The sequence below is a fragment of the Rossellomorea pakistanensis genome, from assembly GCF_016908495.1.
Taxonomy (GTDB): Bacteria; Bacillota; Bacilli; order Bacillales; family Bacillaceae_B; genus Rossellomorea; species Rossellomorea pakistanensis.
The window spans coordinates 57672-115342 of the sequence record NZ_JAFBDZ010000006.1; the positions used below are offsets into that span (position 1 = coordinate 57672).

The 57671-nt window shown below is 37.6% G+C and carries 59 protein-coding genes and 1 riboswitch (2 of these 60 cut by a window edge); of the genes, 37 read left to right on the forward strand and 22 right to left on the reverse strand.

Features of this window, described 5'->3' with window-relative positions; genetic code table 11:
- Positions 1–1534, forward strand: partial view of a UvrD-helicase domain-containing protein gene (locus tag JOC86_RS21610; protein ID WP_205175045.1) — the 3' portion only. It extends 701 nt beyond the left edge of the window; the window shows 1534 of its 2235 coding nt (coding positions 702–2235); the start codon falls outside the window, past its left edge; the stop codon is at positions 1532–1534.
- A 278-nt stretch (positions 1535–1812) separates the two neighbouring features.
- Positions 1813–2484, forward strand: coding sequence for a Dph6-related ATP pyrophosphatase (locus JOC86_RS21615; RefSeq protein WP_205175046.1), 672 nt, complete (start codon positions 1813–1815; stop codon positions 2482–2484).
- A 92-nt stretch (positions 2485–2576) separates the two neighbouring features.
- On the opposite strand, the gene JOC86_RS21620 is transcribed toward JOC86_RS21615, so the two are convergent.
- Positions 2577–2735: a hypothetical protein gene (locus tag JOC86_RS21620; protein WP_205175047.1), complete on the reverse strand. Its 159-nt coding sequence runs from the start codon at positions 2733–2735 to the stop codon at positions 2577–2579.
- Positions 2736–3001: 266 nt separating this feature from the next.
- Here JOC86_RS21620 and JOC86_RS24810 point away from each other — a divergent pair, with 266 nt between their 5' ends.
- Complete coding sequence (locus JOC86_RS24810) at positions 3002–3091, forward strand: putative holin-like toxin (protein ID WP_239587767.1); 90 nt, start codon at positions 3002–3004, stop codon at positions 3089–3091.
- Positions 3092–3382: 291 nt separating this feature from the next.
- On the opposite strand, the gene kynB is transcribed toward JOC86_RS24810, so the two are convergent.
- Positions 3383–4006 carry an arylformamidase gene (kynB, locus tag JOC86_RS21625; RefSeq protein ID WP_205175048.1) on the reverse strand — a complete coding sequence of 208 codons (624 nt, stop codon included), beginning with the start codon at positions 4004–4006 and terminating at the stop codon, positions 3383–3385.
- A 347-nt stretch (positions 4007–4353) separates the two neighbouring features.
- Between kynB and JOC86_RS21630 the strand changes: the two genes are divergently transcribed.
- Genes JOC86_RS21630 through JOC86_RS21645 form a run of 4 tightly spaced genes read left to right on the forward strand, consistent with a single transcriptional unit; the run spans position 4354 to position 6691 of the window.
- Entirely contained in the window at positions 4354–4791 is a 438-nt protein-coding gene (locus JOC86_RS21630) for an SRPBCC family protein (RefSeq protein WP_205175049.1), read from the forward strand.
- A 5-nt stretch (positions 4792–4796) separates the two neighbouring features.
- Positions 4797–5663 carry a hypothetical protein gene (locus JOC86_RS21635; RefSeq protein WP_205175050.1) on the forward strand — a complete coding sequence of 289 codons (867 nt, stop codon included), beginning with the start codon at positions 4797–4799 and terminating at the stop codon, positions 5661–5663.
- An 18-nt stretch (positions 5664–5681) separates the two neighbouring features.
- The gene (locus tag JOC86_RS21640) at positions 5682–6152 is read left to right on the forward strand and encodes a DUF1284 domain-containing protein (RefSeq protein ID WP_205175051.1); all 471 of its coding nucleotides are present in this window, start codon (positions 5682–5684) and stop codon (positions 6150–6152) included.
- Positions 6153–6175: 23 nt separating this feature from the next.
- Entirely contained in the window at positions 6176–6691 is a 516-nt protein-coding gene (locus tag JOC86_RS21645; protein ID WP_205175052.1) for a sigma-70 family RNA polymerase sigma factor, read from the forward strand.
- 51 nt (positions 6692–6742) lie between these two features.
- On the opposite strand, the gene JOC86_RS21650 is transcribed toward JOC86_RS21645, so the two are convergent.
- Positions 6743–7609: a TetR/AcrR family transcriptional regulator gene (locus JOC86_RS21650; RefSeq protein ID WP_205175053.1), complete on the reverse strand. Its 867-nt coding sequence runs from the start codon at positions 7607–7609 to the stop codon at positions 6743–6745.
- A gap of 176 nt (positions 7610–7785) precedes the next feature.
- On the opposite strand from JOC86_RS21650, the gene JOC86_RS21655 reads away from it, so the two are divergent.
- The 4 genes from JOC86_RS21655 (at position 7786) to JOC86_RS21670 (ending at position 14763) form a co-directional block, all read left to right on the forward strand.
- Complete coding sequence (locus JOC86_RS21655; RefSeq protein WP_205175054.1) at positions 7786–10935, forward strand: efflux RND transporter permease subunit; 3150 nt, start codon at positions 7786–7788, stop codon at positions 10933–10935.
- An 86-nt stretch (positions 10936–11021) separates the two neighbouring features.
- On the forward strand, positions 11022–11204 hold the full coding sequence (locus JOC86_RS21660; protein ID WP_205175055.1) for a hypothetical protein: 183 nt from the start codon (positions 11022–11024) through the stop codon (positions 11202–11204).
- A gap of 265 nt (positions 11205–11469) precedes the next feature.
- Positions 11470–12792 (forward strand): oligosaccharide flippase family protein, encoded by a 1323-nt coding sequence (locus JOC86_RS21665; protein ID WP_205175056.1) that lies wholly within the window; start codon positions 11470–11472, stop codon positions 12790–12792.
- Positions 12793–12894: 102 nt separating this feature from the next.
- Entirely contained in the window at positions 12895–14763 is a 1869-nt protein-coding gene (locus tag JOC86_RS21670; RefSeq protein ID WP_205175057.1) for a cation:proton antiporter, read from the forward strand.
- Positions 14764–14788: 25 nt separating this feature from the next.
- Here the strand turns inward: JOC86_RS21670 and JOC86_RS25090 are convergent, their stop codons facing one another.
- Together JOC86_RS25090 and JOC86_RS21675 are read right to left on the reverse strand one after the other, a co-directional pair.
- Positions 14789–14917: a hypothetical protein gene (locus tag JOC86_RS25090; RefSeq protein WP_275583426.1), complete on the reverse strand. Its 129-nt coding sequence runs from the start codon at positions 14915–14917 to the stop codon at positions 14789–14791.
- Between the two features lie 97 nt (positions 14918–15014).
- Positions 15015–15503 (reverse strand): Lrp/AsnC ligand binding domain-containing protein, encoded by a 489-nt coding sequence (locus JOC86_RS21675; protein WP_205175058.1) that lies wholly within the window; start codon positions 15501–15503, stop codon positions 15015–15017.
- Between the two features lie 235 nt (positions 15504–15738).
- Here JOC86_RS21675 and JOC86_RS21680 point away from each other — a divergent pair, with 235 nt between their 5' ends.
- The 10 genes from JOC86_RS21680 (at position 15739) to JOC86_RS21725 (ending at position 24260) form a co-directional block, all read left to right on the forward strand.
- Entirely contained in the window at positions 15739–16656 is a 918-nt protein-coding gene (locus tag JOC86_RS21680; RefSeq protein ID WP_205175059.1) for a DMT family transporter, read from the forward strand.
- 215 nt (positions 16657–16871) lie between these two features.
- Entirely contained in the window at positions 16872–18665 is a 1794-nt protein-coding gene (locus JOC86_RS21685; RefSeq protein WP_205175060.1) for a M3 family oligoendopeptidase, read from the forward strand.
- A gap of 276 nt (positions 18666–18941) precedes the next feature.
- Positions 18942–19199 (forward strand): hypothetical protein, encoded by a 258-nt coding sequence (locus tag JOC86_RS21690; RefSeq protein WP_205175061.1) that lies wholly within the window; start codon positions 18942–18944, stop codon positions 19197–19199.
- A gap of 268 nt (positions 19200–19467) precedes the next feature.
- Positions 19468–19812, forward strand: coding sequence for a lmo0954 family membrane protein (locus JOC86_RS21695; protein WP_205175062.1), 345 nt, complete (start codon positions 19468–19470; stop codon positions 19810–19812).
- Positions 19813–19835: 23 nt separating this feature from the next.
- Positions 19836–20486, forward strand: a complete 651-nt coding sequence (locus tag JOC86_RS21700) for a PspA/IM30 family protein (RefSeq protein ID WP_205175063.1) — start codon at positions 19836–19838, stop codon at positions 20484–20486.
- Positions 20487–20677: 191 nt separating this feature from the next.
- Positions 20678–21409: a cell wall-active antibiotics response protein LiaF gene (liaF, locus tag JOC86_RS21705; RefSeq protein WP_205175064.1), complete on the forward strand. Its 732-nt coding sequence runs from the start codon at positions 20678–20680 to the stop codon at positions 21407–21409.
- Positions 21406–22452, forward strand: coding sequence for a sensor histidine kinase (locus JOC86_RS21710; protein ID WP_205175065.1), 1047 nt, complete (start codon positions 21406–21408; stop codon positions 22450–22452). The genes liaF and JOC86_RS21710 overlap by 4 nt, the downstream gene beginning before the upstream one ends.
- The gene (locus tag JOC86_RS21715) at positions 22445–23077 is read left to right on the forward strand and encodes a response regulator transcription factor (protein WP_205175066.1); all 633 of its coding nucleotides are present in this window, start codon (positions 22445–22447) and stop codon (positions 23075–23077) included. The genes JOC86_RS21710 and JOC86_RS21715 overlap by 8 nt, the downstream gene beginning before the upstream one ends.
- 349 nt (positions 23078–23426) lie before the next feature.
- Positions 23427–23993 carry a flavin reductase family protein gene (locus JOC86_RS21720; protein WP_205175067.1) on the forward strand — a complete coding sequence of 189 codons (567 nt, stop codon included), beginning with the start codon at positions 23427–23429 and terminating at the stop codon, positions 23991–23993.
- 18 nt (positions 23994–24011) lie between these two features.
- Positions 24012–24260 carry a hypothetical protein gene (locus tag JOC86_RS21725; protein WP_205175068.1) on the forward strand — a complete coding sequence of 83 codons (249 nt, stop codon included), beginning with the start codon at positions 24012–24014 and terminating at the stop codon, positions 24258–24260.
- A 59-nt stretch (positions 24261–24319) separates the two neighbouring features.
- On the opposite strand, the gene JOC86_RS21730 is transcribed toward JOC86_RS21725, so the two are convergent.
- Positions 24320–24607 carry a hypothetical protein gene (locus tag JOC86_RS21730; RefSeq protein ID WP_205175069.1) on the reverse strand — a complete coding sequence of 96 codons (288 nt, stop codon included), beginning with the start codon at positions 24605–24607 and terminating at the stop codon, positions 24320–24322.
- 430 nt (positions 24608–25037) lie between these two features.
- Between JOC86_RS21730 and bioD the strand changes: the two genes are divergently transcribed.
- Both bioD and bioA read left to right on the forward strand, forming a co-directional pair.
- Positions 25038–25769: a dethiobiotin synthase gene (bioD, locus tag JOC86_RS21735; protein WP_205175070.1), complete on the forward strand. Its 732-nt coding sequence runs from the start codon at positions 25038–25040 to the stop codon at positions 25767–25769.
- On the forward strand, positions 25747–27114 hold the full coding sequence (gene bioA, locus JOC86_RS21740) for an adenosylmethionine--8-amino-7-oxononanoate transaminase (RefSeq protein ID WP_205175071.1): 1368 nt from the start codon (positions 25747–25749) through the stop codon (positions 27112–27114). The genes bioD and bioA overlap by 23 nt, the downstream gene beginning before the upstream one ends.
- Before the next feature lie 60 nt (positions 27115–27174).
- On the opposite strand, the gene bioC is transcribed toward bioA, so the two are convergent.
- From bioC to JOC86_RS21760, 4 genes are all read right to left on the reverse strand, one after another.
- Positions 27175–27996 (reverse strand): malonyl-ACP O-methyltransferase BioC, encoded by an 822-nt coding sequence (gene bioC, locus JOC86_RS21745; protein ID WP_205175072.1) that lies wholly within the window; start codon positions 27994–27996, stop codon positions 27175–27177.
- Positions 27989–28735, reverse strand: a complete 747-nt coding sequence (locus JOC86_RS21750) for an alpha/beta fold hydrolase (RefSeq protein ID WP_205175073.1) — start codon at positions 28733–28735, stop codon at positions 27989–27991. The genes bioC and JOC86_RS21750 overlap by 8 nt, the downstream gene beginning before the upstream one ends.
- Positions 28732–29928, reverse strand: a complete 1197-nt coding sequence (bioF, locus tag JOC86_RS21755; protein ID WP_205175074.1) for an 8-amino-7-oxononanoate synthase — start codon at positions 29926–29928, stop codon at positions 28732–28734. Before bioF ends, JOC86_RS21750 begins: the two co-directional genes overlap by 4 nt.
- Before the next feature lie 468 nt (positions 29929–30396).
- Complete coding sequence (locus JOC86_RS21760; RefSeq protein ID WP_205175075.1) at positions 30397–32082, reverse strand: hypothetical protein; 1686 nt, start codon at positions 32080–32082, stop codon at positions 30397–30399.
- A 53-nt stretch (positions 32083–32135) separates the two neighbouring features.
- Between JOC86_RS21760 and JOC86_RS21765 the strand changes: the two genes are divergently transcribed.
- From JOC86_RS21765 to JOC86_RS24815, 3 genes are all read left to right on the forward strand, one after another.
- A complete protein-coding gene (locus tag JOC86_RS21765; RefSeq protein ID WP_205175076.1) occupies positions 32136–32303 on the forward strand; it encodes a hypothetical protein in 168 nt (55 codons plus the stop codon).
- A 54-nt stretch (positions 32304–32357) separates the two neighbouring features.
- Complete coding sequence (locus tag JOC86_RS21770) at positions 32358–33071, forward strand: methyltransferase domain-containing protein (protein WP_205175077.1); 714 nt, start codon at positions 32358–32360, stop codon at positions 33069–33071.
- Between the two features lie 183 nt (positions 33072–33254).
- A complete protein-coding gene (locus JOC86_RS24815) occupies positions 33255–33344 on the forward strand; it encodes a putative holin-like toxin (RefSeq protein ID WP_239587768.1) in 90 nt (29 codons plus the stop codon).
- 235 nt (positions 33345–33579) lie between these two features.
- On the opposite strand, the gene mscL is transcribed toward JOC86_RS24815, so the two are convergent.
- From mscL to pdxR, 4 genes are all read right to left on the reverse strand, one after another.
- Positions 33580–33948, reverse strand: coding sequence for a large conductance mechanosensitive channel protein MscL (mscL, locus tag JOC86_RS21775; protein ID WP_205175078.1), 369 nt, complete (start codon positions 33946–33948; stop codon positions 33580–33582).
- 227 nt (positions 33949–34175) lie between these two features.
- Positions 34176–34559 (reverse strand): hypothetical protein, encoded by a 384-nt coding sequence (locus JOC86_RS21780; protein WP_239587769.1) that lies wholly within the window; start codon positions 34557–34559, stop codon positions 34176–34178.
- Positions 34560–35104: 545 nt separating this feature from the next.
- A complete protein-coding gene (locus tag JOC86_RS21785) occupies positions 35105–35200 on the reverse strand; it encodes a YjcZ family sporulation protein (RefSeq protein ID WP_205175080.1) in 96 nt (31 codons plus the stop codon).
- A 217-nt stretch (positions 35201–35417) separates the two neighbouring features.
- Positions 35418–36809 (reverse strand): MocR-like pyridoxine biosynthesis transcription factor PdxR, encoded by a 1392-nt coding sequence (gene pdxR, locus JOC86_RS21790; RefSeq protein WP_205175082.1) that lies wholly within the window; start codon positions 36807–36809, stop codon positions 35418–35420.
- A 123-nt stretch (positions 36810–36932) separates the two neighbouring features.
- Between pdxR and JOC86_RS21795 the strand changes: the two genes are divergently transcribed.
- Positions 36933–37865 carry a DMT family transporter gene (locus JOC86_RS21795; protein WP_205175083.1) on the forward strand — a complete coding sequence of 311 codons (933 nt, stop codon included), beginning with the start codon at positions 36933–36935 and terminating at the stop codon, positions 37863–37865.
- Between the two features lie 154 nt (positions 37866–38019).
- On the opposite strand, the gene JOC86_RS21800 is transcribed toward JOC86_RS21795, so the two are convergent.
- Positions 38020–38214 (reverse strand): hypothetical protein, encoded by a 195-nt coding sequence (locus tag JOC86_RS21800; protein ID WP_205175085.1) that lies wholly within the window; start codon positions 38212–38214, stop codon positions 38020–38022.
- Between the two features lie 199 nt (positions 38215–38413).
- Between JOC86_RS21800 and JOC86_RS21805 the strand changes: the two genes are divergently transcribed.
- Complete coding sequence (locus JOC86_RS21805; protein WP_205175087.1) at positions 38414–38902, forward strand: GyrI-like domain-containing protein; 489 nt, start codon at positions 38414–38416, stop codon at positions 38900–38902.
- A gap of 86 nt (positions 38903–38988) precedes the next feature.
- Entirely contained in the window at positions 38989–40116 is a 1128-nt protein-coding gene (locus JOC86_RS21810) for an NAD(P)/FAD-dependent oxidoreductase (protein WP_239587770.1), read from the forward strand.
- Between the two features lie 41 nt (positions 40117–40157).
- Here JOC86_RS21810 and JOC86_RS21815 read toward each other — a convergent pair whose 3' ends face one another.
- Complete coding sequence (locus JOC86_RS21815) at positions 40158–41186, reverse strand: NADP-dependent oxidoreductase (RefSeq protein WP_205175097.1); 1029 nt, start codon at positions 41184–41186, stop codon at positions 40158–40160.
- A 457-nt stretch (positions 41187–41643) separates the two neighbouring features.
- Between JOC86_RS21815 and JOC86_RS21820 the strand changes: the two genes are divergently transcribed.
- From JOC86_RS21820 to JOC86_RS21835, 4 genes are all read left to right on the forward strand, one after another.
- Complete coding sequence (locus JOC86_RS21820) at positions 41644–42936, forward strand: extracellular solute-binding protein (protein WP_205175099.1); 1293 nt, start codon at positions 41644–41646, stop codon at positions 42934–42936.
- 81 nt (positions 42937–43017) lie between these two features.
- Complete coding sequence (locus JOC86_RS21825; RefSeq protein ID WP_205175101.1) at positions 43018–43899, forward strand: carbohydrate ABC transporter permease; 882 nt, start codon at positions 43018–43020, stop codon at positions 43897–43899.
- 27 nt (positions 43900–43926) lie between these two features.
- Complete coding sequence (locus JOC86_RS21830; protein WP_205175103.1) at positions 43927–44763, forward strand: carbohydrate ABC transporter permease; 837 nt, start codon at positions 43927–43929, stop codon at positions 44761–44763.
- Positions 44764–45141: 378 nt separating this feature from the next.
- Entirely contained in the window at positions 45142–48201 is a 3060-nt protein-coding gene (locus JOC86_RS21835) for a TIM-barrel domain-containing protein (RefSeq protein WP_205175111.1), read from the forward strand.
- Between the two features lie 360 nt (positions 48202–48561).
- On the opposite strand, the gene JOC86_RS21840 is transcribed toward JOC86_RS21835, so the two are convergent.
- The 5 genes from JOC86_RS21840 to JOC86_RS21860 are packed head-to-tail and all read right to left on the reverse strand — an operon-like array spanning position 48562 to position 52588.
- Positions 48562–49875 (reverse strand): 6-phospho-beta-glucosidase, encoded by a 1314-nt coding sequence (locus JOC86_RS21840; protein WP_205175113.1) that lies wholly within the window; start codon positions 49873–49875, stop codon positions 48562–48564.
- A complete protein-coding gene (locus JOC86_RS21845; protein ID WP_205175115.1) occupies positions 49865–50206 on the reverse strand; it encodes a PTS sugar transporter subunit IIA in 342 nt (113 codons plus the stop codon). The genes JOC86_RS21840 and JOC86_RS21845 overlap by 11 nt, the downstream gene beginning before the upstream one ends.
- A gap of 11 nt (positions 50207–50217) precedes the next feature.
- Positions 50218–50952, reverse strand: coding sequence for a chitin disaccharide deacetylase (gene chbG, locus JOC86_RS21850; protein ID WP_205175117.1), 735 nt, complete (start codon positions 50950–50952; stop codon positions 50218–50220).
- A 7-nt stretch (positions 50953–50959) separates the two neighbouring features.
- Positions 50960–52273 (reverse strand): PTS cellobiose transporter subunit IIC, encoded by a 1314-nt coding sequence (celB, locus tag JOC86_RS21855; RefSeq protein ID WP_205175118.1) that lies wholly within the window; start codon positions 52271–52273, stop codon positions 50960–50962.
- Between the two features lie 12 nt (positions 52274–52285).
- Positions 52286–52588, reverse strand: coding sequence for a PTS sugar transporter subunit IIB (locus JOC86_RS21860; protein ID WP_205175120.1), 303 nt, complete (start codon positions 52586–52588; stop codon positions 52286–52288).
- Between the two features lie 193 nt (positions 52589–52781).
- Between JOC86_RS21860 and JOC86_RS21865 the strand changes: the two genes are divergently transcribed.
- Positions 52782–53504, forward strand: coding sequence for a 5-formyltetrahydrofolate cyclo-ligase (locus JOC86_RS21865; RefSeq protein WP_205175122.1), 723 nt, complete (start codon positions 52782–52784; stop codon positions 53502–53504).
- A 252-nt stretch (positions 53505–53756) separates the two neighbouring features.
- Here the strand turns inward: JOC86_RS21865 and JOC86_RS21870 are convergent, their stop codons facing one another.
- Positions 53757–54317 (reverse strand): beta-class carbonic anhydrase, encoded by a 561-nt coding sequence (locus JOC86_RS21870; protein ID WP_205175130.1) that lies wholly within the window; start codon positions 54315–54317, stop codon positions 53757–53759.
- A 171-nt stretch (positions 54318–54488) separates the two neighbouring features.
- Positions 54489–54535, forward strand: a riboswitch (PreQ1 riboswitch).
- Positions 54536–54594: 59 nt separating this feature from the next.
- On the opposite strand from JOC86_RS21870, the gene queF reads away from it, so the two are divergent.
- The 3 genes from queF to JOC86_RS21885 all read left to right on the forward strand — a co-directional run.
- Positions 54595–55092, forward strand: a complete 498-nt coding sequence (gene queF, locus JOC86_RS21875) for a preQ(1) synthase (RefSeq protein WP_205175132.1) — start codon at positions 54595–54597, stop codon at positions 55090–55092.
- Positions 55093–55617: 525 nt separating this feature from the next.
- Positions 55618–56412, forward strand: coding sequence for a hypothetical protein (locus JOC86_RS21880; RefSeq protein WP_205175134.1), 795 nt, complete (start codon positions 55618–55620; stop codon positions 56410–56412).
- Between the two features lie 308 nt (positions 56413–56720).
- Positions 56721–57671: the start of a DEAD/DEAH box helicase family protein gene (locus JOC86_RS21885; RefSeq protein WP_205175136.1), read on the forward strand. The gene runs 984 nt beyond the window's last position; only the first 951 of its 1935 coding nucleotides appear in the window; the start codon lies at positions 56721–56723; its stop codon lies beyond the right edge, outside the window.

Here is a 57671-nt window from a genome sequence, read left to right on the forward strand (position 1 = left end):
GTATGATCTCCTTATCCATAATCCTTCGCTCACATCAAGCTTACAAAAACGATTTCAGTATGTGATGGTCGATGAATTTCAAGATACAAACCTCCTGCAATATAGCTTAATTAAGCTGTTAGTTAAGGGGCATCGAAACTTATTTATTGTTGGAGATGATGATCAGACAATATATTCCTTTAACGGTGCACGGAATGATTTTATTTTGAACTTTGACAATGAATTTCCTGAAGCCGAAATGACTACGCTCGACCTTAACTACCGTTCAATGCCGGATATCATTGGATTAGGAAATGAAGTGATACGTCACAATAAAAAGCGTCGGGTAAAAATGCTGAAGCCTACAAAAGCTGGAAGAATAAATCCTCTTTACTCAAGACCATCTACAACCGATGAAGAAGCAGAATGGACACTCAAAAAAGTTCAAACGCTTATTGCCAGTGGGAAATATTCTTATAAGGATATTTCGATTTTACATAGAACGGCAAGCAGCAGCAGGGCGATGTTTGAAAGATTACTTTTAGAAGAGGTTCCATTTATTACGTATAACGTACATGATCAACTTTTTTACGAGCAGTGGATCGTTAAACCAATTATAGATTACTTAAGGCTAGCTCTTGTTCCGAGAAATTTTGAGGCAATCGAAGGGATCTTGCCGACATTATTTGTTGGAAGAGAAAAAGGCATCCAGTATATCTTAAATCAAGAAAGAAGCAATCGAAAGAAGTATCCCATTATCCATTTAACAACAATGAACCATATTAAGTCTTTTCAGGTAAAAAAAATAAAAGACAGGCTAAAGCTTATCAAAACATTGCAAAACGAAAAACCAGTTGATGCAATCAAAATGATTCGAAAAGAGTTTTATGATACCTATTTAGAATGTGCGGAGCAAAAGAAAGTGACAGAACACAAGGAAGTACTAAAAGAAACCTTAAATGAGTTAGAAGCATCGGCGAAACGTTTTGATACTGTATCAACCTTTTTAACCTTTATTGAAAATATGAAAAAGAAGCATGAGGAATTGCAAAATATAAGCAAGGCCGAAAAGAAGGATGCACTATCATTGATGACCATCCACCGCTCAAAAGGACTTGAATTTCCTGTTGTTTTCCTCATTGGCGCATGTGAAGGGAATCTTCCCCACTCATCTGCTCTTGATATTGAAAAACTAAAGGATCGAAATACTTTTTCAAGCGGAAAAGATATGTTAGGAGACGCCATTGAAGAAGAAAGACGACTAGCATATGTGGCAATCACAAGAGCAGAAGAAGAATTGTACATCAGCTCACCTGCTTTTTATCAAGGAGAAAAACGAGATATATCACGATTTATAGTCAGTGCTTTTCAAAAAGATACTGTAAAAAAGCCGATATCAAAAAAGCAAATTCCTAAAACAAAGAAAAAGGTAAAAGCGTGGATTTGTACATCTCAAGAATGTATTGCGTGGCAACGGATAGAAGAAGGGGAGATAGGCGGAAAGCTATGCCCTCTATGCCATTCTCGAATGGATATTGGGATAAAAGAAGTATAGATACGTCTGCAAAGGGTTGGAGAAGTAGCGGTTTTTGTCGAACGGTCAATATATTGTGGTTATCGGACAAATTATTATAGCTTATGGACAAATAAATAAGGGTTTCAGACAAATAATCAAGAGTTCTGGAAAAATTAATGTGCGAATAAGTCTCTGATGGTTTTGGTCAATTCAATCCTAATCAATTTTCACAAAGAGCATTTCCTCATTCAAACAAAAAATTTTTTTGATAGAATAATATAAAAGGGGAATTAAAACAGAAGGGATGGAATTCAATCATGAGATTCTTATTATCATGGAGTGGTGGTAAGGATGCTTGTATGTGTTTAGACACGTTGATCAAGCAAGGCCATGAGGTAGTTTGTCTGATCACAACGGCATCTAAAGAAATCGGAACAACCTTTGGACATGGTGAAAAGCGAGAAATGATTCGCGCACAAGCTGAATCCTTGGATATACCTGTTCATTTTATTGAAGTAGAGATGAATACATATACTGAGACCTTTATTCAAGATGTCAACATGTTAAAGGAACGCTGTCAAGTGGATGCAATTGCTTTTGGGGATTTATATTTACCTGGGCATCGCGAATGGGGAGAAGCTGTGGCTGAAAAAACAGGATTAAAAGCCGTTTATCCACTTTGGATGAAACAAGCTGAAGCAGAGAGCAGCTTATATCATTTTGTGAATTCAGGCTATCAAGCTTTAATTATTCGTACGAAAAATGAGTTAGGGTTAGAAAAATGGCTTGGTCAAACAATCGATAAAAAGTTTGCTGACGAGCTGTCAAATACAGAAATATGTCCAATGGGCGAAGCAGGGGAGTATCATACCTTTGTGTATGACGGCCCGCTTTTTAAGAAGAAAATTACGATAAACCCTGGTGAGGTTGTTGCTCAAGAAACCACAAAAAGATTAGAAATAGATTCATTTTCATTAACGGGAAAATAACAGCTGTTCTCAAAAAACTTATTTATTACAAGTCAGAAATCCCTTTTGGGAGTTTAAAAGCGAAGAGGCATTGCCCTCTTCGCTTTTTTAATTCACAAATGCAAATCCTTTTTATTAAAATCCTGTTCCTCATAGGGGTCAATTTTTCTTGAATCCTCAGTGTTTAATGTCTGTCTTAAGAAATAAATTAAGACTCCACCAATCATACCTAAAACGACAACAAGTCCGAGAAATGCAGCGATTCCCATCACTCGAGTCCTCCTTCGCCTATAGAATTAGATAGTATAATCTTATGCTGCTCATGGAAGTTTTAAACAGGAAGGTCATCATATTAATGTATATGTATGATTTTCCCTTTTTAGGACAAATCAAACGGAATTCAGTAGTATCGGACTAATTTTTAGTTTTTTATTACTATATAGGAACATATGTTCTGTTTTTGTGTTAAAATAAGGTTACAGTGTACGTAGCTGGGTGGGCAGTGGCTACTCCCTTTTAGGTGGGAGGTGGCTCTTTAATGGTTGAAGTAGCAGACGTTTTACAAATTATGATTGCTTTTGGGACATTGACTGTAGCAATTATTGCGGCAACACAAAAAAAGAAGTAACCCCACCCGCTATGGCTCGACACCGAGGGTAAGGTTACTTCACGTTCTCTTATAAGAGCTACTGCTCTTGGCAGAGTATACTGGTCAATGAAGGGGATTCCCAAAAGGGGTCTGGAAACACGATAATCAATCATATATAGGAGATACCTAAAGGATCTCTCCATATATTGAAGTTGTGGTTCCTGATTCCTTGGTTAGGGGACAACCCCTTCGTGATTTGCTTACATAAATTATACCGAACACTATGTATTGAAGTAAAGAAACTTCCGATATAATCCTAGTTTTTTCCTATTAAGTGCGATCGATTAAAATGGCTCGGACTGGACACCCATCAGCTTCGGTTAATGGAAGGGGAAGAGCAATTAAATCATAGATTCCTTCTTCCACTTCATCTAGTACAATTCCTTCTAAAATTTGGATATGTGAATTTTCAATGGAATGATGTGCTGGTAAATTTTTACTGTCAATGGGATCCACAGAAGGAACATCGACTCCAATTAAATCCACTCCTTGTTGCATTAAATATGGCGCTAGATCTTCTTGTAAGAAAGTGATCTCAGAAGGAAATTCAGATTTATTTTCCCATGAGCTTGTTTTCAATAACAGCTTAGAAATCTCCGTAAGGTCAAGGTGCTGGACATCCTCTGCTCCAATGGAGGTTTTTCCAGAAACGTTAACGACAAGGGCTGGTCCGATAAATCTTTCAAGTGGGAGGTCAGCTACTTTTTTACCGTTATGGTCAAAATGATAAGGAGCATCAATATGGGTTCCGGTATGAGTACTCATCGTTAGTTGGCCGACATTAACAGAGCCCGTTTGTTCTTTGGTCCAATTTAATTGAAAAGAATATGGCGTATCCCCTGGCCACACAGGGGTACCATGATGCAGCTTTTGTGAGATATCAATGATTTTCATAGGATCCTCCTAATCTAGCGTTTCTTTTTTATAGGAATTATCGTTAAACAGCTATACTTTAAGAATAATAAAAAGAGAGTGAATAGTAAATTAAATTTCTGTATCTATCCAAAAGGACAATTGGTTTCAAGAAACGAATGTATAATATAGTAAGAAATGTCAATTGAGTTGGATTTATTTTTAAAAAATAGGCTGTTTTCTAACTGATGGTTGTTTTTTAAGAACTTAAATTTTGTGAAAGGGTTGGTTGGAGCGAAAAGCAAAATTCTTCCGCTCTACAACCAACCCCTTATCAAATAACAACAATATTTACGAACAAAAAATAAAAATTGGTGGAGGCAGGAAAAATGCCAGAATTACATGATAGTGTTGTCATCCAAAAACCTATTAACGAGGTATTTCAATTTGCTAGTGAATTAAAAAACTCACCTAAAATCATGGACAATGTAGTGGCAATTGAAAAGCTGACAATTGGAGAAACAGCGGTGGGAACCCAGTATAAAGAAACACGTGAGATCAGAGGTAAAAAAGCGGATGCTGTGATTAAATTTATAGAATTTACCCCTAACCAATCTTATGCGGTTGAGAGTGAGCATAATGGGTTAAGAGTAGTGTATACCTATCAATTTAGAGAGAATGGCGAGAGTACCGTTGTTGACTTTAAAGGAGATGTTGAAGTGAATGGTCTCTGGATGAAGCTGGTGAAACCAATGATCGTCAACATATTAAAAAAAGAGGATGGAGGTCATCTTCGGAATTTAAAAAATGTAATCGAGAGGGAGTAATGATGATGGGAATAGTATATCGAAATTTTGAAGATCAAGGGGATCTTACACGTCAATACGAGTTTTGGGAGAGTATGACATCTTCGTTACCCTATGCATGGAAGCCAACTCATTCTCCAAAACATTTTTCCTTGCAAAAAGAATTTCACCCAAAAACGAGATGCTTCGCTTATGATGGTGACGCATTGGTTGGCTATATGAGCTTTACAGGAAAGGGTTCGTTTGTCTCATTAGGATATCCATGGGTGCTGCCAGAATATCGTGATATTCAAGATGAGTTATTTGATAGAGTTTACGGTTTTGCCTCAAGTAACGAGTATGGAGGAAAGCAGTTCGCTCAAAGATTTCGAAGTCAATGGCAGGAACCAATTGACTACTTTTTATCAAAGGGTTTTATGATTTCAAATTCATCGCCTATTATCGGTAAAGAACTGAACGATGAGGGTTCAACATTTAAAGCGACAATAGATTATAAGCTTGAAGGGCAATTTGATTTTGAAAAATGGAAGCGCCTTAAAAGAAAGGATTCCACTAATGAAGAGCTGCAAATGATGAGTGAATATTATTCCTCAGTCGAGTTTGATTTTGCTATTTCCTTCTATAACCGAGATCAATTGAAAGGCTACTGCGGGATTGCGATACGTAAAAAGACTGGATTTGCAGAAATCAATGCCATCGCACTTGATAATAGCTGTAGTCTAGCGGAGGTAACAAATATGCTAGAGGTTATTGAGTTTGAAACTTTTATTCGCGAAGGGAAAGTAGTAAGTCTCTATCAATCCTCCCTGCCCACTGGAGCCTATGAGGGACTTAAGGATTACCATTTAATTACAGAGGATGTCATGATGGTCAAAGGTTTAAATCAGCAATGAAAACAAAGGAGAAGTTATATGAAGAGAGCAATTAGAGGGCATCACCTCCTTTGTATCCATGGATTTAAGGGAATGGGGTACAGTCCGGCATTTGTAGATGAAATGGGTGCAATTGTGAAAGATTTCAATAGTAATAGAGAGGACATTGAAATTGAAGTCAGAGCCTCTTTTGATGATGCTTGCTTTGCATGTCCACATAAAGGGGAAACGAAATGTGAAAAAAGTGAGGATTCTAATCAACATGTTCTTTCGTTAGATCATCGTGTCATCAACCATCTTGGGATCAGTCCTGGAGAGAGCTACAATAAAAATGAATTACTATCCCATACAGCAGAAAAGGTTTCTCCTGAAGACTTAGATCATTTATGTGAGGGGTGTTCCTGGCTTTCCTTTGGAGTATGCAAGGAAGGAATTCAGGACTTAAAGGAAAAATTCAATAATACTGTAGGGGATATCCATTTTTCATCGTTTATTTATATGAAAATATGATTTATTAAAAAGGAGAATTAACGGTGGAAGATGATCGTTCAATTATAGAGGATTTTTTACAGAAACATAACAGGGATTTATTCCGTTTCATATACTCCATTACTAAGCATAAGGAAGTATCTGAAGATCTTTATCAAGAAGTACTGCTATCAGCCTATCAGAATGAGAGCAAAATCGATAACAAAGATTCTGTGAAAAGCTGGATATTTACAATGGCTAAAAACAGGTGTATTGATTTTTTACGAAAGGAAAAGAATGAAAGGATGAAGAATCAGCTATTACTTAAAGAGCAAGGGATGAAGGGGATTCAAGAATACTTTACTGAAAAAAAGGTTCTTGGCAACCTGGCTCTTAATGAGATTGTTTCTTCGATTGAGAAGCTTCCAGAAATTTATCGAAAGCCTATCAAACTATTTTATCTAAACCAGCTTAAATTAAAAGAGATCGCTGAGCTTTGTCAGTTACCGATTTCAACAGTAAAATCCCGGATCAAAAGGGGAAGGGAAAAGCTGCAAATCGAATTAATCGCGTGGGCATAATTTTTTGGGGCCAGTTACAAAAAAACATTTTTGTAACTGGCCCCAAAAATTTTAAAGAGAGATTCCAAAATATTGAGCAACTAAGCGGCGAAATTCTTTTAATGGTTTATGATCTTTTAAGTTGGCAAGCATTCCTTGAATGACAGGGATTCTGGAATGATCACGAGCAATTTCCTCTTCTAACACCTCTAACGTAATATACACATCCTCTTCTTTCTTTTGAGAAAACTGTTCCTTATATCGTTGAATAGACTTTAAGATGCTTTCTTTATTAAGGTTTTTAGATATGCTGTCAGAAATGAATTGCTCCATTTTTTCTGTTGGGACCACAGAGGGATCATTGGACTTCAATAAGCCTTCGACAATATCATCGGCTCGTTTTAGCATATACTCTGTAAGATAAGGGATGTCCACTTTTATTTTGTCTAACATAATAAGTTCTAAAAATGAATGGAAAAACCCTTGAAGCATAAGTGAAACATCATATAAATAAGGTTTAACTTTTTTTCCATAGATTGACATAATGGATTTTGTATAAAAAAGATTAGATTCTAATCTCATACTGTGGATAAGTTGTTCAATCTCGTCATTAAAGGGAATTGCATTTTCCCTTGCCTGCATAATAATAAATTCTTTATGTTTTTGTATCTCAATCAACTGGCACTGCATTTGTTTCATAAATTGTGTTCTTGGATCTAAATTCTCGTTCTCTATTTTATTAATCATTGTATGCATACGATTAAAATAATACTTAAGGATTGCCAACAATAGAGCTTCCTTCGATTTAAAATGAAGATAAAATGCCCCTTTTGAAATTCCACTTTCCGTAGCAATTTCTTGAATAGACGTTGCAGTAAACCCTTTTGTAGCAAATAATTTCATTGCCGTTTCAATGATTAGTCTTTCCTTTTCCTTCATCGCTTTCTCTCCTAACGGGATTCTTATTCTTATTATGACTGATTGGTCATGAAAATCAAATATTTTTTACAAGATTATTTCTGTTGACTTGTGACCGGTTGGTCAGTTATATTTATTAACGTTATGACTAGTCAGTCAGAAAAAGAGAGAGATTTTTGGACGAAAGGGAGAGTAGGATGAATAAGATCATTAACTTTGTGTTAAGGAATAAATTTGCTGTATGGCTTATGACCTTTATTATTGTCGCAGCAGGCCTATATTCGGGCTTTAATATGAAGCTTGAAACAATCCCGAATATTAATACACCGATTGTAAGTGTAACAACAGCCTATCCTGGTGCAACACCAGAGGAAGTGGCGGAAAAGGTTTCTGAGCCAATTGAAAAACGGATACAGAATTTAAATGGAGTCAATGTGGTAAGTTCCACCTCTTATCAGAATGTGTCCGCTATTCAGGTTGAGTATAAATTTTCAAAAGACATGGAAGAAGCAGAGGATGAAATCAAAGATGCACTATCTAATATCTCATTTCCTGAAGAGGTAAAAGAACCAGAAGCATCGAGACTTAGTATCAATGCTTTTCCTGTCATGGCATTAAGTGTATCTAATGATAATGAATCATTAGCAGAGTTAACTAGCACTGTAGAGGAATCAGTGCTCCCGGAAATTGAAGGGTTAGATGGAGTCTCATCTGTACAGATATCAGGTCAACAGGTTGAGGAAATTGAACTGGATTTTAATGAAGAAAAGATGAAGGAGCTTGGAATTGACCAAGAAACGGTTAAAGGCTTGATTCAAGGTGCCGATATAAATGTTCCTCTTGGATTATATACTTTTGGTGATACGGAAAAGTCGGTTATTATTGACGGAAACATCACTACATTGGAAGATCTAAGGAATTTGCAAATTCCAATGATTCCAAGTGGAGGCCAAGAAGGGCAGGGGCAGATTCCTCATTCAACCCCAAACCCTAACCAACAAGTTCCAACAGCAAACGGTACAACCACAGCCCAGCAAGGTGAACTGAAGATCCCAACGATCGCACTTTCCGAGATTGCTGAAATCAAGCAAATCGGGAAAGCCGAATCGATTTCAAGAACAAATGGAAAAGAAGCCATTGGTCTTCAAATTGTTAAAGCAGCAGATGCTAATACAGTGGATGTTGTCAATGCAGTGAAAGAGGAAATAAAAAGTTTTGAAAAAGAAATAGATGGTATTGAGATTGTCTCAACTTTTGACCAAGGTGAACCAATTGAAGAATCTGTTAGCACGATGCTGAATAAAGCCTTGTTTGGTGCAGTGTTTGCGATTATCATCATTCTTCTCTTCCTAAGAGATATTAAATCAACTCTTATATCGGTCATTTCCATCCCGCTTTCATTGCTGATTGCAATTCTATTTTTAAAGCAAATGGATATTACCCTCAATATTATGACATTGGGTGCGATGACCGTTGCCATTGGGCGCGTTATTGATGATTCGATTGTAGTTGTAGAGAATATCTATAGACGAATGTCGTTACCTGGAGAAAAACTTAAAGGGAAAGAATTAATCAAAGAAGCTACGAAAGAAATGTTCGTTCCAATTATGTCATCCACTATTGTGACGATAGCTGTATTCCTGCCGCTGGGATTAGTGGAAGGAATGATTGGTGAATTATTCTTGCCGTTTGCGTTAACGATCGTTTTCGCATTACTTGCATCGTTATTGGTTGCGATTACAATTGTTCCGATGCTGGCACATACTTTATTTAAAAAGGGTGTAAAAGTTAAGGAGAATCATGATCCGAAACCTAGCGCATTAGCAAGGGCTTATAAGAGTGCATTGAACTGGTCATTAAACCATAAAATCATTACCTCACTACTTGCCGTTGCAATGTTGGTTGGAAGTTTATTCTTAGTACCAATCATTGGAGTTAGCTTCTTGCCTTCTGAAGAAGAAAAAATGGTGATTGCCACCTATAGTCCTGCTCCTGGTCAAACACAAGAGGAAGTAGAAAAGATTGCTCTACAAGCCGAAGAACTTTTATTGGACCGTAAAGGGGTTGAAACGATTCAGTATTCAATCGGAAGTGCAAACCCGATGAGTCCCGGAAGCTCAAATAGTGCGATGTTCTTCATTGAGTATGATGAAGAAACAAAGAATTTTTCAGAAGAAAAAGAAGAAGTCATTCTTAAGCTTCAAGATCAGGCTGAAAAAGGTGAATGGGCTTCACAAGATTTTTCAGCGAGTGCTGGAAGTAACGAAATCGTCTATTTTGTATATGGAGATTCAATTGAAGAAATTGAGCCGGTTGTAACAGATGTTCAGGAAGTAATGAAAGACAATGATTCTCTTAAAAATGTTGAATCCAGTATTTCTGATTCTTATGAAGAATACACACTTGTTGCAAATGGCGAAAAGCTCAGTGAACTTGGGTTAACGGCTGGACAAATCGCTCAGGAGTTAATGCCGCAACGTGAAAAGCCTGTTCTAACGACCATCGAAAAAGACGGGAAAGAATTGAATGTTTATCTGAAGATGACTCAAGAGAGCATTAACTCGATTGAGGATGTAACAGGTAAAACGATTCAATCACCTCTAGGTGTAGAGGTTCCAATCGAAGAGGTCGTAAAAGTAGAAGAAGGAGAAACTTCTGATACGGTGACAAGACGTGATGGAAGAGTGTATGTTCAGGTTACTGGTGAACTGAAAACAGATGACGTTGCAAAGGCGTCTGCTGAATTAGACAAAGAAATAGATAAGCTTGACATCCCTTCTTCCATTGATGTGGAAACTGGAGGAGTCACAGAAGACATTCAAGAATCCTTTACCCAATTAGGTTTAGCAATGCTCGCAGCGATCGCTATTGTCTACTTGATCCTAGTCATTACATTTGGTGGAGGACTGGCGCCATTCGCGATTCTGTTCTCATTACCATTTAGTATTATCGGTGGATTATTAGGACTTCTCATAGCTGGAGAAACGCTAAGTATCTCTGCGATGATTGGAGCCTTAATGCTAATCGGTATCGTTGTAACGAACGCGATTGTATTAATTGACCGCGTTATTCATAAAGAGAATGAAGGTCTTTCAACAAGAGAGGCATTGCTTGAAGCAGGTGTCACTCGTTTACGTCCAATCCTCATGACAGCAATTGCGACAATTGGAGCCCTATTCCCATTAGCACTAGGTCTAGAGGGTAGTGGATTAATTTCAAAAGGACTTGGTGTAACGGTTATTGGTGGATTAACAAGTTCGACATTGTTAACACTAGTGGTGGTACCAGTGGTCTATGAAGTCTTAATGAAAATGAAAAAGAAAATAACTAGAAAGAAAACAGCATAATAAGAAGAAGGACTAGTAAAGAGGGGATCACTCTTGTTATTAGTCCTTCTTTTTTGTTTTATTGGAAATTATAAGATGCGAATAAGTTGTCGAATATGGTCGATTGGTCAATATATATTGTTTTTGGACAAATTAAAGATCACTATGGACAAATAAAACATTATAACGGACAAAATATCATTCAAACCGGACAAATAATTAAGCCGATACTTGATTTTGATGGGGGAATTAGCAAAACAGGTATGGAAAGCAAAAAAAGAGGAACCTAAGTGCCCGGTCCGAAGTGTAAAATTCGAAAAAATGCAATGACAACATCCAAAACTTTGTATGAAGTGGTGAAAAAGAGAGAAAGCGAATATCCTCCTCAAAGGAGTAAAAAGAGGTCGTTAAAATTCGGATAAGTAAAAATGAGTCCTCAAAAGAGCTAAATAAAATAAGTAAGATGCTTCCACATTTCTCATAAGATAACCATATTTTCAACTTCTAGTACATACACTTCAATATGGACAAATTGTTTGGAATTGGGAGAGACGCATGAAGGTATTTTATAGAGGGATGTTATTGTTGGTTGTTGCTGCGTTTTTTGGTGAGTGCCTAGAGTTTTTAATTAATATGAAATTAGCAAAAGAGCTAGGTGAAGAGGGGCTGGGAATTTATATGTCGATCCTTCCCTCTATTTTTCTAATCGTCATTATTGCGAGTCTGGAATTGCCAATTTCAATATCAAAGTTTGTATCTGAAAGGAAAGCAAGTCACCACCGATCAATGCTTCAGCATGCGATGAGATTTACAGTTTTAATGACAATGGCATTACTTCTTATTATGATGGTCGTTGTAAATATCGTTCCGGTTTTTCATGAACATCCAGGGATAAAATGGCTGATATTGATTCTAATCCCTGTCATTGCCTTTTCCTCGATTGCACGTGGATACTTTATGGGAATCCACCATATGGGAAAGATTGCAACTGCCAACTTTTTACGGAAAATTGCTCAGTTGATCTTACTTGTCATTGTTTACACTTTGTTTTCCTTTACAACAGAAACGTCGATTTTTATCGCCCTTAGTACATTGATAGCAAGTGAGGTTGTCGTCTTTCTTTATTTAATGCAAGCCTATTTTCTTTATTTACGAAAGCAAAGAGGAGTTTATTCAGAATCGCTGCAAGGGAGAGATGTTCGGAAAGAGCTGATTGCTGTGTCTTTTCCGACAACCGTGATGAGGGTTTTTCATGCTGTGACACATGCGATTCAGCCGTTTCTGATTAAGGCGGCGCTCGTTCATTCAGGGATGAGTGTAACGATGTCGAATGAACATTTCGGACTGCTCGCAGGTGTAGCCATGAGCATTGGGTTTTTCCCGGCTTTTATTTCGCATTCATTATTAGTAGTGCTCATTCCAACAGTATCAGAAAAAGTAGCCAAAAAAGATTTTAATGGCCTGCATTTTTTATTAAGACAAGTTACATGGATTACATTGTTATATGGGATCCCCGCGATTTTTATTTTTTACCATTGGGGAGATATGCTTACCCATATGTTCTTTGAATCATCGGCTGCAACCTTCTATTTACAGCTGTTATGGCCGTATTTTCTATTTCACTTTTTTGTCATGCCTCTTCAAGCATTCTTAATTGGCTTAGGAATGGTGAAGGATGCTCTTTATCATACGGTTTGGTCGACTGTTGTGTCCTTTACAACGATTTATCTATTAGGATCAAATGAATCTTTCTCAATGGTTGGAGTCATATTAGGAATGAATTTAGGGGCGGTCATCATTACGGTACTGCATTATTGGACGATTTGTACAAAAATCGGTTTTCCCGTATTATTTTTCAAATCGTTAAAAAATAGATAAAGGATGAAGTTAACCATAAAAACATGGTTAACTTTTCATGTTTAAGGGGATAGTATACCGTACAATATTCTATTACATAAAAATTATAGAAGGGGAAGGTCTATGTCGGATTCTTTATTATTTAATATTATGCTAATTGGATTTCTAGGGATCTTCTCACAATGGATTGCGTGGAAATTCAGATTGCCTGCGATAGTGATCATGTCCATTATGGGATTGCTCGCAGGACCATTTTTAGGAATTATCAACCCTAAAGAAGATTTCGGTGATCTATTCAGTCCGATAATCTCGCTTGCAGTTGCCATCATACTATTTGAAGGAAGTTTAAATTTAGATTTTCGGGAAGTAAGAGGACTTGGACGTCCAGTCATAAGGATTGTTACACTTGGAGCTTTTCTTGCATGGATACTTGGGTCACTTGGAGCCCATTATCTAGCGGGGTTATCCTGGGCTGTGGCATTTGTCATTGGAGGACTATTCATCGTGACAGGCCCAACAGTCATTCTTCCATTACTAAGGCAGGCCAAATTGAAGCCAAGGCCTGCTGCCATATTGAAGTGGGAAGGAATCATTGTGGACCCGTTTGGTGCGCTATTGGCTATCTTTGCCTTTGAAATTATTCGTTTCTTATTGATTGAAGATGCTACTCTGACTTCATTACTGCTATTCTTTTTAGCTTCTTTCTTTGCTGCGATACTTGGATGGGTTTGTGGAAAAGGAACAGGTTGGTTATTTGAAAAAGGGCATGTTCCAGAATTTTTAAAATCCCCTGTTGTGTTTGCGGTTGTCCTCGCCTGCTTTGCGGTTTCCGATAACATTATGCATGAAACGGGTTTGTTGGCTGTAACAGCCATGGGGATCACGCTTGCGAATATGCATATCTCCTCAATTGGCGATATGAGACATTTTAAAGAAAATATATCCGTATTATTAACATCTGCCATATTTGTCATGCTGACCGCTTCATTAACAATGGAAACATTAATCGAAATTTTCAATTGGAGAATTATTTCGTTTGTATTATTAATGTTATTTGTTGTCCGTCCATTATCTATCTGGCTGTCGACGATGGGTACTGATTTGTCATTTAAAGAGAAGTTATTAGTGGGCTGGATTGCTCCAAGAGGGATCGTTGCTTTAACCGTCTCAGGTTATTTTGCCTCTATATTATTGGAAACGGGTTTTGAGGATGCTTCAATTTTAACATCGCTAACCTTTGCATTAGTATTTGCTACTGTTGTTGCCCATGGATTTTCGATAAAATGGATGGCACAAAAATTAGGCTTAGCAACGGATGATCAGCCTGGAGTGCTGATTGTCGGGGCCAGTAGCTTTACGACAGCATTAGCAAAAATATTTCAGGATTTGAAGGTCCCCGTGACGATCACCGATTCTTCGTGGAGCCGTTTATTTTCTGCTCGAAAAGCAGAGGTTCCTTATTACCGGGGAGAAATCTTATCTGAACAAACGGAGTATCACTTTGATCTGACACCATATGAATATATGATCGCTGCAACAGAACATGATTCCTATAATGCGCTTGTTTGTACAACATTCAATCCAGTACTCGGGAGAAATAATCTTTATCAGCTTAGCTTTCAAAACCAAGATCATCTAGGTAAAGATTTAGATCAACTTGTCCATTCGGTTGGCGGGAGAATTCTTTTTCAAGAAGACGCAACATGGGAAGAATTAAATAAGCGGATAGAACGGGGAGATGTCTTAAGGAAAACAAATATAACGGAAAAATATCCTTTTAAAGACTATCTTGAGGAAAGAGAAGGAACCACGATTTTATTGTTTGTTCGTAAACCTTCTGGAGTCATCGAGTTTTTCACCCAAAATGGTTCTGTAAAAGCAGAGGTTGGAGATATTGTTGTTAGTCTGATGAAACCATGCAAGGAGCTTAATAAAATTCAAGAAAAACTAGAAGTTCAGAGGGAAGCACAGAAAAAGTCCGATCGCCAGTAAAATGGCTTCGGACTTTTCGTTTTGCTTAGTTCTTCTTTTGATTAGCAAGCCTTGCTTTCACTTGATTATAGGTTAACCCTGATGCCGCATTCAATCGTTTAACTTCTTCAATATCGGTACCAGCTGCTGTAAATTGTTTGTTTTTTGGCTTCATATGATCCCTCCTGTTTATATCGTGTACACAATTTAAGGATCTATCCTTGAGCTCTTACATGTGTAGTAACGGGAGGTGATAATCCACTCCCTTTCATTTAGCGGTTATTTTCTTCCCGTATAGGTAAAACGGTGGAATATTTTATTTCCCTTAGTGCTAGGCTAGTTTGAATGCGTGTGATCCCAAGCCTATTTAATTTTCTAATAAAGCTCTCCAATTCCCTGCGGTCTTTGTTTGCTACCTTTAAAAGATAATCATATTCCCCGGTTAAGCAATGACACTCTAAAACTTCTGGCATAGATTCTAAAGCTTTCTCTAAGACTTCCAGCTTCTCAGCTTGATGAATATTTGTGCTCATAAAAATAAAAGATAATAAATCAAATCCAAGCTTCTCTTGGTTCAAAATAACAACATGTTGAGTAATATATCCTTCATTTTCTAATCTTTTTATCCTTGCGTGAGTAGCGGGCGGCGACAGATTAACTCGTTTAGCAATTTCAGAATTGCTTACATGTGCCCCTTTTTGCAAAATATCTAAGATTTGAATATCCATGTCATCAAGTATTTTATTAACAACCGATTCCACTGCTTTTCACTCCTTTTCAATTCTTCTGAAACCCCCAATAGATAATCAAGAAAACAAAATATAATTTCGTAATTTTCATTAGAAACATACGATTATTTCTTATTTGTTCAATTATACAAAAATAAACACTGGAATAGGAGTGTAAATGTTAAAATAATTAAATAAATATTATCGGGTGAATGGCTTAAAGGTTTATTAAATAAAACAGTGATATTTGAAGAAGGGGATAAAGGATATGTCGTATAAGTATTATGTCTTGCTGCTTTTAACCTGTTTATGTTGGGCAGGAAATTTTGTTGTTAGTAAATCTCTAGTAGAACATTCTTCTCCAATCACACTGACGGCCTTGAGGTGGATCATTGCAGTCGTTTGCCTTTTACCTCTTGTATGGTGGAAGGAAAAAAAGATTCTACCACCACGAAATGCTTTACTTCCATTGTTTTTAATGGGATTAACAGGTGTGGTTCTATTTAATCTTTTGCAATTTTTAGCATTAGAGCAAACGACTGCGACAAATGTTGGATTACTATCTACCTTAAATATGATTTCAATCGCAGTTTGTTCCGTTTTATTTTTGAAAGAAAAAATTAATTCGCTACAAACTTTTTCAATGTTTTTCTCGCTTTTTGGAGTAATTCTTGTGCTATCAAAAGGTAAAATAGGCTATCTGCTTTCATTGGATGTTAATACAGGTGATTTATGGATGATTGCTGCCGTATGTGTATGGGGAATATATACTATTTGTAGCAAATGGGCAATGACCAAGACTTCAGCATTGATGTCTATTTTATATTCAGCTATTTTTGGATTGATGGTCCTACTTCCTATAAGCGTCCCTGATTTTACTGTTTCGAATATTAATCCTTCTTTCGTAGGTTCTATTCTTTATACAGGAGTTATCTCAACAGTAGCATGTATGGTACTTTGGAATATTTGTGTTCTAAAATTGGGTTCTACTACATCAGGTGTTTTTTTAAACTTTAATCCGATATTTACTTCTCTTTTAGCTTTTTTATTATTAGGAGAACAAATGACTTGGGTACAAGGAATAGGTAGTGCAATTGTGATAATAGGTTGTTATTTATTCTCATACTTTAAAATAAAAGTGCATACAAAACGAAATGCTTTCACTAATCAAAGTTTTCAAAGTTAATTATACGCCATTTGTGTATTGCTAAGAATGCCGGGATTATCTAGTTAGGTATGAGTAAAAAGATGTAATTATGAAGAAACCGTATCCCAATTTCTAATTGAGTCTTTTCAAAATATAACTATAAAAATACTTATTTAAAAAGCATGAAAAGTATGAAAATGATAGAATAGCTTTATACATAGAAAAAATACGTAAAATGGAAAGGGAGGATATGTATGTTGAAAACCTATTCTGACGTATGGGATTTAGATGTTTTTTTTTCAGGAGGAAGCCAATCATCGCAGTTTAGAGCACATATAAATGAACTGAAAAATAAAAAAAGAAGGTTTGCAGAAAATGAAGTTGCGTTTGTTTCTCCGCAAAGTGATACGGATGGAGACCTAGTTGCAAGATTGATTGAAGAAGCTAAAGAAATCATGCTTTATTTACGACAAGCAGGAGCGTTTATTGGGTGCCTGCAAGCACAGGATATGAATGATAGAGATGCAGATCGTCTACAAAATGAACTAACGACTATCAGCGCAGAATTTCAAACGACGTTTAATGCTTTTCAGCAAAAGCTCGCGCAAACCTCTGAAGAAGTATGGGAGCTACTGTTGCAGCATTCGACTTTATCAGAGCTTTCTTTTGTCTTAAATGAGTGGAGAAAAAAGGCGAAAGACAAGCTTTCCAATCAAGAGGAAGCGATTATACAAACGCTATCCATTGATGGTTATCATGGATGGGGGCAAATGTACGATACGATTGTTGGAACGATGGAAATCCCTTTTACTGAGAATGGTGAAAAGAAGAAGCTTTCGATTGGTCAAGCGAATAATTTAACCTCCCATCAGGATGAAAAGGTTCGGAAGGAGATACATGATCAGCTCGAAAATGCCTGGGAAGAAAAAGAAGAGCTGTTTGCCAAGACACTCAACCATCTTGGCGGGTACCGCTTAAATGTCTACAAGGCCCGTGGCTGGGAAGAGGTGTTAAAAGAACCATTAGAATATAATCGAATGAAGCAAGAAACCCTTGATGCGATGTGGGGGGCGATTTCTAAGCATAAACAACCATTTGTGCACTATTTGGATCGCAAAGCAAAAATGCTTGGGAAAGAGAAAATGGACTGGTTTAATCTTGATGCGCCAGTTGCCGAATCCACTAACAAGATGAACTATGATGAAGGGGCTCACTTTATTTTAAAGCATTTTAAACGATTTGGTCCTGAAATGGCAAAGTTTGCAGAGAAAGCATTTGAAGATTCATGGATAGAAGCAGAGGATCGACCAGGTAAGCGACCAGGTGGCTTTTGTACATCCTTTCCATTAAGCCAGCAATCCAGAATTTTTATGACGTATTCAGGCAGTATGTCCAACGTCGCTACACTTGCACATGAATTAGGACACGCATTCCACTCCTATGCACTTAAACCAATGGATACGCTAAATCGAAACTATGCGATGAATGTTGCTGAAACGGCTTCTACTTTTGCCGAAATGATTGTGGCGGATGCTGCGGTAAAAGAAGCCACTTCTAAAGAAGAAAAGATAGCATTAGTAGAGGATAAACTTCAAAGAAGTGTTGCCTTTTTCATGAATATACACGCGAGATTCTTATTTGAAACGCGTTTTTATGAAGAGCGAAAAGAAGGAACCGTATCATCGACTCGGTTGAATGAGCTAATGGAAGAAGCACAAAGAGAAGCCTTTGCAGGTGCTTTAGATGAAGTCCATCCACATTTCTGGGCTTCAAAGCTTCACTTCTATATTACGGGTGTTCCTTTCTACAACTTCCCGTATACATTCGGCTATTTATTCTCGTTAAGCATTTACGCAAAAGCGTTAGAATCAAACGAAAATTATGAGGAAAAATATATGGCTTTATTAAGAGATACGGCAGTGATGAATGTCGAAGAGCTTGCAATGAAACATTTAGGTGAAGACATTACGAAAGAAGCATTCTGGGAAAAAGGAATTCAGCTTTGTATTCAGGATGTGGAGGAGTTTTTGGAGCTGACTGGGGAGTAAGTCGAGAATTTTTTGAAAAGATCAAATCTCTTTGGTTTGATCTTTTTTAGATGATCATAAAGTGATATTTAACCTTTTAATGACAAGTTTAGTTTTTTCCATAAGACAGAAATCCCATAAAATCGAAGAATCCACATTTTAGGCTCATTTCAGTAATCTAAATAATCAACAAAGATTCCTCCCATGAGCAAAGCCTAATGTAGATAAGCTTGTTTACTTCATCTCCATTGGGGAATAGATTACTAAATATCTATCTCTCAAAGCGGGGTGAAATATATGAAGAATGAAAAGAATGAAGCACTTAGGGAGCAGCAAGAGCGTAAAGAAAAGAGTGAATCCTTTAAAGACAAAAGTCATCGTCAAGATCATGGCAGTGCATTCAAAGCTACGAGAGAAGAACAATTAAAGCGCGATCAGGAGAAGTGGCCGATTGACCAGCTTCCTTTAGAAGATGAGCGGTTAGAAGCGAAGGAAGAGGAAGAAAAACATAAAACCAAAAATCAATCACAAAGTGAGAAGAAATATAAACCATAAGGAAGGCAGAAGCTGAATTATCAGCTTCTGCTTTTTCTTATAGTTTATGCCTACCAATGCTAGAGCTTAGCTTGTCATACGCCTCAAGTCTTAGATGAAAATAAAGCTCAGGCTCGTTATGACAAATCCTAAAAATAGGTACGATAGATACAGATAGCGAGAGGGGAACAAACAACCCCAATCGACAAATTCCGGGCTGTGCCTGGCACCCGTCGAAAATTGATGGATGGTGTCGAGTGTTGGTACCCGATTAGAAGGAGGAGTTCGAATGAAGAAGTTTGCATTGTTTTTGGTTGGAGGAATTGCAGCGATCGTGCTGCTTGCGAATCTTGGACCGATGATTGGTCTAGCGATCAGTTTATTGATTCTTTATTACTCTTTTAAAGGGTTTGTGAAAACAGAATCAATCTTCAAGAAGATCGTTTGGGGAACAATTGGATTAATTGCGTTATGTGCTTCCGCTTCCAATTTCCCAGCTATCATTGGAATCGCAGCTATTTACTTTCTATATGTTGTCTTCAAAAACTGGAATAAAGAAGACGAAGTTGTTGAATCTAGTGACCCATTCACAAACTTTGAAAAAGAATGGAATAAACTACACAAAAATTATTAATAAACAAAAGGAGAGATGTCCAAATGACAAACTTATTTACCCGAATTAAAAATACGATTACAGCAGATTTCCACGATATTATTGATCAAAAAGAACAAAAGAACCCAATCTCATTACTGAATCAATATCTTCGCGAATGCGAACAAGAGGTTGAAAAGGTACGCAAGCTTGTTGAGCGTCAATACACGCTAAAAGAAGAGTTCCAAAAGGAATATGTGCAAGCTAAAGACCTCGCAGAAAAACGAAAACACCAATCAGAAATTGCATCAACAGCGGGAGAAATCGAGTTATTTGATTTTGCACAAAGAGAATATGAGTATTACTCTGAAAGAACGTCCCTTCTTTCTACAGCAAAAGAAGAAGCGGAAAAACAGCTGCAAGATCTAGAAAGAAAATATGAAGAAATGAAGCATAAACTAAAGGATATGCACATTAAACGAATGGAGCTAATGGGAAGAGAAAACATCGCCCGAGCCAACCATCGTATGAATAAAGTTTTACAATCAACAACAGGCTATTCAGATAAATCCTTCTCACGTTTTAATGAAATGGAAAGCTATTTAGATCGCCTTGAACACCAGGTAAACTCTTCTTACCACCGCAATACGATTGATGCGAGAATTGCAGAATTAGAAAAAGAATCAAAAAAAGAAGAAACAAATTCAATTTCATAAGGAAAACATGGTATTCTAAGAAGGCGTAGGTTTGCTGCGCCTTCTTAGATAATGATGACAACGGATATTTTTTAAAATAGAATCCGACAGTCTGTAATAGCTATCTGTTCTGAATATAGGATAAAGGACTTTCATTTGCTGCCTACTAGCTATATAAATCCTCAGATATACATAAGAAAGGGGGCTTCCTCATGTTAAATCGATTGAATACAGATAAAATCAGCTGGGTATTGATCATTGGACTTTTATTATTAGTATTTGAGATCTCGTTTTTCAATGGGGAAGTCATTTTTCCATTATTGTTTCAGATTGCCTGTATTTATTTTGGCAGAAAGCGAATGCCAAAAACGAGTGGAAAACTTATATTCTGGTTTGGTGTGATCACTCTTGTCATAACCATATTTAATACGATTGCTTTTAAGTTTTTCTTGATTGCGATTATGATCTACATCATTATTCAATTTGCCGAATCCAAAAAAAATCCAGAGAGAATCAAGCCAAAAGTGAATGACACGATCTATCAGGGAGAAGAAGAAGTTTTTACAAAGAAGTCAAACTTCCAAAATACGTGGTTTGGTCATCAGCAAACTCCTGAGCATGTCTATGAATGGGATGACATTAATGTTCAAGGTGGATTTGGAGATAATATAATCGACCTAAGCTATACGGTCCTACCAAAAGGAACATCGATTATTTCGATTAGAAAAATTATTGGAAATGTTAGGATTCTCGTTCCATACGATGTAGAAGTGAGTATTCATCATACGGTGATGGCAGGGAAAGTCAAGGTCTTTGAACACCAGGTACCTAAAGTCATTAATCAATCTATTCAATTCCAAACAGCGCAATATGAACAATCTTCGCAAAACGTCAAAATCATCACGTCTATGTTTGTAGGGGATATAGAGGTGAAACGGGTATGAGTGTTGTTCAAAGGCAAATTTTGGCGTCAACCTTACTCGCTTTCATCGTTTTGGTTATGACATCGATTACCTACTTAGGGAAATTTCCTGTTTATAATTGGTCCTTGCTTTGGGAAATTCAAATGATAGATATCCCGATTATCATTTCCCTTCCTTTACTAAGTATTATTATCGGAATCGTATTTGGGATTGCTTCCGGCAATTTTTGGAGAAAACAACTTCAGGAAATCGATAATGGGTTGATGCAATTGGAAAATGGTCAACCTCTAGAGGAAAGCAATGGAGTAAAAACACGTGAAATGATTCAACTCTCGAATCGTATGACGAAGGTTCAGAAACATATCACTCAACAAACAAAACTATCGCAAAAGCTAGCAAATGAAAAAGCAGAAGAACAGGAAAAAAGGATTCAGGAAATCGTTTCCCAAGAACGAAACCGTTTAGCGCGCGAACTCCATGATTCTGTCAGTCAGCAGTTATTTGCAGCGAGTATGCTCATGTCGGCCTATAATGAAACCCAATCTTCAAAAGATCCTGCCAGTCAAAAGCAATTAAAAATGGTCGAAGCTATGATCCAGCAATCCCAGCTTGAGATGAGAGCATTGCTGCTCCATCTGCGACCTGTCGCTTTAAAAGGAAAATCTCTTCAAGAAGGAATGAAGGAGCTGCTTGTGGAATTAACTCAAAAGGTCCCGATGGAGATTCAGTGGAAGCTTGAGGATATGAGTTTGGATAAAGGGATTGAAGACCACCTTTTCCGAATCCTTCAAGAGTCGGTATCTAATACTTTAAGGCATTCAAAGGCATCCTCTTTAGAAATTCTGTTAATCCAAAGAGACTCGCTTGTCATTATGAGAATTGTTGACGACGGCGTGGGCTTTAGTGTCGAGGAAGCTAAAACAGGTTCATATGGTCTTCAGAATATGGAAGAGAGAGCCTTAGAAATCGGTGGATCCCTTAAAATTATCAGTGTTCCAGACAAGGGAACACGATTGGAAGTGAAAGTGCCAATAGTGAAGAGTGTAGGTGAAAAGAATGATTAAAGTACTGTTCGTAGATGATCATGAAATGGTTAGAATAGGCGTTACGTCCTATCTTGCTGCACAGCCCGATATTGATGTTATAGGTGAGGCAGAGGATGGCTCCATTGCTGTCAATCTTGCTCTTGAATTAAAGCCAGATATTATTTTAATGGACTTAGTCATGAAAAATATGGACGGCATCCAAGCAACGAAGAAAATTATCGAACGCTGGCCAGAAGCAAAAATCATTATTGTTACAAGCTTTCTTGATGATGATAAAGTCTACCCTGCACTTGAAGCAGGGGCAACAAGCTATATGCTGAAAACGTCCAAAGCAAGTGAAATTGCTGATGCAGTGAGAGCGACACATCTTGGCCAAACGGTGTTAGAGCCTGAGGTTACAGGAAAAATGATGACAAGAATGAGAAAAGGAAATCCATCTTTACCTCATGAAGAATTGACAAATAGGGAAATGGAAATTCTTCTTTTGATGGCAGAGGGAAAAACAAATCAAGAAATAGCAGACGAATTATTTATTGCTCTTAAAACAGTAAAAACACATGTAAGCAATATCCTTGGAAAACTTGATGTTCAAGATCGTACACAAGCAGTTATCTATGCTTTCAAACATGATCTAGTTGAATAAAAGCCTGGCACTTAAACGATGTGCTTAGGCTTTTTTTGTTAGTGTCTAAAAAACACCATAGAGACGGTGATAACGGTGGGCGGGGAAGTGGAGAAATTTGTTGATTAATGTCGAACGGTCAATAAATTGCGGTTTTCGGACAAATAATTCTCCTTAACAGACAAATTAATGGTCAAATCGGACAAATAAATAGTCATTCCGGACAAAGTAATTTTTTCAGAGCGTAAAATATTTACCCTAGCGGCCTATTATTAATTTGTTGGGGCTATTTTTTAGCGAACTTAACTGGAACTCGTAAAACTGACAGACCATTCTGAAATATGGATAATAGTGTGGGAGGGGGATTTTAATGAGAACAAAAACAAATCAAACAGTGATGCATAGTTATCCCGGAATGGTCGCCCTTGTAACGGTCTCACAGGATGGTCAAGACAATATTATGGCTGCGGGATGGCATTCGTATATTTCTTATGAACCACCGATTTACGGTGTAGCGATCGGTAGGGAAAGACATACATATCAACTTGTAAAAGAGTCGGGTTCATTTGCGATTAACTTTTTGCCTGCCCAGCACTCAGAATTTATTCAAAGTACAGGTGTCTATTCTGGAGCAGATGTGAATAAATTTGAACAGGGGAAGATGACGTTTGATCGTGGGATTACCACCAATGCACCGATTTTACATGAAGCCTATGTTGCTTATGAGTGTAAAACCATGGATGTCAATTCATATGGAGATCATGATTGGTTCGTGGGAGAAATCACCCATTTTTACAGAGATGATGAAAAGTTCTTACCGAACGGTTTGCCTGATTTTGAAAAACTCAGCATCCCACTATATCTCGGTCGTTCACAGTACACCATTGTAAACAAAAATAGCGAAGTAAAAAATCATGATATAAGGAAGGAACAATGATAAAGGGAGAGAGCAAAATTGGATAACATCGATAAACGTAATCGATTGGATGAAGAGATTTTTAGCTATCGAGTCACCAAAAATCATGTAGTATTTATTGAGTTTCATGGAAAACAAATCAAGACTCTTAAGGGAAAAGAAGCAGAGAAGTTAATAAATAAGCTCAGTCAAGCCGAAAATGATAAACAGGTACAGCTTATTCTAGCTAAAGTGACGGGTAACTTTAAAAGAGGGAATGAACGTACCGTTAATCGAAAGAAAAATTGACTTTTCATCATAAAAAAGATGACCCATCCTAAAAACACAGGATACTCGGGTCATCTTTTTTAATCCGTTCCAGGACCATTTTTAATTTCAATATAAAGGATAAGGGCGGTGATGGCGTGAAAAACGATTCGCACAACTGGGAAAAAGTTTAAGAAAGACGCGATGATTCCAAACAAACTTCCTAAAACAGGTTCTCTTTCAGACCTTGAAATGTAAAGGACACATGCATGCCATACTGCAATTAAGCATAAATAATATGGAATTGTGTCACCAGCAATATTTCCAAGCATCGGAATCGCTAAAAATAACTCAATCGAAAAGGACAACCATTTTATTCGAGAGATCATGACATCCACCTCCTACCTTCATTCTATGGAGAAAGGAGAGGATGTTGCCTGTATTATTTTGAAAAAAGCTTCCGTTCTCATGGCCATTCATTATTTGAAAGAGGAGATTAATGAAAAATGTTATTTGTAGGTAGAGAACCAGTAAGTTAGGTTTTTTGCTTGTTTTCTTATACATAATTGAAAGAAAGTACAATGCAGGGTCTTTTCCGTTGTAAAATGCCGAATTGAATTGATAAAGTGATGCCACATTAACATTCTGTCGATTTGATTTTCAACTTTCTCCATTCTATTTTCAACTTATTGCTCTCTATCGATAACTTTACAAAATTCGACAAATTCACCCTTCATCATTGATTAAATTGATTGCCTATTTCTAATACAAATGTTAACCTTTTAATTAAATGAGTTAACAAATAAAGAGGTGAATAGGGTGAAAGGCTTTTTTATAACTGGAACAGACACTGAAATTGGTAAAACCATGATTACTGGTTTACTAACTCGCTATTTTTTAAGTAAAGGTGTAAAGGCTTTTCCGTACAAGCCGATTCAAAGTGGTGCGATACAAGTAAATGGTAAATGGGTAGCCCCTGATGTCGAATTTTATGAAGAGATTGCCAATCAATCTTTTAATAATGAAACCAATACCTATCTTTTGAATACACCGAGTTCTCCACATTTTGCTGCCATGAAAGAACAAATACAAATTGAGCCACACAGCATTGTACAACAGGTAGAGAAGCTTACGAATCAGAACAATCTTGTTTTTGTGGAGGGAGCAGGTGGTCTCATCGTTCCCATAAACGATGAGACGACAATGTTAGATTTAATTGAAAAGGTATCCTTACCCGTTATCCTAGTAGCTCGTGCAGGTCTTGGAACAATCAATCATACAAGCCTCTCGGTTATGGCGTTAATACAACGGAATATTCCAATAGCTGGAATCATTCTTAATCAGAATGCTCCTGATGGAAACGAGGAAATAGAAGAAGATAATTATCGAATGATTGAGCAACTGACTGGAGTTCCTGTTATCGGAAAACTTCAATACATAGATTTTTATAAAGAAAGACTAAGTGAGTTAGATGAAAATCAATTGATGCATAATTGGAAAATGGAAATCCTAGAGGAGGTTATAAATCATGGAATCTCAAAAGCTCGTTGAAAAGAGTAGCCAATATTTATGGCTGCCGTTTACACAAATGAAGGATTATGATGAGAATCCGCTCATCATCGAAAGTGGAGAAGGCGTTCGTCTTCGCGATATTGATGGAAATGAATATTTAGATGGTTATTCTTCGTTATGGCTAAATGTTCATGGTCATAGAAAAGAGGAAATAAACATTGCCATCAAGCAGCAGCTTGATAAGATTGCCCATTCCACTTTACTAGGTGCTGCTAACGTTCCGTCGATTTTGCTCGCTGAAAAGCTTATTGATTTAGCACCGAACAACCTAAAAAGAGTTTTTTATTCGGATAGTGGTGCAACTTCTGTAGAAATTGCGATTAAGATGGCCTACCAATATTGGCAAAATAAAGGGCGAGGGAAGAAACAAAAATTCATCACTTTACAAAATGCTTATCATGGCGATACAGTGGGAGCGATTAGTGTCGGAAAGGTAGATATTTTTCACCGAGTCTATAAATCTCTTATGTTTGATTCGCTTGTAGTCCCTTTCCCCGATCCGTATCATCATCCTGAATCACTAGATCCGGAAACGATTCGTGATCGTGCTCTTGAAGAACTGGAGAACCTATTAAAAGAACATCACGAAGAAATTGCTGGTATGACGGTAGAATCGATAATCCAAGGGGCAGGCGGCATGAATATTATGCCTAAAGGCTATTTAAAAGGCATAGAAAAGCTTTGTCGAAAGTATGAAGTCCTTCTCATTGTTGATGAAGTAGCAACAGGCTTCGGCAGAACAGGAAAAATGTTCGCAGTAGAGCATGAAGGAGTCGAGCCGGACATTATGACAGTTGCTAAAGGAATAACAGCTGGTTATTTACCTATTGCCGCTACACTAACAACAGAGGAAATCTACCAGGCTTTTTACGATGATTATACAAGCTTAAAAACCTTCTTTCACGGCCACTCCTACACAGGAAATCAGCTTGGTTGTGCGGCGGCCCTTGCCAATTTAGAGATTTTTGAAAAAGAACAGCTTGTACAGCAGGTTCAAATGAAATCTAAATTAATTGAAACCCTCCTTGAGCCTTTAAGTGAGCATCCTCATGTCGGGGATATCAGACAATTAGGGATGATCTGCGGGATCGAGTTAGTGAAGGATAAAGAAAAGAAGATCCCATTTGAATGGTCGCAAAGAATTGGTTATTGGACAACGATCAAAATGAGGGAACTTGGCATGCTGACTAGACCAGTAGGGGATACGATCGTCTTTATGCCGCCGCTAGTAACGAGTGAGAAAGAGTTAGAGGAGATGGTTTCCATTATGAAAGCCGCAATTGAAGAAATGACGAACAAAGCTGCCTCAACAGTTGAAGTATAAACAATAAAAAAGAAGCCATGCGGTTACAATGAAACAAGCATGGCTTCTATTAAACTAATTCTATTTTTTAATCATACTAAAAAATAAACAATGATAACTAGCCTTCACACCGCGTTCATCCATGAAGTTTGTTTCATACTGATGAAATAATTCTTTAAAAAATGCAGGACCCAAATAGGAACCTTCTTTATTACTATTATTTGCTCCAATTTTTTTTATAGAGGTAAAAAAGTCTTTAACGGTTGGAAAATATTCCGTTTCGATCAGTTGCTTACCTTTCATCTCATAAGGGAATGCTGAGAACGATTGGAGTACCTGTTCGCAGAGCTGATACAAATCTTCAAAAGCGTAAAAGGACTGGCCAAGTGTATGATGAATTGGTAGGTTTAATGTTTCTTTTGCCTTTCGGGACGATGTATGGAGCTCATGAAAGGTCTTATTCCCAAATGTCGAAAATACGATTCTTCCATCCTCATTTAAGAGTCCGTATAATTTTTCAATGACAGACTGGAAATCATTTAGCCATTGAAAGGTCGCGTTCGAAATAATCAAATCATAGCTACTTGAAAAGCTCAATTCTTCAATATCACCACAAAAGAACGTAATCCCATTCATCCCTTTTGTTCTCTCTTTTGCCCTCTCAATCATACCTGGAGCTAAGTCTATGGCTGTAATCCTGACGTTGAGATAAGTTTCACAAAGCAGCTGTGTTACATAGCCAGTTCCACAACCAATTTCTAAAACATCGATCGTTTCGGCATTCTCGATTTTAGGCAATGTCTGAATCAGTTCCATTCCCATTTTTTTTTGAACTTTTGCATACTTATCATAGTTTCTAGCATTTTTACTAAACCGTTTTTGCAACAATTGTTTATTAATCATGATGATGGATCCCTTCAGAAAACCTAGAAATGATTTGTGCGCACTTTTCTGTCTCAGTGAAAAAAGGCATATGACCGGCTTCCTTTAAAATATAGATTTCCGATTCTACTTGGAGCTTTTTATGAATATAAGTAGATGCCTCATGTAAACAAATCGCATCGTCCTCACCGTGAATCAATAAACATTTTGCCTTAATTTTCCCTAATTCCGATCTGATATCTGTATTCATTAAATAACCCAAGCCTATCGACAGCGATTCTAAATCATCCCCTAGAAAGTGATCTTGAACTAGAGACATAAACTGTTGAAAATGTTTTTTGCCCTTATCCGTTTTTGAAAACATCTCTTTGTAAAAGTAAGTAAGGGTCTTTCCCTTGTTTCGTTGAAGCTGTTTCTTCATCTGCTTAACAACAATGGGATTAAAGCCATAAGGGTATTGTTCATTTGAAGTAAAACGGCTCATTCCTCCAAACAAAATAAGTCCTGCTATTTTAGTTGGATATGTACATGCTATTTCAAGGGCAGAAAGGGTACCTAGTGACCAGCCTAGTAACCAGACAGGCCCATGAATAGAATCTAATTGGTTTTTGACTCTTTTCATGTATTCATTTTCATTCCTTACGCCTCTCCAATCTAAAAATGAAAGCTGAAAGATGTTAGAAAGTGTGGGAATCAAGGGGGTAAAAACGTGACATTCCATTCCCCAGCCTGGAAGCATCAATAAATGTGGTCGACTCATCCTATCACTCCCATCATTGCTCCGACAAGAGCAACTTTTTCAGCAGCCCACTCTATATCTTGTTTACGATGATCTGCTGTGATAGTAAAGCGAATTCTAGCTTGATTCTCTGGAACGGTTGGTGGTCTGATGGCGATGGCAGCGATCCCTTCATGGCGTAGCAGTTCAGCAAATTTAATCGTTTTTTCGTTACTTCCAATCATGATGGGTACAATCTGTGATTGACTGCCACATAGAGTAAACCCATAGTCTGTGAGAGATCTTCGAAAATGGGCAGCATGATCATGAAGAAGGGTCCGTCTTTCTTGATCCTCTTCTGCCAATTCAATTGCAGCCTTTGCAGCCCCTAGTATGGCGGGGGGAAGTGCAGTCGAATAAATAAATCCGCGCATACGGTTCGAAAGGTAGTCTATAAGCCAAGACTTACCGACAATATAGGCACCGAACCCTCCTAGAGCCTTGCTGAATGTCCCCATATGAATATCAACCTTATCCTGAAGTTCAAGATGATAGGAATATCCTTCGCCTTTTTTTCCAAAGACTCCGGTGGCATGTGCTTCATCGACCATTAATAGCGCATGATATTGCTCCTTTAATTGAACGAGCTCTTTAAGGTGGGCGAAATCCCCATCCATACTAAACAATGAATCTGTAACAATTAAATGTCTATTCTTATTGCTATTTTTCTTCAGCATCGATTCTAAATGATCTAAGTCATTATGCCGATATCTTAAAAACTTTGCACGGCTCAAAATTGTTCCATCGACAATGCTTGCATGATTCAGTTTGTCACTGTAAACGAAATCACCTCGACCCGCCAATGCAGAAATAATACTCACGTTTGCTGTATAACCACTATTTACGATGATTCCGGCTTCGGCATTTTTCCATGATAGAAGCTTCGATTCTGTCTCCTCATAAAGTGGATGATTGCCAACAATTAACCTCGAAGCCGTTGCCCCTGCACCATATGTATGGATTGCATCGATCATTGCATTTTTTATGCGTTCATCACCGGCATACCCCATGTAGTTATTCGAGGCTAGATTCAACATCTCTTTTCCATCAATCCTAAGCCACGGATCATAAGCGCACTCAGTTGTTGTAAGTTTACGAGTCTGAGATATTTCCTCTAAATGGCGAAGCTCGGTTAAAGCTTCCTTTACCCATGGTAATTGTTTTTCTCCTTGCATGATGATTACCTCACTTCTCCATAAAAATCACTATTGTTAACCTATTGTAATTATAGGTTAACATATTTTTAGGTGAAATAGTATAAATCGGAGTTTCCTAGGTGCCAATTTTTCTTCCGAATCACATCGTAAGAACTTATTATAAGCAAGGTTTATGCGGAGAAACGGGTGGTTTATGATTTATTATCTGGACTTTATGATTGAAAGTTCAAGATTTTCTGAGTAGGGAAATAAATTTATGAGCCTGGACAAGATTTACGAGCGGACCCATCGACATTATGAGTTAGAACCTGAACATTATTTGCGAAAGTTCAAGGTTTATGAGTGGAAAACAGATTTTAGAGCCTGGACAAATTTACGTGCAGACATTGATTTCGGTGAAAACAAAAGGAGGAAGCAGTAATAAATGTCTTTTATATAAACAAAGAACACGATGAGATTCCTGCTGCTCATCGTGTTCTTTTGAAATTATTCCAGTCCCTCAATGACCATTTCTTTCACTGGTAAGAACGCTTCTCCTGTTGCCATATAGTGTACGTTAACCTTATCTCCCTCTTTCAAATAGATGGCTAAAGGAGTATTCTCAGATGAAACAATGTAGCTTTTCTTATTGTCTAGTAAAAACGAAACAATGGTGTAATCACCAGATTTTTCTTTATAGACTCTTACCACTGTACCGCTTATTTGTTTTTCCTCCGCATCGGAACTGCCGTCTACAGTGCTTCCACCTCTTTGCAAGGCGGTTTTATATTTTTTAATCGCATCGTTTGGAGTATTTCCATAGGCAGAGATTTCTGGGTTAGCTGCTGATACGATGAAGTAATTTTGGAGAAAACCGTTGGAATCCAGTACTGGAGTCAACCAGCTTGCTTCGCCGTAGAAGTTGTAGAGGACAGGCATTTCACCATCCCATTTCTTCTCGATGAATTTCTTTTCAATAATGTCTAATGCACCTCTTGAGTCCATGTAGGACTCTTCCAGATTTCCAGTATAGTAGGTCGCTTCCCCGGTTCTTGAGTTAGTAAGTGAGTACCCAAGCATCGAGTCAACGCCTTCCTTAGGACTAGTAAAATCAGTGAAGTAATACATATCACCATTTTCATCAAAGATTGGACTCACATTCGCTTCCGTTCCTTCATCTGACGGAAGCTTCACGTCTGACTTTCCGAACTTACTATTCCAGAAGCCTTGGACATAGTTTCCGAAGTAGCTATTTTGCAAGCTGACGGCTTCAGGTGAGACCGCGCCATCTATAAATTCGGGGGCATCTGCTAACGTGTATGATTTTGTATCACCGTTCTTGGGATTCACTAAAACTATTCCTTTCACCGTAAATCCATTACGAGCAGAAACAAATTCGCCATATGTCCGAATATAATAAGGTTTTCCTTCATCATTGACTTCTAGCTGTGCATCCCCATAAAAGATATGATTTGGATATTGCATCCGAATATGACGCTCAATATTTTTATTAAAATAAGCAGAAGGGGTGTAAACCATATCTTCTTTTATAAACTTTGGATTTGCAGAGGAGTCAGTTGCACTTAAAGTGAAGTATCCTGGTGTTTTGTCGCCATTCCACCATTTGAAAAATCCCGAGAACTCTACTGGGGCAATATAAACATATTCTCCATTTACTTTTTGAATTTGCAGATTCCCAAGTTCATAATAGCTTGTGTTCGGAACCTGGCCAAATGCCTTTTTCATTTTGTTACGGGCAAATTGTGGTGGGACACTTGCAGGTGTTTCCTTTTCATCAAATGCTTCGATTTCCACTTTTTCTTCCATTTTGGCATGTTCATATTTATCATCGGCATTAAATAGAAAAGCTGTTAGAAAGTATGCACCTACAATCAGGCTTCCAATGAATAAGACCGTTTTGATCATCCGTTCCTTTCCAGTAGCAAATAATGCCCCTGCAGCGGTAACAAGAATCATAAGGACCCATAAGGAAGTGAAGTTTCGATCAAGGTTACTAATATAATAGAAAGCTAATACTGCTGGTACTAATAAGATGACCGTACCTATTAAGATGGTCTTTAGTTGAGGCTGTGTTCCCTCTTTCTTACTTGCTTTTTTATTTTTTGAAATGGGTATAAGCACTAATGCTGATGCTAACCCAACAATGAGTGAAAACAGAAATATATTTCCCATACGTTCTCCTTTCAAAGCGGTTAATTTTTCTTATGTTTTATATACGGTTTACTTTGAGGAAAAGTTTCAAAGACGGATCAATCGTTTTGCAGAGAATTTTAGTAATAGAGAATTTCATCGTGATAAAGGGGAAGGAAATGAAGGATTTAGAAAAAGAATATCTAATCTTAAAAGAGGATAAATACCACCGCAAAGAAAAAAAGAAAAACAAGGATTTCTAATTAGATCTATGGGGGGCGATTTTTTAGGTGAATGACAAATCTAGGGGGGAAATGGTGGACAGAATCGAGTTCATTCGAGAAGCAGAAAAGAAGTATCATGATGAATGTTATGAAAACCATACATTATTCGAACCGGGCTCTTGGCTGCATAAACCAGTAAAAACTGTGATAGACCTAATTCCTTTATTAGAGGGGAAAGAAAATCCCCGTGTTCTGGATTTAGGTTCAGGTGTAGGAAGAAATAGTATTCCAATTGCTAGAGCTATTAAATCAAGAAATGGAAAAGTAATCTGTGTGGACTTATTAGATTCCGCACTTTATAAATTAAAGGAATACAGCAAGGAATATCGGGTGGAGGAAACGATTTCAATAGAAAAGGCGGATTTAGGATACTACGAAATTAGACCAGATGAATATGATTTGATTGTTGCTGTTTCAAGCTTGGAACACGTTCATTCAGAACAAAAATTCACTAGTGTTGTGAATCAAATGGCTGCAGGTACGAAAAAGAATGGAATGAATTGTTTAATCGTAAATTCAAGTATAGAAGAAATCGATTTAGAAACGAATAAAAAACTTGAAGCATTAATGGAAGTAAATATTCCAACAGAAGAAATGATGATGAAATTAAAGACGATTTATAGTGGTTGGGAAGAATTAAATGTCTTCGAGAAAGCGTTAGAGTATGAAATCACTCGAGATAGGAAGCCTATTTTAATGAAAACCAATGCGATTACCTATGTAGTAAAAAAATCTAGGGGAAGATAAAAACCTAATACTATAAGACAATTAAGAGCTAGATTCCGCATTTATACCTAAACAAATAATCGAAAAGGTCCTTTTAGCAGGATTAAATACCACTATGCTTGTGCTATAATACGAATAACAGCATAAAGGAAGATGGGGTAGCGGCTCACACTCCCAAAAGTAAGAAGGGGGGTGATACGCTAAATGATTGCGATCGAAGACGTTCTAACATTGATGATTTCGTTTGGCACTTTAATCGTAGCAATAATTGCGGTTACAGAGAAAAAGAAGTAACCATCGCCCCGTCCGCTCATAAGGGTTAAAGATGATTACTTCCTTTCATTGACTCTAGGTGAGCCGCTGCACTTTCGATGCAGTTTATGCTGTGGAGGAGTTCTGATTGCCGTCAGAACTCCTTTTTTAGTTTACTTTGTTATTCTTATTATATACATATTTCAATTATTTAGTAAAGAGTCATCTATTGTTTATGGGAAAGATAGAAATTCAAACAGAAGCACTAAAGGATCTATTATTTAGATTCCTTTAATAAGTCCCTGATTTCTTTCAAGAGAACCTCTTTGTTGTCAACTGTTGGGGCTTGTGCTTCTTCTTTTTTCTTATAACGGTTGAAGATACGAACAACCATAAAAATCGAAAATGCGATAATAAGGAAGTCTAGAATGGATTGAATAAATGCTCCATATTTTACAACTGCATTTCCTACTGTAAAAGACAGTTTACTAAAATTGATTCCCCCCATTAAAAGACCTACAAGGGGCATAATGATGTCTGCAACTAAAGAAGTAACAATTTTACCGAAGGCAGCACCAATAATCACAGCGACAGCCAAATCTAAAACATTACCCTTTAATGCAAACTTTTTAAATTCTTGTAACATAATCTCACCTCTAATCATCTTGACGAATGAACACTATTAATACTATAAATGTATATGTTTATTACGACAATAAGGAATTTATAGTAACTTTTACCTCTTTTATGTAGACTATCCCTAAACTTTTGAACTATGCATTTTGTCATTTCATTAAAAAAGACAACCCTGTAAAAATGGGTTGTCTTACTGAACAGCTTTTTCGTAAATCTTTCTTAAAAGGTTCATTTATATTAATAATAAAATGGGTAAGGATAGAAAAACGGAAAGATAAAAACCGAAAAAGGAAAACGTCTCCTACGATAACGGCGATATCTTCTTCTGTAACCACCGTAGCCGTTATAATCATCGTAGCCATTCCAACCATATCCACCAAATTGTTGTCGATCGTCATCGATTTCTTCTACTGTTTCCGGAACGAGCATGGTTACACCTTCATCATCCATCCCCTCCACAATTCCTTCAACCTGATTCCCATCGTTCATCTGTGCAATGACATAAAAATTCATGTATTTTTTACATGCGTGTTTTACATTTCGAAAGTAGTCATTTCCGTTCGGAAAAGGATGATTTTCGAAATCTTCGTTTTGGATCCAAGGCATATTTCTGTTGTACATATACAGATCCCTCCTTTGCATAAATAGGATATTCACCTATTTTTAATTTGTCACAAAAAATTTCTAACTGAGAAATTTCCTAGATAGAAGAATCCAAATGAAAAGTCTCTCTTTCAATTATTGAAGAGAGACTTTTTTGTTAGATAAGAATGTATAAAAATTTGGAGTGTTTATGGATAAAATAGTTTGTCACGGTCCAGCTCCAGCATCTAGGCCTTCGAGTCATAAGCCAAGCCACCTAGAAAAGGAAAAATCACCCCTTTCTAAGTGACTCGTCTTATGCTTGTCAGTGGCCCACAGGATGTGGGTCAGAAAGGCGTTGCCACAGGCCGTGGCGAACTTAGCCTTTCATCCTCTTATAGGCGCTTCCGCTTTTTCTATATTATGTAGATATCGGTAATTAGTTAAATTGGTAGAAAAGGATGGACTACAATAAGTACATCCTTTTCATATGACTGGAACCACAAGTACAATATTGAAGATAAGGCCAGCATCACTTTTATATTGACCAGATTAATGGTTCCGGACCCTTTAAGAAACAGCTTCTAGTAACCGTATCCAAACCCTCCAGCTCCAACGATAATGAGCAAGATAAACAATACGACGATCAATGCAAATCCGCCAACTGCATATCCAGACATTTACATTCACCTCCACCTTACAGTTCAAAAGCAATATGCAATGTCATTTTATGTTCAAGATTTCTATCGGGGAGGGCAGTAGCCGTGTTTTTGAATATTTCTTAAAGTTTTTTATAATTTCAAAGGATTACTGACTTCACTTTTTTTAAAACCATAATTTAACCTTTGAAGTCATTAAATACCTAGATCTATTTTTATCGTTACCTTATTCTTAAGCCTAATGATTAAACCATGCATCTGATAATAACTGAATCGCCTCCTGTATCTTTTCCTCCGAGAGAATGGCAAACCCGAGTAACACTGTACGGTTATCAAATTCTCCAAAAGTAGAAACGGGGTATACTTTAATCCTCTGTTTTGCTGCTTGGGAAATAAGTTCTGCCTCAGTCATTCCATTATTTGGCCGCAAAAGAATGTGTAAGCCGGAATCCTGGCCGATTACTTCGACAGAGGTAGGAAAGTAAGTAGCAATCGCTGATACCAATACATTTCTTTTTTTCTGATACACGACACGCATTTTATGAATATGCTTTTCCCAATGCTCCTCTTGTATAAATCTGCTTAAGATCTCTTGATCCACTCGTGAAACGGTTTGGGTATAGAAGAAAAAGTCCTGTTGATAGGTTTGAACGAGTGGTTTTGGTAGAACCATGTAGCTTACACGTAATGAAGGGAGCAAGGCTTTTGAAAAGGTTCCAATGTAAATGACTTTTTCATTTGCATCTAATCCCTGTAATGCAGGAATTGGTTTGCCCGTATAGCGAAATTCACTATCATAGTCATCTTCGATAATAAAACGATTTTCTTCTTGTTCTGCCCATTTTAAAAGCTGCATTCGTCTTGTGATTGGCATAATCATCCCGCAAGGAAATTGGTGTGATGGGGTGACAATAGCGACATTTGCTTGGCTTTCCTCTAATTTCGAAAGAACGAGTCCGTCTTGGTCAAGTGGAATCATCTTTACTTCTTCTAGGCTCTTTTCAAAAGCAACCAGTTTGCGATGATACCCTGGGTTTTCAACTGCAAATACACTTTCTTTCAATAATTGAAATACTTTTCCTAAAAGATATGGGGTTCCAGCCCCGATAACGATTTGACTTGGAGAACACCTTACTCCACGCGATTCGAATAAATACTTGGCAATAGCTTCCCGGAGGGCCCATTCCCCTTGTGGATGTCCAAGAAGAAGGACGTTTTCATTATCCTTTCTCAAGACGTCGTTGGCCAGCTTTCGATAAATGGCAAATGGGAATGCTCCTGTATCAATTCCTGTATTCGTAAAATCACATATGTAGTTTTGATTCCGATAAGATTTTTCTTCAACATAGGGAAGAGGGCTTTCACCGGTAATAAGGCTAGGCTCTACTTCACAAACAAAGAACCCTTTTCGTGGAAGGGTTTCAATATAGCCTTCAGCCACAAGCTGTTCGTAGGCAGCTTCAATGGTATTTTGACTAATTTGTAAATGACTTGCTAGCTTTCTTTTTGAAGGAAGCTTTGTATGCGGTGCCAATGATCGGCCTTTTATTTCATCTTTAATATAGTTATATAACTGGATGTAAAGAGGTTCATTCCTTTGTGAGTCTAGGTTTGGTGTTAAATCAATCATGAAACTGACCCCCTTACTTTTCGTATATTTGACTCTTTTTACAATGTCAACTAATCGATATAATACCTTCATGTTTATCATTTCCGTATTGGAAAATCAAGTGTTTAAAAGGAGGAATACATCATGCAAAAAACACGTCGAATCGGTCTATTAATGATCATTAGTGGTGCTACATTGTGGGGCATTTCGGGGCCAATGATACAATGGCTTTTTCAAAAAACGGAATTGACATCTAGTGACTACCTCATATTCAGATTATTATTAGCAGGCCTTTTTATTTTGGTTTTTTTATTATTTAAAGGCGATAATATATTTGCTATATGGAAGCACCCAAGTCACAGAATCCATCTTGTCATCTTTGCTGTTTTAGGAATGCTTGGGGCTCAGTATGCGTTTGTTGAAACAGTAAGAATAAGTAACGCCGTAACCGCTACACTATTTCAATTTCTCGGACCAGTCTTGATCCCTATTTATATAGCGATTAAAGATAAGAAGCTACCAACTCCTATGAAAGTATTAGCTGTTATAACGGCTTTCATTGGAACATTCTTTCTTATTACTAATGGGTCTGTAGAAAATCTTGTATTGTCTGATAATGCAGTGGTTTGGGGGATTTTAACAGCACTTGGCTTCACATTTTATACACTTCAACCAGTAAACCTTATCAAAAAATGGGGAACAATGGTGGTTGTAGGTTGGGGATTGTTAATAGGCGGAATCGTACTATTATTAATCAATCCTATAAATGATTATCAGAAATTGACAGAGTCGATCACATTTAGCACAATGACAATGTTCCTTCTTATTATTTTAAGTGGGACCTTTTCATTTCTTTTGTATATAGGAAGTTTAAAATATCTATCAGCGACAGAAACCGGAATTCTATCAAGTATTGAACCACTTGTAGCAGGTATCCTAACGGTTACATGGTTAAATGAATCATTTGGGGGTTATCAATTAATAGGTGGAGGGTTCATTATCCTTGCGGTTATCCTATTAACAGTACCAGAAAAGGAAATTGAAAAGGGAGTAGTGGCGTCGGAGCGAGTATCTTAAATAGCGAAAAGAATAGGAGCTAGAGTTGGACATAGTAAGCTAATAATCATCAACCTCTGTACAGTTTCGCAGAGGTTGATTTTTATATTGGATATAGGAAACGTAAGTAGTAAAGAAAAAAGTGAATATCGAGGCATAGTGCAGCTTAAGTGGGTTAATTACATTGTTCTTTAAAAAGATAATTAATTCTTCCTTTATCTCTATCAAAAAATACGATCACATAATCATCATTTGATTGATCAGTGATTTCTTTTCCGTAGGGGTAATCATGACAATCCTCTATAACAACGTCTTCACCCTCAAAATTCTCTTCAATCCACTCCTCTATCATTTGATTTACTTTCGTCAATTTTTCACCCCTAAGCATAAATTTTATCTAGTGTTCCCCTACCCTCCTTACAAATAAATAAACGCCTTCTATTACAGCTTTATTAAATTTATTCCGAAAAATGTTGTTAATATTTTACAAAAAACTCTTGGGATTTGAAGGGAAAACGGATCAAAAAGAGAATTATATGGGTTAGAGTTTATCATGTGGAGGGGAAAAGATGTCTAAATTAACAATTGAAAAAAAGCTGGTCGCAAAAGAAGCATTTATTTTTATTGGAAAATCTGTAATGACAACCAATGAAGCTGAGATGAGAGGGGTAGGAGTAATCCCAACCCAATGGCAAAATTTCTATCAGAACCAGTTATTAGAAAGCATCCCTAATAAAAAGAATGAGACCATATTAGCACTATATACGGAATATCAATCAGATGAAAAAGGTCCATATACATTTGCTATCGGAACTAAGGTTACCAATCTGAATGAAATGCCTAATGGTATGAAAAGTTTCTCTATTCCAGAAGGTCGCTATATGGTGTTTACGACTAGGAAGGGTCCGGTTAATGAAGTGGTGATAGAAACCTGGCAGTATATTTGGGAATGGTCAAAAACGAATAAAAGAGCTTTTTTAACAGATTTTGAATTATATGATGAGCGATGCGCTGATCCTGATAACGCACAGGTCGATATTTATATTTCGATACTTTGATACATGTTTCTCTCTTGATTGAGTCATTGTATAATGTTCGGTAAAATAGCAGAAGAATAATGACTCAAACGGGAAAAGGTGTTTTTATGCAAAAAAAATATATAGTCGTGGGTGCAGGGATTCTTGGAGCCTCTACTGCTTATCATTTGGCAAAATCAGGAGTAGATGTAACGTTAGTCGATCGAAAAGATTCAGGGCAAGCAACAGACGCAGCAGCGGGAATTGTTTGCCCATGGCTTTCACAGCGTCGGAATAAGGCATGGTATCAACTTGCTAAAGGTGGAGCGAAATACTATCCTAGCTTGATTAAGGAATTGGAAGCTGATGGCGAAATAAACACAGGTTATAATCGGGTAGGAGCGATTAGTTTACATACAGATAAAAAAAAGTTAGACAAAATGATGGAACGTGCTTTAAAACGTCGGGAGGATGCACCGGAAATTGGTGAAATTACTCGCTTATCTGTTGAGGAAACGAAATTATTATTTCCGCCTTTATCAGCTGAATATAGTTCTGTATATGTCAGTGGTGCGGCCCGTGTAAACGGAAGAGCCTTACGCCAATCCCTAGTTCATGCTGCGAAAAAGAATGGAGCTGCTTTTCTTCAAGGCGATGCAAAGCTCCTGTATGAAGGGAACCTATTGACTGGAATCAAGATTGGGGAAGAGGAATTATTAGCCGATGGAGTTATCGTCACAGCGGGTGTTTGGTCAAAAGAGTTGTTGAAGCCTTTAGGTATCGACTTTTTAGTCTCGTCACAAAAAGCCCAAATTGTTCATCTCGAAATCCCAAACTCTGACACGAGTAAATGGCCAGTTGTTATGCCTCCAAATGATCAATATCTTCTTGCATTTGAAAATAGTCGTATTGTGGTCGGGGCAACACATGAAAATGATGTTGGACTAGATAACCGGGTCACAGCAGGTGGATTGCATGAGATATTGGATAAGGCTTTAGCCATTGCACCAGGATTGGAGAATAGTACCATGATTGAAACAAGAGTAGGCTTTCGTCCATTTACCCCAGGATTTTTGCCAGTATTCGGCAAGATACCTAATGTGGAAGGGCTTTTTGTTGCAAATGGTCTCGGTGCTTCAGGGTTAACGGTTGGACCATATCTAGGCTCTGAACTAGCCAAACTAGTACTTGGATTGCCGGGAGAGATTGATCCAATTGATTATGATGTAGCGGGTGCTATTGGGAAGATGGATTAAATGTAAAAAGAGGAATCGTCGTGATTCCTCTTTTTACATGTTTATTTATTATATTGCGGGTCAGCAACTTTCACTAGTTGTTTACCTAGATTTTTCCCTTCAAACAATCCGATAAAAGCATCTGGAATCATTTCGAATCCTTCAACAATCGTTTCTTCATAGGTTAATTTTCCTTGTTGAAGCCATTGTCCTAAGTGCAGGGCTCCTTCTTTAAACTGATTAGCATAATCGTTAACAACGAAGCCTTTCATAAGGGCACTTGACTTGATTAATTTTGTTTGGACTCGCGGGCCTAAATCGTTGTCCGTTCGGTTATAGGAAGAGATTGCCCCACATATCGGAATTCTGGCGTTGTGGTTTATGAAATTAAGAACAGCATCAGAAATAGGGCCACCAACATTATCGAAATAAATATCTACCCCATTAGGGCATGCCTTTTCTAAATCATGATTAATATTTTCTGTTGTTTTGTAATTAATAGCTGTATCAAATCCAAGATCATTCACCAAGTATTGAACTTTTTCATCAGTTCCGCAAATTCCTACGACACGGCAGCCTTTAAGTTTTGCAATCTGCCCTACAACAGACCCGACTGCCCCTGCAGCGCCGGAGACAACAACGGTCTCACCTTCTTTAGGAGCGCCAATCTCGATTAAGCCAAAATAAGCGGTTAGCCCAGTTAAGCCTAAGATTCCAAGAGATGTAGTGACAGGACCTTGCTCTGGATTAACTTTTCTTACTGTATTCTTATGAACAACAGAATACTCCTGCCACCCTGCCATTCCGGTTACAATATCACCTTGGTGAAATTCATCGGATTTAGATTCGACGACCTCACCAATGACACCACCGGTAATCACCTCATTTAATTGAAAAGGTTCTACATAGGATTTTACATTTTGCATCCTGCCTCTCATATAAGGATCGACAGACAAATACAGAGTACGGATAAGGACCTCATTTTCATTAGGTTTTGGAATTGAAGTGTCGATAAATTTAAAGTTTCGATTAGCAGGTACTCCCTCAGGACGCGAGGAAAGCAGGATTTGTTTCTGACTATTTGGTATCATTGGAAACCTCCATAAGTTAATATAGTATGAGCTCTAAAATAAAACTATCATACTAAAGAACGTCGATTCAAAACATTGACCTTAGGAGGAAACATTTATGGCGAATCCATGGGATACTGAAATTAAAGAAAAAGGTTTTACGAAATATATGGGGATGTAGATGAAACGTCGAAAAAATATGCTCGTTCTAAAGCTGTCTATATTTCACTTGTACTTATGCTTTACGCTCATGATCAAGGAGATGACCAGCTCGTAAAGGATGCGACAGAATCCCTTTCATTATCATGAAAATAAAGGCGGTATCCTTGATATTTTAAAAAATGGCTATTTTTCTACTTTGGTAGAATGATAGCTATTTTTTTGAATAGCTATTAATAATCGGGTTGACCCAACAACCCGATTATTATATGATTTTAATGTCAGAATATTATTTAAATTTGGAAAAGGGGGAAGCTATGTGATCAAGAAGATTTTTTTCCCGTTACTGATCGTGCTCGTTTTATTACTAGCAGCATGTAGTAAAGAATCTTCCACAGAAAAAGAAACCACCATTAAGTATTGGTCTATGTGGAATAAAGGAGAGCCACAACAGGTTGTATTACAAAAGGTTATTGATGATTATGAAGAAGCAAATCCAGATGTAAAAGTGGATGTACAATGGATGGGGCGACAAGTCATGTCGAAAGTAAGAAATGCTGCTTTAGGAGGAAATGCACCTGATCTTACAGAACAATCTGGGGCAGAAGTGGAAGGGACATTATTTAAAAATGATCTAGCAGAACCGTTAGATGAATTACTTTCTATGAAAATTCCAAATGAAGGGACACCTTTCCAAGATGTATTTATAGATGAGATGCTCTCATTCTATCAACAGGATAATAAAACATATTTTATCCCTTATGAAATTATTAGCTCTGGCTTTCACTATAATGAAAACGCCTTCAAAGAATATGGAATTGAACCGCCAAAAACGTGGGGGGAGTTCATTAAAGTTAATGAAAAATTAAAAAGTGAAGGAGTAGCTCCTCTTGCTCAGGATGGTAATATCGATTTTTACAATGCTTACTACTTTTATTGGTTAGTTGAACGTCTAATGGGGCCAGGAGCATTGTTAGAAGCGGCAGGGGATAAAACAGGAGAAACATGGACGAAACCAGGATATTTAGAAGCAGCAAAAAAAGTCCAAGAGCTAGTAGATAATGGCTACTTTGCAGACGGGTATAAGGGTAGTCAGTACCCTGCTGCACAAACTGCTTGGGCAAGTGGTGATGCTGGAATGATTTTAAATGGTAGCTGGCTATCAAGTGAGACAGCAAAATACTCTTCAAAAGACTTTGTATATAAAGCGTTCCCTTTCCCTGAGATGGAGGGGGGAGAAGGTAGTTACGATCAAGCCGAGCTTTACTTGATTGGATGGGTGGCTCCAAAAGGCTCTAATAAGGAGGCTGTACAGGATTTCTTAGCATTTGCCATGCAGAAGAAGTATCAAGAGAAGATAGTAAGTGATACGAAAAATATTAGTACAAGAAAAGATTTGGAAGCCCCAGCGGCATTAGAAGACTTTAGAGAAATTGTTGTAAATGCTTCATCTTATCATAAAGAATATGATGGTTTACAAGCTGAATATCCACAATGGTGGAAGACTGTATTCTTACCACTCGATGATAAATTAGTATTTGGGGAAATAACGGCGGAAGAATTTATTAAAGAGCTCAAGAAGCAAACAAAGGATTACTGGAGCAAACAGTAAATAAAAAAGAAAGCAGGAGATTTAATCTTCTGTTTTCTTTTAAGTAACGATAACAAGTGATGAAATAGGAGGTGCGGCCTTTTGAGAGACGAGAAGAAAAAACTCATTATCCCATATTTATTACCGGCAGTGGCATTATATCTTGTATTCTTCATTGGACCAGCAATTTATGGCTTATGGATAAGCTTTCATGAATGGAATGGGTTTACTGAAAAAATGAGCTTTGTAGGAATAAAAAATTATTTAAAAATACTTGAGGATCCTATTTATTGGCAGTCATTCTTAAACATGATGCTAATCTTATTTGTTGGGGGTATTTTTGTTTTTTTTATTGGGTTTATATTTACAGCACTTATGAGTCAAGGGGTCACAGCAAAAAAGGCGATCCGTGCGATCATATTTTTTCCACAAATCATTGCCCCGATTGCACTAGCAGTTGTATGGAATTACCTATATCGCTTCGACATCGGATTTTTTAATTCAATTTTAAATGCATTAGGGCTTAATCCAGTAAATTGGACTGGTCCAGATAACATTATGATGTCAGCCGTTATTTCAATTGTTTGGTATAGTACTGGCTTTTATGCCATTATCCTTTTGGCAGGAGTTGATAAGATTCCAAATACGATTTTCGAGGCTGCAAGGGTAGAGGGGGCTTCTACGATAAAAATCTTCACGAAAATCACCATCCCGTTAATTTGGGATGTTATTTCGATTGCTGTAATTTTATGGGGGATTAATGCCATTCGTTTGTTTGATTTCTTATTCGCCTTTGGAGGACCAGAACCACCTACCCGAATATGGAATACAGCCATGTACCAATTTATCCTGGGCTTTGGCCAACGAACTCCGATATATCAGCTAGGATACTCTAGTGCCATCGCCATCACTATGATCATAGTGGTTTTATTGTTCGTTGTAACTGGGAGGAAGTTATTTAAACGTGAAGTATATGAGCTATAAAAGCTTGGATGAAAGGTGTGAAATAAGATGGTATCAAATGGGAAAAGTGTATGGTTAGCACTTGGAAAGACATTTCTATATGTATGGACCCTTTTTATTTTATTTATTTTAGCTTGGATCATTCTTGCCTCCTTAAAAACAAACCAGGAACTTTTTAATGGGTTTTGGAGTTTACCAGATTCGTTACAGTGGAGCAACTATTACACGGCTTGGGTACAATCGGATTTAGCCTCTTATTTCATTAATAGCTTAGTAGTAGTTACAATAAGTGTCATCGGCATTGTTTTAGTTAGCGCACCAGCGGCATACATTCTTTCAAGGTTTCACTTTATTGGGAAGGAGTTTCTAACGAATACTTTTGTTATCGGGATTGGGATTCCCTACCAGGCTGTGTTAATTCCCATATATTTATTATTATTAAAAATAGGATTAATCAATACACATTTTGGATTAATCATCGTTTATATTGCATTGTCACTTCCGTTTACAATCTTTATCTTAACAGGGTTTTTTCAAAGCCTTCCTTCAGATGTGGAGGAAGCGGCGATCATCGATGGAGCAAGTGAGAACACTATTTTTTGGAAGGTGATGCTTCCGATGGCTCGTCCAGGACTAGTCACAGTGTTGATATTAAATGCTGTAGGGCTGTGGAATGAGTTTTTGCTAGCGAAAGCCTATCTAAATGTAAATGAAAAATATACATTGTCCGTTGGTTTGTACCAATTCTATCAATCGATGCAATATAATTCAGACTGGGTCGGATTATTTGCAGGTGTAGTGATTATCATTTTCCCAATCTTAATTTTCTATTTATGGCTGTCAGACAAAATAATAGCAGGAATGACAGCTGGGAGTGGAAAGTAAGGGAGAGAAAAATTTGAAGCTGTTGGATTTAAATCAGTTTTGTATCGCTTAACATTAATGATAATGGGATTGTGTAGATTTTATCCAAAGATCATTTAACCTACAAATAATTTATGTCTTTTGTTAACCCAACAACCTATTGACCTAATATTTAAGGAAGATGTTTAGGAGATATATACAGACGCTTAACATTACCAAGGAATGTAAAATTAATTTTCTGACTCTATTAACTTTAAAAGTTATTAAACAAGAGGGATCTAACCATTTCTGATTAAGAGCTATTAATATCACTAAATCGTGTCTCTTTAATGTCTCGAAAGGAGGTGAGCATGATTGTAGTTGGTAGGATTTAATAGAAAACAAAAAAGGAGGAAGAATATGGGTCTTACTATGAAAAAAGGTTTTATGTTCCTAGTGATTTGTACTCTCATTTTTAGCGGTTTTGGTCCTTCTACGTTTCATACAGAAGCTAAGACCACTTCAAAGAAGACTTCATCTGTACCAGAGAATAGTGAAGTGATTGGGGATATTACCGATTTTTCTGTGGAAGGAAATACTTATACGATTTCAGCTGGTGAAGCGAAAGTAAGAGTGATATTTTACAAGGATGACTTGTTCCGCATTTGGTTAGCTCAAGATGGTAAATTTACCGATCCAGCTGGGGATAGTATTGTAGTAAAAAAAGAATTTGGTAAGGTTACAACGAAATGGACAGATGAAGGTGACTATTATGCAATAAAGTCTAAGGATGTAGTTTTACGCGTTTATAAGAAACCTTTGAAGTTCGCCTTATACGAAGCAGACAATCAAACGTTAGTATGGGAAGAATCTCAAGGGTTATCTTGGACAGAGAACCAAACTTATCAATCATTGAAACAAGGAGAAGAAGAGCAATATTTTGGTGGGGGGATGCAGAACGGAAGATTCTCTCATCGTGGCGAAACAATCTCTATTTCTGCTAATTATAATTGGAATGACGGAGGAAATCCTAACGCCGCTCCTTTTTATATGAGTAACGCAGGATATGGAGTATTCCGTAACACCTTTGCCCCTGGTTCTTATTCATTTCTTAACACAGTGACGTCAACTCATAATGAAAATCGTTTCGATGCGTTTTATTTTCATGGTCCTAATCTAAAACAGATTATAAATGGGTATACGGAATTAACAGGTCGACCGATTATGCCTCCTGTTTATGGACTAGAAATGGGTGATGCAGACTGCTATAACAAAGATGGTCAAATCACTTTAGATGCTTTGAAAGTAGCGGATGGTTATATTGAAAATGATATGCCTGTAGGCTGGATGCTCGTTAATGATGGTTATGGATGTGGGTATACGGGCTTAAAGGATGTTTCTAAAGAGTTGATGGATCGTAATATTACATTAGGCTTATGGACGGAGGACGGAGTAGCAAACCAGGAATGGGAAGTTGGGGAAGCTGGTGTTCGTGTTCGAAAGCTTGATGTAGCGTGGGTTGGTCCAGGATATAAATTTGCCCTTGATGCAGCTAAAGAAGCTTTTGAGGGTATTGAAAAATATAGCAGCGCTCGCGGTTTTGTATGGATGGTGGAAGGCTGGGCTGGAGCACAGAGACATGCGGTCATGTGGACAGGTGACCAATCAGGTTCATGGGAAAATATTCGTTTTCATATCCCTACGATTATGGGATCAGGTCTTTCAGGTCAGGCGTTTACGACTGGTGATATTGATGGGATTTTCGGAGGTAGTGCAAAGACGTATGTAAGGGATCTACAATGGAAAGCCTTTCTTCCAATCATAATGTCGATGTCTGGATGGGCAGCGAAAGACAAACAACCATGGGTATATGGAGAACCATATACATCGATTAATCGCAAATACTTAAAACTAAGAGAACAATTGCTTCCTTATATTTATACCCTATCGGCTGAAGCACATAAAACAGGGGTACCACCTGTGAGAGCAACAGTACTAGAATATCCAAATGATCCAAAAACATGGGATGAAACAACGAAGTATCAATTCCTTTTAGGTGAATCCTTCCTTGTTGCCCCTGTATATAAGGATGAAGAAGAACGCGATGGGATTTACTTACCAAAAGGGACGTGGGTTGATTACTGGACAGGAGATGTTTATAAAGGTCCAAGAATCATCAATGACTATCCAGCACCATTGGATACTTTACCGTTATTCGTAAAAGCAGGTGCCAACATTCCGATGTGGCCGGAAATGAATTCTTTTAGGGAAAAAGAAAAGAATCCATTAACGTTTGATATTTATCCTAATGGTACTAGTGAATTTACTCTTTATGAGGATGATGGTGTTACAAGGGAGTACAAAGATGGTGCTTATGCAACTCAAACCATTAAAACGACGGCACCAGAAAACGGTCGAGGAAATGTGTCTATTGCAGTTGGACCTAGTGTTGGTGACTATGACGGGAAGCTAGAGAACAGAGAATATATATTTTCAGTTCATACGAGTAAAAAGCCTGCGAATGTAGGAATCGGTAAAGGTAAAAAGCTTAAGCAATATCCTTCTATAGAAGAGTGGGAGCAAGCAAAAGAAGGCTGGTACTATGATAAGGAAGATCGCAACGGCATTGCTTATGTGAAAACTTCATCCCTACCAACAGAGGAGGGCTTCACTGTAACGTTATATGGAACAGGATCTGTAGGTCACAATCCTCCAAATAAGCTCGATCCGCCCGTTTATGGTGAGGTTGAGGTAGATGGGGACGTTTACCCTGATACACAGACTAAGGTAAAAACAACGTTTGTTAATGCAGATAGTTCTGCTGTTAAAAATGTCAACTTATCGCTCAATATCCCTGAAGGTTGGGAAATCCTAGACACAACCAACGAAAGCCATTCAAAAGTAGCAGCGGGAGAATCCGCTACGACCACTTTTATCGTTCAGGCACCAGAGGGGACGAAAGAAGGCAATTATGAATTGTCCTTAAAGGCTACTTATGAACAACGTGGAGAGCATTATAGCTTTACCCAACCAAAAGAAGTATTTGTGGTGGATCCATATAAAATCCCACAATCAGAAATGACCGCTTCGGCGACAAGTGAACAATCAGGGAGCGACCCAGCACGAAATGCTATTGATGGAAATGTAAATTCAATGTGGCATACGGCTTGGTCAGGAGCAGACAAATTACCACAATCCATTACGATAAACTTGAATGACACCTACAATATCAATAAATTTACCTATCTACCACGCCAAGCGGGCTCCAATGGTTTTATTACACAATATAAATTGTATGTGAGCGAAGATGGGTTAGAATATACTGAGGTTTCAAGTGATAAGTGGACAGCAGATAAATTGGAAAAAACCATTAATTTTGATTCGGTAAATGCTCAATATGTGAAGTTCGAGGCAATTGAAGGGAACGGTGGATTTGCTTCAGCCGCTGAACTGAATGTATTTAAGTCGAGTTTAGAATAATAGGTAAAGGGTTTATAAGCTAAGAGCCATTCGTAAGCTATATTTACGAATGGCTTTCGTTATGGGAGGCAAAGACAGGCCCGCAAAAGGGAGCAGACGCATAAAAAGAAAAGTAGGCTCATAAATGTTGAAAAAAATGAGCTCATAAACTAGCGAATACGCTCTTAAGTAGAGAGAAATACGAAATGATTAGTTCGATTAGCAATGGATTTGTCCGTTAGCAATGATAATTCGTCCATAAATAGAGATTATTTTGCCATAATGGTGATTAATTTGTCCGTTTGGAGCAATATATTGACCGTTCGACAAAAATATACAAAAATCGCAAATGCACTATATCCCTGCCCGTAACAAATCATACTATTCTCTAAAAAACTGAGGCAAATGCTCTTTATGTGCTTCTAGCATTTCATCATAGATCATCTTTGCTTTTCGATCAGAAGGGACGAGAGGATTGATCGTCATCGCTAGAAGCCCTTTATGGTAATCTCCTGTGACGGCGGCTTCTGCTGCGACTCGTTCAAAGGATTTGATTTGTTGGACAAGCCCGCGAACAGATACAGGAAGATCTCCAACTGATATCGGGAGAGGCCCTTCTTTGGTGATAATGCAGTTCACTTCAACGGCAGAGTCATCAGGGATACTTGCAATCGCTCCGTTGTTACGAACATTCACGGGCTGAATATCCTTTTTATCATTATAAATAGAATTGATCAGATTGCATGCAGCATCACTATAGTACGCCCCGCCTCGTTTCTCAAGCTGGGGTGGTTTAATCGCGAGCTCTGGGTCTTTATAAAGCTCGAAAAGATCCTGTTCAAGCTTTTTGACCACTTCTGCTCTTGTTCCAACAGTTGTGGCTGCTTTTTTCTCTTCCTCAAGCATTGTTTCTGTTTGGTAATAGTAGCGGTGGTATGGACATGGAAGGACACCGAGGGCTTTTATGAATTCCTTCTCCCATCCTAAATCTACGATATTTTTCATGGTAATCCCTGAAGAAGGGTCACATAGATTCGCAATCACTTTATCCGTCACTTTATCCCCATCGACATACACATTTAGTCCAAATACCATATGATTTAAGCCAGCAAAATCAATATGGACACGATCAGGTGTCGTATCGAGAAGTTTTGCCACACCCATTCGCATTCCAATCGGAACATTACACAGTCCAACGACCTTTTGGATATTGCTGTATCGAAGGACAGCTTCTGTTACCATTCCGGCAGGGTTTGTAAAATTAATGAGCCAGGCGTTTGGACAGAGTTCTTCCATGTCTTTTGCAATATCTAATATAACTGGAATCGTCCGCAGTCCTTTAAAAAGTCCACCGGGTCCATTTGTTTCCTGTCCGATGACATTATGCTTGAGAGGAATCCTCTCATCAATAGCACGTGCGTCTAATAACCCAACACGCATTTGAGTGGTGACAAAATCCGCTCCAATTAGAGCCTCACGTCGATTAAGGGTAAGATGAATCGTCATTGGAATTCCAGCTTTTTTCACCATTCTTTTCGCTAAGTTTCCGACGATTGCAAGCTTTTCTTTTCCGGCCTCAATATCGACTAACCATAATTCTTTAACAGGAAGCTCATCATATCGTTTAATGATTCCCTCAACCAATTCAGGAGTATAGCTAGAGCCACCCCCGATTGTCACAATTTTAATTCCCATCTGTACTCAAGTCCTCCTTACGTAATGGCTCGATGGTCGAATACAGTTCTACCATCTCACCTGCTAAATCTTTGACCGTAATACTGTTCATTAAGTGATCTTGGGCATGAACAAGAAGTATGCTCAAATCTATAGGGGTACCGCTCGCCTCAGTCTGAAGCAGAGTTGTTTGAATATTATGTGCTTCAGTGAGCTCTTTTCCGGATTCCTCGAGACTTTTGAGTGCTGCTGTAAAATTTCTTTTTTTGGCCAACGTAATAGCTTCCATTGCATAACTTCGGGCATTCCCACTATGGAGGATTAACTGAAAAGATACTTCAAGTGAATCCATTTATACACATCCTATTCATTGTTTAAATGACCGTAATGGACAAGCTCGATTGGAAGGGTAGCAAGTTCTTCTTGGAGGGTGTTATCTGTTAGAATTTCAAGCTCCTTCACCCTGTGGTAATGATATGAACTTCTATGAAAAACTTCCCCATCGATATAGCCAGGATGACACATGATTTCTACCATTTGATCGGTAGTAACAAACGGTTTAATCAACGACAGGAAGAGGTCCTTACTCACATCCTCTCCATAAAATCCATGAATGAATTGATCGGTTGTTAAGAAATCCGCATCATCCTTAGAGCAACGTCTTAGGGGAAGCCCATATTCCTTAGCTAGCTGCAAACTAACAGGGAGAATGTCTTCATGAGCATGCACATGATGATGGCTATCTAGATGTGTTGGATGAATTCCTAAAGAAATCACCCGGTCAATTTGTGATTTCCATTCTTTATAAATTTCTTCTAATTGAAAATTAGCGTTAAAATTTTTTAGAGAATGAAATCCGCCTTCAATATTGACTAGAGAAGGAACATGCGGATGCAGGGGCGATCCGCATGTTAAGACAAGGTGAATTCCTACTCCTAAAGAAGGATGCTTTTTTGATAAAGTTGCTGCTTGTTCAATTCCAGGCATATTCGCCATGGCGGTAGCAGATGTAACGATTCCGTTAAGATGACCTTCGATGATTCCTTCATTTATGGCTGTTGAGTAGCCGAAATCATCTGCATTTACTATAAGCCTCATTTCGTTCTCACCCTTGCTCTTCTTTTAATTTCTGTTTATCCCAAATTCTAAAGAATGGGTAGTAGATTAAGCCTGCGACAATAAAATTGACAATCTGTATGACGACACCGGAAATCTTTCCTCCAGTAGCCAGGTATCCACTAAAGCCGATTGGTGTTGTCCATGGAACAGCGACTCCATTAGGTTTTGCCACCCATCCCCATGACATGGCAAAATAGGTGATAAGCACCAAAACAATGGGTGCAAGGATAAATGGAATAATCAAAAGTGGATTCATCACAATGGGCATCCCGAATGTAACAGGTTCATTGATGTTAAAAATCCCTGGTCCGATAGACAACCTAGAAATATTTTTTAGCTGCTGACTCCGAGCCCAGATAAGCATGATGAAGACTAGGGCGAGTGTAGCCCCTGAGCCACCGACATAGATCCAGAGGTCAAAAAATTGTTGCGTTATAATATTAGGGAGTTGGGCATCTGGGTTAGCTTGATAGATTAACCGGTTTTCGTCCATTAGAGATAACCATATTGGACCCATAACGCCTCCAACAATCGCTGCTCCATGAAGACCTGTAGACCAAAGCATTTGGATAAGCATAACGGCAATAAGGGCACCAATTAAACTACTGCCCAGTGCATTTAAAGGGGTAGCAAGTAAATCGTTAATAATGTTATGAATGCTTTCAAATGATGTGGCTTCTAAACCAATTCGAATGAACCATACGACAAGAAAAACAGCAAAAGCAGGTATAAGGGCGATGAAGGAGCGGGAAACAGCTGGTGGTACGCCGTCTGGCATTTTTATAACGATATTCTTTTGAATAATAAAGCGGTAGATTTCTGTAGAAAGAATAGCGAGGATCATTGCTACAAATAAACCTTTACTTCCCATTAAAGCAACAGGGATGGCACCTCCAACTTCAAGTGCTTCACTTGCACCCTCTGGAGTGAAAGAAACCTTATACGGTGTAGCGAGCATGAAGGCTGCTACCGATATCGCTCCAGCACCAAGTGCGTCAACACTGTATTTTTCAGCTAACCGATAAGCCACACCGAAGCTGACAATAATCGCCATAATATCAAAGCTAGCCCCAACAGGATAAAGGAGCTTTGTGAGCCATTCTGCACCAAATGTACTTGCCATAAAGTCGGCGTACCCTGAAATCGGAAGGAAACCAATAATTAAGAATAAAGAGCCAACGATAATAAGAGGTAGTGTTAAAATGATTCCGTCCCTAATGGCTTGCAGGTGGCGTTGCTCTGCCACCCTGCCAGCAAACGGCATGATGAACTTTTCTAAAAACTCGATGAACCTTTTCATGTCAAAACACCCCTAACTCATTTTTGAAATTGCAAAGCTCAGCACTTTTTCACCATTACACATGCCATAATCCTGCGGGGCGATTAAATCGATGGGAATTCCTTTTTCTTCCGCTAATTTTTTTAGCTGTGGGAGCTTATAACGGATTTGCGGTCCAACAAGAATAACATCAGCTTCATCTATGTGTGATCTAATTCCGTCCGCAGAAATAGCCCAAATCTTTGCCTCAATCCCTTTTTTCTTCGCAGCTTGTTCCATTTTTGTCACCAATAAGCTTGTCGACATGCCAGCTGCACAGCATAATAGAATATTCATCCCATTCCTCCTTTAAGGTTTAGTTGTTAAAGCGCTTACAAAAACAAAAAGCTTGTTTGAGAAAAATATATTGTCAAATGAACATTTTTATGATAATGATATCGTAAAAAAGAAACTGATATTTTTTAAAACTTAGGCAAGAATGGGTAAGTATAATAGAATAAACAGGTTATTTTCACAAAAGGAGATTCCTATGAAATCGAATAAAGATGAAATTAGAAACAAAGTATGGGATGCCTTATCAGAACAGAAGCTTGGAAGGTTCCCGTTCCCTATCAAAGGAAGAATTCCCAATTTTAAAGGAGCTGAGAATGCGGTATCCTTCGTGAAAGAGCTTGAAATTTATAAAAAGGCTAGCGTGGTTAAAGTGAACCCTGACTCGCCGCAGCTACCGCTTCGATCCGAGGTTCTGAAAGATGGGAAAATATTATTGATTCCAACACCTAGGCTAAAAGCGGGATTTGTGATGATTAAACCAGAGTGGGTTCCGAAGGGGGAAGAGAGGAAAGCGGCTAGTCTAAAACATATGAATGCCTATGGAAAGGAAATGCCATTAACAGAAATTCCACAAATCGACTTAATTGTTGTCGGATCTGTTGCTATTCACCCAGATGGGAGAAGACTTGGAAAAGGGGAAGGCTATGCCGATCGTGAATATGCGATTATTAGAGAATTGGGAAATCCGGAGGTGCCTGTCATCACCACCATCAACTCTATTCAGCTTGTAGAGGAAGATCTACCTAAGGATGAATATGATCTTACCGTTGACTGGATTGTGACAGAGAAAGGAGTAACAGAAGTACAAAGCAATTATGAAAAGCCTAAAGGAATCATTTGGAGTGAAGTGACCGAAGAGGAGCTTGAGGCAATGCCAGTATTGGCGGAAATTAGGAGGATGATGGAAGGGCAGAAGTAAGTTTCAGCCAACTTTTGCAACATAATTTGTGAAACCTAGAAATTTTCCATAGGATTTTTATGATTCACAACTGAAGGTGTCCGATTTTAATATTTTTATGGAAAGACTTAATTAAGTAGATCAGTTTATTCTCAACTTTTGGGTGGTTATCGATTTCTCGACAAAATAATTTCAAGTTTCGCCCCCCTTTTTTTCAGAGGTCAACCCATTCTTTAAAAAAAGGTTGACCCTTTAAAGGATCAACCCCAATTCTTATTTATATCCATCAACAACTAAATCTAGTTTTCCTGTGGAAGGTTCAATAACCAATCCATGAACAGGAACGGAACGAACAAGCAAAGGATGATTCTTGATCATATCAACACTATGGGAAACACTCTCTTCAACACTAGAGAAGCCTTGAAGCCACTCGTCAAGATTAATTCCTGCATAGCTTACCGTATCAATTGTTTCCTGTGTGATTCCGCGTTCTTTCATACTAGAAAACACTTTCTCACTATTAATGCCCGCCATTCCGCAATCATGGTGTCCAATGACTAGAATCTCATCAGCTTGTAACTCATACACAGCAACAAGTAGACTTCTCATAATACTTCCGAATGGATGGGCAACAACTGCACCCGCGTTCCGAACAATCTTAACATCACCATTTTTCATATTGATGGCTTTTGTAAGAAGTTCAACCAATCTTGTATCCATGCATGTTAGAATCACCAAACGTTTGTCTGGAAACTTGGTTGTAATGAAAGGCTCATATTTTTTCTCTGCAACAAATTCCTCATTATAGGATAATATTTCTTGTAGTAATGTCATTGGTAAACCTCCAAACAGTTTTCTGACTCAGCTTTATTTTATCGTTTTTTTAGAGAATCTACCAGGAACTCTTTGTTTTTGCTAAAATCGTTATACAAGAATTATTTGGTTCATTGACAATCAGCCGGATTCTGATACGATAGCATAGTAGAAAAATTAAAGCCCGTACAGACGGGAGAGGTTCATAGCTGACACCCTCTATAAAAAACTATGGATTTTCCATTGGTTTATAGAATGAACTCCTCCTGAATGTGTTAATTAAAAGGAGGATTTTTTAATGTCTGGAAGAAAAGATGAAGATTTACAAGGTGTTTCATTACTAGGAAATCAAGGAACGAAATACCTTTTTGACTATTCACCAGAAGTATTAGAAGCATTTGATAATAAGCATCCTAACAGAGATTATTTTGTAAAATTCAATTGTCCTGAGTTTACTAGTCTGTGTCCAAAAACAAATCAACCCGATTTTGCAACGATTTACATTAGCTATATTCCTGAGCAAAAAATGGTAGAGAGTAAATCTCTTAAGCTCTATTTATTTAGTTTCCGCAATCATGGAGATTTTCATGAGGACTGCATGAATATCATTATGAACGATCTCATTGAATTAATGGATCCTAGATATATTGAGGTTTGGGGAAAATTCACCCCACGCGGCGGAATTTCCATTGACCCTTTTTGTAATTATGGGAAGCCGGGAACCAAGTATGAAGAAATGGCGCATCATCGCCTGATGAATCATGATTTATATCCAGAAAAAGTGGATAATCGATAAGAAATGACTGGTCACAAAAAATAGGATAAATTGTGACCAGAAAAACTGCTGTATTTCATAAGATGTGACCAAAAATGTGACCAAACAAATTGAAAAATTATATGATGTGACCACTGCATTATACGTATAAAGAGGTATCTCGATATAGAGATACCTCTTTTCTAATTCAATCCTTGTTCAATACCTTAAAAAAGTGTGTTTGAGAGGGAGGGGGCTAGTTTACAGGAATTGCATAGCTGTATTCATGCAGATATGGTTTAATACACCCTCTCAGACAGTCCAATTCCAATTTAGTTCTCCTTTACCTCAAATAGCTCTTGTGAAGTTTTTAGAAGGTTCTAGATTGAAATTACTAAAACATAATGTGCATGACAACTGCAATTTATTGGAGGTTAGTTCTCTTAATGTTAAAGATGATGGTATAATGAAGCTTGATTACAGAATTTTCAATTTTAGGAAACATTTCTTTTTGCTTCAAAGCAAATGCTCCATTTTACTTTTGTGAATTTATAGGAGGTTGCCCTTGTGAGTTTAAGATATATAAACAAGAAAAGAAAAACTGCACTCACTAACATCAATGATCTGGTTAATAACCCTAATAATTGTTTACTGATACATTATTCATGTGAAAGTTTTTATAACATAACAAATGGTAGAACTCCAAGGATAACTTCAATTGCTGTAAGATACTTCAGTACAGCTCAAGGTAAGTCTTTTACTATCCATAGAACAGCTGAAATTAAGAATATTCCATTTAACAAGATACAAGAGCATTATGATGAAATCGAAAGGGAAATGTTAAAAGATTTTTTTCAATTCGTGGGTAATCATAAGAGTTACAATTGGGTGCATTGGAATATGAGGGATTTTAACTATGGGTTTGAAGCCATTGAAAATAGATACAGAGTTTTAGGTGGTAGACCTAAAGTCATTGATGACCAAAACAAATTTGACCTAGCAAGGATTTTAATAGATATCTATGGCACAAGATATGCTGGTCATCCAAGGCTAGAGAATTTAATTGATAAAAATGGTATTTCCAAGAGAGACTTTCTGCAAGGTAAGGATGAAGCTGAAGCATTTGATAATAAAGATTATGTAAAATTACATTTATCTACGTTGAAAAAGGTTGATGTTATCCATTCTATCTTAATAAAACTTGGAGAAGGTAAACTTAAAACAAACTCTAAATGGTATGAACCTTTTGGCTTATCCGCACAAGGTGTTTATGAAGGTATCAAAGACCATTGGATATATGCTTTAATTAACCTTATAGTTGGGGCATTACTGGGGGTAATTGCCACGAAGTTGTTCTTTTAATTATCATTGGAGTTGAAATTATAAATACTAGATTCTAGTACACTCCAAATCAGACAGTTAGTCTAAGAAGTTACGAACGATCCCTAAAATTTCTATATAAAATCGATATTTTATTGAGATATTGACAATCAGTCACATTTTAGTATACTAGAGGAAATTAATACTTTAATCATTGAGCTGAAATTAGAGCTAATGGTCATTTACACAAATTGATAGGCATTCGTCTGTCCAATTTGATGTTTATAGACTGTTAGCTCTTTTTGTGTCTATAGACATCTACCTAATTAATTCATAAGGGGATGTTTACTATGGTAATTAGAAAAGCAAAGAAATTAATTGAGTTGGAAAACTATATTTCAGTGGAACAGCGAGAGAACCTTCACGAACAGGCTTTCTTGGATACCTATAATATACTAGTTGACTTTGTAAATGAGAGTGAAAACAAATACGAACAAATAAGGACATCGAAAGAACAACAATCTCCATCGATTGCAAAAGTGTGTAACTCTATTATGGGAGCTGGGAAATCAACTGCACTTCAAGTTCTAGCAAAGAAAGCTATTGAAGAAGAAAATATTCCATTACTTTGTGTATTTAATAACAAAGACACTATGAGAGAGTTTGAGAAATCAGTAGAATCTCATTTTGAAAATATTAAAGGCGAATTGTTGACAATTGATACTGACACATATTCAAATGATATTTCTCAGAATATTAAACACTACCAAGTTGTAGCAATTACTCAGCAACGTCTAAGAGACTTGAAGTTGGGATTTGGGGATTTCTCTAACTATAGATACTTTGCTCCAAAGACTGATATTATGCGTCTGCAAAGGACTATAATAATTGATGAAATGCCTATCTTTCTTAATGGGGAAATATTTGATGTTGGTAGCCAAAACAACTGTTTAGATTGGTTCGATGATATGGTTAGCAACTCTTCCCTATCATTAAGTAAGTTTGAAGTTGAGAGGGCAAGGGTAACTATCCCATTTATTGTTGCCAGTGAAATGGCAGAGTCTTTAAAAGATGAAAGCAAAAAGAGTGATTCAATTCCAACTAAAAAATTAATAAATCACATCGATCAACTTGAAGAAAAGAAAAAGAGTCTTGAAGGTGTAATAGAATCATTGAATGATGTGATGACAGATTACAAATATAGAAGGAGATATGAATGGTTTAAGAGGTTGCTTAAAGAAGATGCTATGGGTGTTGTTTGGCGTGAAGGGAAAATGACACAGATTTTATGTGGGGAACTA

Excerpts from the sequence above, each read along its gene's own strand:
- JOC86_RS21615 (WP_205175046.1), top strand. The coding sequence starts at position 1,813 with ATGAGATTCTTATTATCATGGAGTGGTGGTAAGGATGCTTGTATGTGT.
- JOC86_RS24810 (WP_239587767.1), top strand. The coding sequence starts at position 3,002 with ATGGTTGAAGTAGCAGACGTTTTACAAATTATGATTGCTTTTGGGACA.
- kynB (WP_205175048.1), bottom strand. The coding sequence starts at position 4,006 with ATGAAAATCATTGATATCTCACAAAAGCTGCATCATGGTACCCCTGTG.
- JOC86_RS21630 (WP_205175049.1), top strand. The coding sequence starts at position 4,354 with ATGCCAGAATTACATGATAGTGTTGTCATCCAAAAACCTATTAACGAG.
- JOC86_RS21635 (WP_205175050.1), top strand. The coding sequence starts at position 4,797 with ATGGGAATAGTATATCGAAATTTTGAAGATCAAGGGGATCTTACACGT.
- JOC86_RS21640 (WP_205175051.1), top strand. The coding sequence starts at position 5,682 with ATGAAGAGAGCAATTAGAGGGCATCACCTCCTTTGTATCCATGGATTT.
- JOC86_RS21650 (WP_205175053.1), bottom strand. The coding sequence starts at position 7,609 with ATGAAGGAAAAGGAAAGACTAATCATTGAAACGGCAATGAAATTATTT.
- JOC86_RS21655 (WP_205175054.1), top strand. The coding sequence starts at position 7,786 with ATGAATAAGATCATTAACTTTGTGTTAAGGAATAAATTTGCTGTATGG.
- JOC86_RS21665 (WP_205175056.1), top strand. The coding sequence starts at position 11,470 with ATGAAGGTATTTTATAGAGGGATGTTATTGTTGGTTGTTGCTGCGTTT.
- JOC86_RS21670 (WP_205175057.1), top strand. The coding sequence starts at position 12,895 with ATGTCGGATTCTTTATTATTTAATATTATGCTAATTGGATTTCTAGGG.
- JOC86_RS25090 (WP_275583426.1), bottom strand. The coding sequence starts at position 14,917 with ATGAAGCCAAAAAACAAACAATTTACAGCAGCTGGTACCGATATTGAA.
- JOC86_RS21680 (WP_205175059.1), top strand. The coding sequence starts at position 15,739 with ATGTCGTATAAGTATTATGTCTTGCTGCTTTTAACCTGTTTATGTTGG.
- JOC86_RS21685 (WP_205175060.1), top strand. The coding sequence starts at position 16,872 with ATGTTGAAAACCTATTCTGACGTATGGGATTTAGATGTTTTTTTTTCA.
- JOC86_RS21690 (WP_205175061.1), top strand. The coding sequence starts at position 18,942 with ATGAAGAATGAAAAGAATGAAGCACTTAGGGAGCAGCAAGAGCGTAAA.
- JOC86_RS21695 (WP_205175062.1), top strand. The coding sequence starts at position 19,468 with ATGAAGAAGTTTGCATTGTTTTTGGTTGGAGGAATTGCAGCGATCGTG.
- JOC86_RS21700 (WP_205175063.1), top strand. The coding sequence starts at position 19,836 with ATGACAAACTTATTTACCCGAATTAAAAATACGATTACAGCAGATTTC.
- liaF (WP_205175064.1), top strand. The coding sequence starts at position 20,678 with ATGTTAAATCGATTGAATACAGATAAAATCAGCTGGGTATTGATCATT.
- JOC86_RS21710 (WP_205175065.1), top strand. The coding sequence starts at position 21,406 with ATGAGTGTTGTTCAAAGGCAAATTTTGGCGTCAACCTTACTCGCTTTC.
- JOC86_RS21715 (WP_205175066.1), top strand. The coding sequence starts at position 22,445 with ATGATTAAAGTACTGTTCGTAGATGATCATGAAATGGTTAGAATAGGC.
- JOC86_RS21720 (WP_205175067.1), top strand. The coding sequence starts at position 23,427 with ATGAGAACAAAAACAAATCAAACAGTGATGCATAGTTATCCCGGAATG.
- JOC86_RS21730 (WP_205175069.1), bottom strand. The coding sequence starts at position 24,607 with ATGATCTCTCGAATAAAATGGTTGTCCTTTTCGATTGAGTTATTTTTA.
- bioA (WP_205175071.1), top strand. The coding sequence starts at position 25,747 with ATGGAATCTCAAAAGCTCGTTGAAAAGAGTAGCCAATATTTATGGCTG.
- bioC (WP_205175072.1), bottom strand. The coding sequence starts at position 27,996 with ATGATTAATAAACAATTGTTGCAAAAACGGTTTAGTAAAAATGCTAGA.
- JOC86_RS21750 (WP_205175073.1), bottom strand. The coding sequence starts at position 28,735 with ATGAGTCGACCACATTTATTGATGCTTCCAGGCTGGGGAATGGAATGT.
- bioF (WP_205175074.1), bottom strand. The coding sequence starts at position 29,928 with ATGCAAGGAGAAAAACAATTACCATGGGTAAAGGAAGCTTTAACCGAG.
- JOC86_RS21760 (WP_205175075.1), bottom strand. The coding sequence starts at position 32,082 with ATGGGAAATATATTTCTGTTTTCACTCATTGTTGGGTTAGCATCAGCA.
- JOC86_RS24815 (WP_239587768.1), top strand. The coding sequence starts at position 33,255 with ATGATTGCGATCGAAGACGTTCTAACATTGATGATTTCGTTTGGCACT.
- mscL (WP_205175078.1), bottom strand. The coding sequence starts at position 33,948 with ATGTTACAAGAATTTAAAAAGTTTGCATTAAAGGGTAATGTTTTAGAT.
- JOC86_RS21780 (WP_239587769.1), bottom strand. The coding sequence starts at position 34,559 with ATGTACAACAGAAATATGCCTTGGATCCAAAACGAAGATTTCGAAAAT.
- JOC86_RS21785 (WP_205175080.1), bottom strand. The coding sequence starts at position 35,200 with ATGTCTGGATATGCAGTTGGCGGATTTGCATTGATCGTCGTATTGTTT.
- pdxR (WP_205175082.1), bottom strand. The coding sequence starts at position 36,809 with ATGATTGATTTAACACCAAACCTAGACTCACAAAGGAATGAACCTCTT.
- JOC86_RS21795 (WP_205175083.1), top strand. The coding sequence starts at position 36,933 with ATGCAAAAAACACGTCGAATCGGTCTATTAATGATCATTAGTGGTGCT.
- JOC86_RS21805 (WP_205175087.1), top strand. The coding sequence starts at position 38,414 with ATGTCTAAATTAACAATTGAAAAAAAGCTGGTCGCAAAAGAAGCATTT.
- JOC86_RS21810 (WP_239587770.1), top strand. The coding sequence starts at position 38,989 with ATGCAAAAAAAATATATAGTCGTGGGTGCAGGGATTCTTGGAGCCTCT.
- JOC86_RS21815 (WP_205175097.1), bottom strand. The coding sequence starts at position 41,186 with ATGATACCAAATAGTCAGAAACAAATCCTGCTTTCCTCGCGTCCTGAG.
- JOC86_RS21830 (WP_205175103.1), top strand. The coding sequence starts at position 43,927 with ATGGTATCAAATGGGAAAAGTGTATGGTTAGCACTTGGAAAGACATTT.
- JOC86_RS21835 (WP_205175111.1), top strand. The coding sequence starts at position 45,142 with ATGGGTCTTACTATGAAAAAAGGTTTTATGTTCCTAGTGATTTGTACT.
- JOC86_RS21840 (WP_205175113.1), bottom strand. The coding sequence starts at position 49,875 with ATGGGAATTAAAATTGTGACAATCGGGGGTGGCTCTAGCTATACTCCT.
- JOC86_RS21845 (WP_205175115.1), bottom strand. The coding sequence starts at position 50,206 with ATGGATTCACTTGAAGTATCTTTTCAGTTAATCCTCCATAGTGGGAAT.
- chbG (WP_205175117.1), bottom strand. The coding sequence starts at position 50,952 with ATGAGGCTTATAGTAAATGCAGATGATTTCGGCTACTCAACAGCCATA.
- celB (WP_205175118.1), bottom strand. The coding sequence starts at position 52,273 with ATGAAAAGGTTCATCGAGTTTTTAGAAAAGTTCATCATGCCGTTTGCT.
- JOC86_RS21860 (WP_205175120.1), bottom strand. The coding sequence starts at position 52,588 with ATGAATATTCTATTATGCTGTGCAGCTGGCATGTCGACAAGCTTATTG.
- JOC86_RS21865 (WP_205175122.1), top strand. The coding sequence starts at position 52,782 with ATGAAATCGAATAAAGATGAAATTAGAAACAAAGTATGGGATGCCTTA.
- JOC86_RS21870 (WP_205175130.1), bottom strand. The coding sequence starts at position 54,317 with ATGACATTACTACAAGAAATATTATCCTATAATGAGGAATTTGTTGCA.
- queF (WP_205175132.1), top strand. The coding sequence starts at position 54,595 with ATGTCTGGAAGAAAAGATGAAGATTTACAAGGTGTTTCATTACTAGGA.